The 51,207-nt window shown below is 68.6% G+C and carries 39 protein-coding genes and 1 pseudogene; 24 read left to right on the top strand and 16 right to left on the bottom strand.

Annotated features, from left to right (window positions below; genetic code table 11):
* The first annotated feature begins 167 nt into the window (after nucleotides 1–167).
* Both rpmE and D7X55_RS02330 read left to right on the top strand, forming a co-directional pair.
* The gene (rpmE, locus tag D7X55_RS02335; protein WP_120549018.1) at nucleotides 168–416 is read left to right on the top strand and encodes a 50S ribosomal protein L31; all 249 of its coding nucleotides are present in this window, start codon (nucleotides 168–170) and stop codon (nucleotides 414–416) included.
* A gap of 234 nt (nucleotides 417–650) precedes the next feature.
* On the top strand, nucleotides 651–1,529 hold the full coding sequence (locus tag D7X55_RS02330) for a site-specific DNA-methyltransferase (protein ID WP_120549017.1): 879 nt from the start codon (nucleotides 651–653) through the stop codon (nucleotides 1,527–1,529).
* A 12-nt stretch (nucleotides 1,530–1,541) separates the two neighbouring features.
* Here D7X55_RS02330 and D7X55_RS02325 read toward each other — a convergent pair whose 3' ends face one another.
* Entirely contained in the window at nucleotides 1,542–3,296 is a 1,755-nt protein-coding gene (locus tag D7X55_RS02325; RefSeq protein ID WP_120549016.1) for a M1 family metallopeptidase, read from the bottom strand.
* Nucleotides 3,297–3,424: 128 nt separating this feature from the next.
* On the opposite strand from D7X55_RS02325, the gene D7X55_RS02320 reads away from it, so the two are divergent.
* The gene (locus tag D7X55_RS02320; protein ID WP_121722092.1) at nucleotides 3,425–5,815 is read left to right on the top strand and encodes a 3-hydroxyacyl-CoA dehydrogenase/enoyl-CoA hydratase family protein; all 2,391 of its coding nucleotides are present in this window, start codon (nucleotides 3,425–3,427) and stop codon (nucleotides 5,813–5,815) included.
* Nucleotides 5,816–5,896: 81 nt separating this feature from the next.
* Nucleotides 5,897–7,069 carry a thiolase family protein gene (locus D7X55_RS02315; protein ID WP_014395192.1) on the top strand — a complete coding sequence of 391 codons (1,173 nt, stop codon included), beginning with the start codon at nucleotides 5,897–5,899 and terminating at the stop codon, nucleotides 7,067–7,069.
* A 53-nt stretch (nucleotides 7,070–7,122) separates the two neighbouring features.
* Here D7X55_RS02315 and D7X55_RS02310 read toward each other — a convergent pair whose 3' ends face one another.
* Nucleotides 7,123–8,961, bottom strand: a complete 1,839-nt coding sequence (locus D7X55_RS02310; RefSeq protein ID WP_121722091.1) for a MutS-related protein — start codon at nucleotides 8,959–8,961, stop codon at nucleotides 7,123–7,125.
* Between the two features lie 335 nt (nucleotides 8,962–9,296).
* On the opposite strand from D7X55_RS02310, the gene D7X55_RS02305 reads away from it, so the two are divergent.
* From D7X55_RS02305 to D7X55_RS02290, 3 genes are all read left to right on the top strand, one after another.
* On the top strand, nucleotides 9,297–10,799 hold the full coding sequence (locus D7X55_RS02305) for a DUF4215 domain-containing protein (protein ID WP_233609488.1): 1,503 nt from the start codon (nucleotides 9,297–9,299) through the stop codon (nucleotides 10,797–10,799).
* Between the two features lie 538 nt (nucleotides 10,800–11,337).
* Nucleotides 11,338–14,463, top strand: a complete 3,126-nt coding sequence (locus tag D7X55_RS02295; RefSeq protein ID WP_233609490.1) for an ATP-binding protein — start codon at nucleotides 11,338–11,340, stop codon at nucleotides 14,461–14,463.
* Between the two features lie 133 nt (nucleotides 14,464–14,596).
* Complete coding sequence (locus D7X55_RS02290; RefSeq protein WP_121722087.1) at nucleotides 14,597–15,496, top strand: hypothetical protein; 900 nt, start codon at nucleotides 14,597–14,599, stop codon at nucleotides 15,494–15,496.
* Nucleotides 15,497–15,575: 79 nt separating this feature from the next.
* Here D7X55_RS02290 and mrpC read toward each other — a convergent pair whose 3' ends face one another.
* The 3 genes from mrpC to D7X55_RS02275 form a co-directional block, all read right to left on the bottom strand.
* A complete protein-coding gene (gene mrpC, locus D7X55_RS02285; RefSeq protein WP_014395195.1) occupies nucleotides 15,576–16,322 on the bottom strand; it encodes a Crp/Fnr family transcriptional regulator MrpC in 747 nt (248 codons plus the stop codon).
* Nucleotides 16,323–16,587: 265 nt separating this feature from the next.
* Nucleotides 16,588–18,054, bottom strand: a complete 1,467-nt coding sequence (locus D7X55_RS02280; protein WP_120549012.1) for a sigma-54 dependent transcriptional regulator — start codon at nucleotides 18,052–18,054, stop codon at nucleotides 16,588–16,590.
* Between the two features lie 7 nt (nucleotides 18,055–18,061).
* Nucleotides 18,062–18,994, bottom strand: a complete 933-nt coding sequence (locus D7X55_RS02275; protein ID WP_233609487.1) for a sensor histidine kinase KdpD — start codon at nucleotides 18,992–18,994, stop codon at nucleotides 18,062–18,064.
* A gap of 129 nt (nucleotides 18,995–19,123) precedes the next feature.
* Between D7X55_RS02275 and D7X55_RS02270 the strand changes: the two genes are divergently transcribed.
* Both D7X55_RS02270 and D7X55_RS02265 read left to right on the top strand, forming a co-directional pair.
* Nucleotides 19,124–21,973 carry a fused MFS/spermidine synthase gene (locus D7X55_RS02270; protein WP_233609486.1) on the top strand — a complete coding sequence of 950 codons (2,850 nt, stop codon included), beginning with the start codon at nucleotides 19,124–19,126 and terminating at the stop codon, nucleotides 21,971–21,973.
* A 175-nt stretch (nucleotides 21,974–22,148) separates the two neighbouring features.
* Nucleotides 22,149–22,412 carry a hypothetical protein gene (locus tag D7X55_RS02265; RefSeq protein WP_120549010.1) on the top strand — a complete coding sequence of 88 codons (264 nt, stop codon included), beginning with the start codon at nucleotides 22,149–22,151 and terminating at the stop codon, nucleotides 22,410–22,412.
* A gap of 76 nt (nucleotides 22,413–22,488) precedes the next feature.
* Here D7X55_RS02265 and D7X55_RS02260 read toward each other — a convergent pair whose 3' ends face one another.
* A complete protein-coding gene (locus D7X55_RS02260; protein WP_121722084.1) occupies nucleotides 22,489–23,682 on the bottom strand; it encodes a hypothetical protein in 1,194 nt (397 codons plus the stop codon).
* A 117-nt stretch (nucleotides 23,683–23,799) separates the two neighbouring features.
* Between D7X55_RS02260 and D7X55_RS02255 the strand changes: the two genes are divergently transcribed.
* From D7X55_RS02255 to D7X55_RS02205, 11 genes are all read left to right on the top strand, one after another.
* A complete protein-coding gene (locus tag D7X55_RS02255) occupies nucleotides 23,800–24,129 on the top strand; it encodes a hypothetical protein (RefSeq protein WP_147442765.1) in 330 nt (109 codons plus the stop codon).
* A gap of 806 nt (nucleotides 24,130–24,935) precedes the next feature.
* Nucleotides 24,936–25,409 carry an outer membrane protein assembly factor BamE gene (locus D7X55_RS02245; RefSeq protein ID WP_147468362.1) on the top strand — a complete coding sequence of 158 codons (474 nt, stop codon included), beginning with the start codon at nucleotides 24,936–24,938 and terminating at the stop codon, nucleotides 25,407–25,409.
* 377 nt (nucleotides 25,410–25,786) lie between these two features.
* Nucleotides 25,787–26,356, top strand: coding sequence for a hypothetical protein (locus D7X55_RS02240; protein WP_147468363.1), 570 nt, complete (start codon nucleotides 25,787–25,789; stop codon nucleotides 26,354–26,356).
* Between the two features lie 7 nt (nucleotides 26,357–26,363).
* The gene (locus D7X55_RS42795) at nucleotides 26,364–27,110 is read left to right on the top strand and encodes a hypothetical protein (RefSeq protein WP_147470004.1); all 747 of its coding nucleotides are present in this window, start codon (nucleotides 26,364–26,366) and stop codon (nucleotides 27,108–27,110) included.
* A 447-nt stretch (nucleotides 27,111–27,557) separates the two neighbouring features.
* Nucleotides 27,558–27,803 (top strand): hypothetical protein, encoded by a 246-nt coding sequence (locus D7X55_RS02235; protein ID WP_121770584.1) that lies wholly within the window; start codon nucleotides 27,558–27,560, stop codon nucleotides 27,801–27,803.
* Nucleotides 27,804–27,986: 183 nt separating this feature from the next.
* Nucleotides 27,987–28,547: a hypothetical protein gene (locus tag D7X55_RS02230; RefSeq protein ID WP_147470003.1), complete on the top strand. Its 561-nt coding sequence runs from the start codon at nucleotides 27,987–27,989 to the stop codon at nucleotides 28,545–28,547.
* A gap of 99 nt (nucleotides 28,548–28,646) precedes the next feature.
* The gene (locus D7X55_RS02225; protein WP_120549001.1) at nucleotides 28,647–29,975 is read left to right on the top strand and encodes an amidohydrolase family protein; all 1,329 of its coding nucleotides are present in this window, start codon (nucleotides 28,647–28,649) and stop codon (nucleotides 29,973–29,975) included.
* A 14-nt stretch (nucleotides 29,976–29,989) separates the two neighbouring features.
* Nucleotides 29,990–30,976 (top strand): class I SAM-dependent rRNA methyltransferase, encoded by a 987-nt coding sequence (locus tag D7X55_RS02220; protein ID WP_121722078.1) that lies wholly within the window; start codon nucleotides 29,990–29,992, stop codon nucleotides 30,974–30,976.
* Nucleotides 30,977–31,009: 33 nt separating this feature from the next.
* Entirely contained in the window at nucleotides 31,010–32,230 is a 1,221-nt protein-coding gene (locus D7X55_RS02215) for a serine/threonine-protein kinase (protein ID WP_121722077.1), read from the top strand.
* A gap of 25 nt (nucleotides 32,231–32,255) precedes the next feature.
* Nucleotides 32,256–33,056 (top strand): tRNA pseudouridine(38-40) synthase TruA, encoded by an 801-nt coding sequence (gene truA / locus D7X55_RS02210; protein ID WP_120549021.1) that lies wholly within the window; start codon nucleotides 32,256–32,258, stop codon nucleotides 33,054–33,056.
* A 22-nt stretch (nucleotides 33,057–33,078) separates the two neighbouring features.
* Nucleotides 33,079–33,753: a hypothetical protein gene (locus D7X55_RS02205; RefSeq protein ID WP_121722076.1), complete on the top strand. Its 675-nt coding sequence runs from the start codon at nucleotides 33,079–33,081 to the stop codon at nucleotides 33,751–33,753.
* A 43-nt stretch (nucleotides 33,754–33,796) separates the two neighbouring features.
* Here the strand turns inward: D7X55_RS02205 and argC are convergent, their stop codons facing one another.
* The 7 genes from argC to D7X55_RS02170 are packed head-to-tail and all read right to left on the bottom strand — an operon-like array spanning nucleotide 33,797 to nucleotide 41,556.
* On the bottom strand, nucleotides 33,797–34,867 hold the full coding sequence (gene argC / locus D7X55_RS02200; protein ID WP_120548997.1) for an N-acetyl-gamma-glutamyl-phosphate reductase: 1,071 nt from the start codon (nucleotides 34,865–34,867) through the stop codon (nucleotides 33,797–33,799).
* On the bottom strand, nucleotides 34,864–35,925 hold the full coding sequence (locus D7X55_RS02195; protein ID WP_120548996.1) for a hypothetical protein: 1,062 nt from the start codon (nucleotides 35,923–35,925) through the stop codon (nucleotides 34,864–34,866). The genes argC and D7X55_RS02195 overlap by 4 nt, the downstream gene beginning before the upstream one ends.
* Nucleotides 35,926–35,929: 4 nt before the next feature.
* Nucleotides 35,930–37,117, bottom strand: a complete 1,188-nt coding sequence (gene argG, locus D7X55_RS02190) for an argininosuccinate synthase (RefSeq protein ID WP_120548995.1) — start codon at nucleotides 37,115–37,117, stop codon at nucleotides 35,930–35,932.
* Nucleotides 37,118–37,156: 39 nt separating this feature from the next.
* Nucleotides 37,157–38,506, bottom strand: coding sequence for an argininosuccinate lyase (gene argH / locus D7X55_RS02185; RefSeq protein ID WP_199746835.1), 1,350 nt, complete (start codon nucleotides 38,504–38,506; stop codon nucleotides 37,157–37,159).
* Nucleotides 38,499–39,569 (bottom strand): M20/M25/M40 family metallo-hydrolase, encoded by a 1,071-nt coding sequence (locus tag D7X55_RS02180; RefSeq protein ID WP_121722074.1) that lies wholly within the window; start codon nucleotides 39,567–39,569, stop codon nucleotides 38,499–38,501. Before D7X55_RS02180 ends, argH begins: the two co-directional genes overlap by 8 nt.
* Entirely contained in the window at nucleotides 39,566–40,492 is a 927-nt protein-coding gene (argB, locus tag D7X55_RS02175; RefSeq protein WP_120548992.1) for an acetylglutamate kinase, read from the bottom strand. The genes D7X55_RS02180 and argB overlap by 4 nt, the downstream gene beginning before the upstream one ends.
* Before the next feature lie 53 nt (nucleotides 40,493–40,545).
* Entirely contained in the window at nucleotides 40,546–41,556 is a 1,011-nt protein-coding gene (locus D7X55_RS02170; protein ID WP_120548991.1) for an N-acetylornithine carbamoyltransferase, read from the bottom strand.
* Between the two features lie 180 nt (nucleotides 41,557–41,736).
* On the opposite strand from D7X55_RS02170, the gene D7X55_RS02165 reads away from it, so the two are divergent.
* Nucleotides 41,737–42,156, top strand: coding sequence for an arginine repressor (locus D7X55_RS02165; RefSeq protein WP_120548990.1), 420 nt, complete (start codon nucleotides 41,737–41,739; stop codon nucleotides 42,154–42,156).
* Here D7X55_RS02165 and D7X55_RS02160 read toward each other — a convergent pair.
* Together D7X55_RS02160 and D7X55_RS02155 are read right to left on the bottom strand one after the other, a co-directional pair.
* Nucleotides 42,137–42,661, bottom strand: a complete 525-nt coding sequence (locus tag D7X55_RS02160; protein ID WP_121722073.1) for a 2'-5' RNA ligase family protein — start codon at nucleotides 42,659–42,661, stop codon at nucleotides 42,137–42,139. The two genes, D7X55_RS02165 and D7X55_RS02160, sit on opposite strands and share 20 nt — an antisense overlap.
* A 45-nt stretch (nucleotides 42,662–42,706) precedes the next feature.
* Nucleotides 42,707–43,480: pseudogene (locus D7X55_RS02155) on the bottom strand (NADPH-dependent F420 reductase); the annotation flags it as partial.
* A gap of 119 nt (nucleotides 43,481–43,599) precedes the next feature.
* Between D7X55_RS02155 and D7X55_RS02150 the strand changes: the two are divergent.
* Genes D7X55_RS02150 through D7X55_RS02140 form a run of 3 tightly spaced genes read left to right on the top strand, consistent with a single transcriptional unit; the run spans nucleotide 43,600 to nucleotide 48,366 of the window.
* Nucleotides 43,600–44,487, top strand: coding sequence for a sigma-70 family RNA polymerase sigma factor (locus D7X55_RS02150; protein WP_121722071.1), 888 nt, complete (start codon nucleotides 43,600–43,602; stop codon nucleotides 44,485–44,487).
* Between the two features lie 9 nt (nucleotides 44,488–44,496).
* Nucleotides 44,497–47,613 carry a serine/threonine-protein kinase gene (locus tag D7X55_RS02145; RefSeq protein ID WP_121722070.1) on the top strand — a complete coding sequence of 1,039 codons (3,117 nt, stop codon included), beginning with the start codon at nucleotides 44,497–44,499 and terminating at the stop codon, nucleotides 47,611–47,613.
* Between the two features lie 12 nt (nucleotides 47,614–47,625).
* Nucleotides 47,626–48,366: a glutathione S-transferase C-terminal domain-containing protein gene (locus D7X55_RS02140; RefSeq protein WP_121722069.1), complete on the top strand. Its 741-nt coding sequence runs from the start codon at nucleotides 47,626–47,628 to the stop codon at nucleotides 48,364–48,366.
* A gap of 71 nt (nucleotides 48,367–48,437) precedes the next feature.
* On the opposite strand, the gene clpB is transcribed toward D7X55_RS02140, so the two are convergent.
* Nucleotides 48,438–51,062 carry an ATP-dependent chaperone ClpB gene (gene clpB / locus D7X55_RS02135; protein ID WP_120548985.1) on the bottom strand — a complete coding sequence of 875 codons (2,625 nt, stop codon included), beginning with the start codon at nucleotides 51,060–51,062 and terminating at the stop codon, nucleotides 48,438–48,440.
* Between the last annotated feature and the right edge of the window lie 145 nt (nucleotides 51,063–51,207).

The raw sequence follows: 51,207 nt of genomic DNA, 5'->3' as shown, positions 1-51,207 counted from the left end.
CCGCCAGGCCACCCACCGGCCTGGGGGGAGGCGTCCCCGGGGAGAAACCCCCGGCCCGGACGCGCATCCTTGAGAAAGGCTGGGGGGATGGCTATAAGCCCCGGCCCACTACAACGCTGGACCTCCCTCCCATCCTGGGCGGGGGCAAGGCGCACTGGAGAGAAGCCATGAAGCCCGACATGCACCCGGTCTACCCGCCCTCCCGCATCACCTGCGCGTGCGGCAACGTCGTCGAGACCAAGTCCACCCGCGGCTCGTTCAGCGTTGAAGTCTGCTCGAACTGCCACCCGTTCTTCACCGGCAAGTACAAGCTGCTGGACACGGCGGGCCGCATCGACCGCTTCAAGAAGAAGTACGCGAACAACGCGCCGGCCGCCAAGAAGGGCGCCAAGGCCGCCGAGCCGGAGAAGGCCTAGTCCTTCCGGCTCCACAGCATCCGCAGCACCCCACGAGCAGGGTCGTGGAGGGCCTCGAAAGACAGAGGCGCTCCCGCCCTGCTCGCGGTGTTTCTGGCCTCGGACGCGCGTCAAATTTTCGCGCGCGTTTTCGGTGCTACAGCCAATTACAGGCCAGAAATTCGACGTAGCAGCCAACTGACCGCACAGTCCGCCGCGTCCCAGAAAGACGTCTGTCCCAAAGACGGAGGCGTGATGTTCGCGGAAGCTGCTGCCCCTGCCCTGAAGGTTGTCCGACGCTCCCAGAACGACAGCGTCTTCGCGAAGCGCGGGGAGGCCTACACGCTGCTGCAGGGCGACAGCCTGGAGCTGATGGCCCAGCTGCCCGAGCAGTCCTTCGACCTCATCTTCGCGGATCCGCCGTACTTCCTGTCCAACGGCGGCACCACCTGCAAGAACGGCAAGCGCGTTTCCGTGGCCAAGGGCCAGTGGGACGTCTCCCGCGGGGTGGAGGAGGACCACGCCTTCACCACGAAGTGGCTCGCGGCCTGCCAGCGCCTGCTGCGCCCCACCGGCACGCTGTGGGTGAGCGGCACCCAGCACGTCATCTTCAACGCCGGCTTCGCCATGCAGAAGCTGGGCTACAAGCTGCTCAACACCGTCACCTGGTACAAGCCCAACGCGAGCCCCAACCTGGCGTGCCGCTACTTCACGCACTCCACGGAGCTGCTCATCTGGGCCTCGCCGTCGTCCGGCGGCAAGCTGAAGCACGTCTTCAACTACCAGCGCATGAAGGCGGAGAACGGCGGCAAGCAGATGCGCGACGTGTGGAACCTGCCGCGCAACGGCGAAGAGGAGCTCACCGCCGACGGCTCCGGCCGCATGTGGACGCAGACGGCCCCGCGCGGCGAGGAGAAGGCCTTTGGCAGCCACCCCACCCAGAAGCCGGTCGCGCTGCTGGAGCGCATCCTGGAGGCGAGCTGCCCGGAGAACTCGCTCATCCTGGACCCCTTCAACGGCAGCGGCACCACCGGCGTGGCCGCCCTGAAGCACGGCCACCGCTACGTGGGCATCGACATGAACCCGGAGTACCTGACCCTGTCCAAGAAGCGCCTGGACGCGGCCCTCAAGTAGTCAAAGCCCCCCTCACGCGCGGGCGAGGATGAGCTCCACTCCCTGCCGCGCGATGGGGTGATACCTCGCCCCGTGCTTCTCGAACGCCGCGCGCGCCACCTTGCGGTGGTCGCGCGACGAGGCGAGCACGCTGTAGAGCGGCTTGAGGTACTTCATGCGCCCCACCTCGCCGAGGAACTCCTCGGCCCGGCCGAGCGGCGCATCGAAGCCCGCGCGCAGCGCCGCCACCAGCCACGCCACCAGCACCTCCGAGTTGCGGCTGCCCGTCAGCCCGTACTTCGCGTCCAGCTCGCGGAAGACCTCCTGGGACGTGTCCGCCGGCATGGATTCCAGGAAGAGCTGCCACTCGGTGGGCGTCCAGTCCTTCGTGTCCGCCTGCGAAGGCACCTTCCCGCGCAGCTTCTCCAGCGCCTCCAGCCGCGCGGAGGTGGGGCGGGGCGCGCTCTGCGGCACGCCGGGCCGGTTGAGGTACGCGTCCGCGTCCACCTTCGCCAGCGCCCCGGGCAGCTCGGCCTCCGTGAAGCGGACGAACTCCTCCGTGGTGAGCGCCTGGAAGCGGTACTTCTCCAGGTAGCGGCGCAGGAACCCGTCGAAGGTGGGGCGGCCCACCGCGTCCTCCAGCGCGCGCAGCAGCAGGTAGCCCTTCTCGTAGGGAATCTGGGAGAAGGCCTCGTCCGGGTCCACGCCGGACAGGTGCGTGCGCAGCGCGGTGAGCTGCGGGTGCGCGCGGAAGTGGTGCATCGCCTCATCCAGCGAACGGCGCCCCAGGGCCGCGTGCAGCGCCGCGACCTCCGGCCCCGCCAGCGCCTCCAGGATGCGGCGCTCCGCGAAGACGGTGAAGCCCTCGTTGAGCCAGAAGTGCTCCGCGGACGCGTTCGTCACCAGGTTGCCCGTCCACGAGTGCGCCAGCTCGTGCGCCACCACGTTCACCAGGCTCTTGTCCCCCGCGATGAGCGTGGGCGTGAGGAACGTCAGGCGCGGGTTCTCCATGCCGCCGTAGGGGAACGACGGCGGCATCAGCAGCAGGTCGAAGCGCTCCCAGTCGTACGGCCCGAAGAGCGACTCCGCGGCCCTGAGCATGTCGTCCACGCCCGCGAACTCGTCCGCCGCGTCCTCCAGCGCCTCCGGCTCCGCCCACACGCGCGAGCGCGGCCCCAGCTCCTTCGACGTGAGGCTGCCCACCGCGAACGCCAGCAGGTACGGAGGCACCGGCTGCGGCATCTCGTAGTGCTCCTCCGCCTCCACGCCGTGCTCTTCGCGCGCGACGAATGACGCCGCCATCACGGACTTCAGCTGCTTGGGCACGCGCAGGGACGCGCGGTAGCGGATGCGGATGCGCGGCGTGTCCTGCAGCGGCACCACGCTGCGCGCGTGGATGGCCTGGCACTGGCTGAACAGGAACGGCTGCTGCCCGCCCGCCGTCTGCGAAGGCGTCAGCCACTGCAGCGCGCTCGCCTCCGGCGACGTGCGGTAGCGCACGGTGAGCTGCTTCACCCCCGAGGGCAGTTCAATGCGCAGCCGGCTGCCCAGGATGGGTTCAGGAGGGGAGAGGATGTAGGGCAAGGGGCGACCCTGGGCATCCACCACGCCGCGGATGTCCAGGTCGCGGGTGTCCAGGTCGAGGGGACCAGCTGACGCCTCCTTGAGGGTCAGCGTGGCCTCCGCGTGCAGGCGCCGCGTCCGGAAATCGACGCGGGCCTTCCACTCCAGCGTTTCGGTCTCGGGCTGCGTGCTGTCGTTGTACGAGTGCGGGTCGAGGCGAGCCATGGGGGGACGACTTGTAGTCGGGGAGCCGACCTCCTGGCGAGGACACCCGACGGCAATGCCGGTTGACTTCCGGGTCAATCGCCTACATTTGTGCAGTCGCCTACTTCCTTAAAGGGAGCTGATTTCCGATGACGACCCGGATCCGAAAAGTGGCGGTGCTTGGCGCTGGCGTGATGGGCAGCGGCATCGCCGCGCATCTGGCCAACTCCGGCGTGCGCGCCCTGCTGCTGGACATCGTTCCTCCCCAGGCTGCTCCGGGCGAGGACACCGCTTCCAAGGCGTTCCGCAACAAGTTCGCGCAGGGCGCCATCGCCAACCTGCGCAAGGCGAAGCCCAGCCCCATCGTGTCCGAGCAGGTGCTCGCGGCCATCGAAGTGGGCAACCTGGAGGACGACCTTGCGCGCCTGGGTGAGTGCGATTGGATCATCGAGGTGGTGAAGGAGGACCTGGCCGTCAAGCAGGCCCTGTTCGCCAAGGTGGAGAAGCACGCCCGCAAGGACGCCATCATCTCCTCCAACACCTCCGGCCTCTCCATCGTGGGCATGACCGAAGGCCGCGGCGCGGAGTTCAAGAAGAACTTCCTCGTCACCCACTTCTTCAACCCCGTTCGCTACATGAAGCTCCTGGAGCTGGTGGCGGGCCAGGAGACGAACCCGGAGGTCGTGAAGACCGTCCACAAGTTCGGTGAAGAGGTCCTGGGCAAGGGCATCGTCTACGGCAAGGACACCACCAACTTCATCGCGAACCGCATCGGCGTGTACGGGATGATGCGGACCATCTCCGAGATGCAGAAGACGGAGATGACCATCGAAGAGGTGGACAAGATCTTTGGCCCGGCCATGGGCCGTCCCAAGTCCGCCGTGTTCCGCACCGCGGACATCGTGGGCCTGGACACGTTCACCCACGTGGCGAAGAACTGTTACGACACGCTGACGCACGACGAAGAGCGCGACGTCTTCGCCGCCCCGGACTTCCTCCAGAAGATGGTGGAGAAGAAGATGCTGGGCGACAAGAGCGGAGGCGGCTTCTACAAGAAGGACCGCTCCTCCGGCGGCAAGGACATCCTCGCGCTGGACTTGAAGACGCTGGAGTACCGGCCGCAGGCCAAGGTGCGCTTCGACTCGCTGGGCGCCGCGAAGGAGATTGAGAACGTCAAGGAGCGCGTGGCGTCCGTGATGAACGCGGACGACAAGGCCGGCAAGTTCGCCGAGCGCGTCACCCTGGACGTGCTGGCGTACTCCAGCCGCCGCATCCCGGAGATCGCCGACGACCTGGTCAACGTGGACCGCGGCGTGCGCTGGGGCTTCGGCTGGGACCTGGGGCCCTTCGAGGTCTGGGACGCCTACGGTGTCCAGAAGGGCGTGGAGCGCATGAAGGCGCTGGGCCTCAAGCCCGCCGCCTGGGTGGAGGAGATGCTGGCCAAGGGCCGCACGTCCTTCTACGGCGTGCAGGACGGCCGCGACACCTACTGGGACATCCCGTCCAAGTCCGTGAAGCCGGTGGTGGAGAACGCCCGGACCTTCCGCGTGGAGTACTTGAAGCGCGGCAACAAGAAGATCACCGGCAACGACAGCGCGTCGCTGTGGGACATGGGAGACGGCGTCACGCTCCTGGAGTTCCACTCCAAGATGAACTCCATCGACGATGAGATCATCGCGATGATGAACACCGCGCTGGATGAGACGGAGAAGAACTTCAAGGGTCTCGTCATCGGCAACGACGGGTCCAACTTCTCCGCCGGCGCGAACATCATGGCCATGCTGATGGCGGCCAAGAGCGAGGACTTCGACTCCATCCGCAAGATGGCGTCCGCGTTCCAGGCGGCCAACCAGCGCATGCGCTACAGCCCCGTGCCCGTCGTGACGGCGCCCTTCAACCTCACGCTGGGCGGCGGCGCGGAGGTCACCATGGGTGGCAACGCGGTGCAGGCCAGCGCGGAGCTGTACATGGGCCTCGTGGAAGTGGGCGTGGGCCTCATCCCGGGCGGCGGCGGCACCATGATGCTGCTGCGCAACGTGTTCGGCACCTACGCGGCGGACAAGGACTTCGACGCGCTGCCCTTCCTCAAGAAGGTGTTCCTCGCCATCGGCATGGCGAAGGTCGCGACCAGCGCCGAGGAGGCCCGCGAGATGGGCTTCCTGTCCCAGCAGGACGGCATCACGGGCAACCGCGACTTCCTGCTGTCGGACGCGAAGTCGCGCGTGCTGGGGATGGCGAACGGCGGCTTCCGCCCGCCGCGTCCCACGCGCTTCCGGCTGCCGGGCCCCAACGGCGCGGCCACCATCGACATGATGCTGTACGACATGCAGCTCAACAATCAGATCAGCGCCCACGACCGGAAGATCGCCCAGAAGCTGGCGCGCGTGCTCTCCGGTGGTGACACCAGCCCGTCCGTGCTGGTGACCGAGGAGAAGCTGCTGGAGCTGGAGATGGAAGCGTTCCTGAGCCTCATCGGCGAGGAGAAGACCCAGGACCGCATGATGTTCATGCTCGAGAAGGGCAAGCCGCTGCGCAACTAGCGCGAGGCGTTTACCCAATGGTTTTCCAGACGCGAATTCCGAAGCACGCCCGGACGCTGTCCGGGCAGGGAGACATCTAAAATGTCCGGTCGAGTCGTGATTGCCAGCGCGGTGCGCACCCCCTTCACCCGCGCCCACAAGGGAGAGTTCAAGGACACGCGGCCGGATACGCTCGCGGCCCTTGCCATCAAGGAGGCCGTCGCCCAGGTCCCCGGCTTGAAGCCGGCGGACGTGGAGGACGTCATCATGGGCTGTGCCATGCCGGAGGCGGAGCAGGGCATGAACGTGGCCCGCAACGCGAGCCTGCTCGCCGGCCTGCCGGACACCGTTCCGGGCCTGACCATCAACCGCTTCTGTTCGTCCGGCGTGCAGTCCGTGGCGCAGGCGGCGCAGGGCATCAAGTCCGGCATGCTCCAGGTGGCCGTGGCCGGTGGCACCGAGTCCATGACCATGGTGCCCATGGGCGGCAACAAGGTCTCCGCCAACCCGGAGATCATGCAGAAGCTGCCGGAGGTCTACACCTCCATGGGCGCGACGGCGGAGAACATCGCCTCGCGCTACAGCGTCACCCGTGAGGACGCGGACAAGTTCGCCGCCGAGTCCCAGCGCCGCGCGGCCACCGCCCGCGAGCAGGGGAAGTTCAAGGAGGAGATCTTCCCCGTCACCACCACGATGTTCGACGAGGACGGCAACCAGAAGCAGGTGACCGTCACGGTGGACACCATCCTGCGCCCGGAGACGACGGTGGAGGGCCTGGCCAAGCTGCGTCCGGCCTTCAACGCCAAGGGCGTGGTGACGGCGGGCAACGCGTCGCCGCTGACGGACGGCGCGGCGGCCGCGGTGGTGATGAGCGAGGAGAAGGCGAAGGAGCTCAACGTCAAGCCGCTGGGCTACTTCGTGGACTACGTGGTCGCCGGCGTGCCGCCCGAAATCATGGGCGTGGGCCCGGTGCCCGCCATCCGCAAGCTGCTGGAGCGCAACAAGCTGAAGATTGAGGACATCAGCGTCTTCGAGCTCAACGAGGCCTTCGCGGCGCAGGCGCTGCACTGCATCCGCGAGCTGGGCATCCCCCAGGACAAGGTGAACCCGAACGGCGGCGCCATCGCCCTGGGCCACCCGCTGGGCGTGTCCGGTGCGCGCATGGTGGCCACCATCCTGCGCGAGCTGAAGCGCCGGGACGGCCGCTACGGCGTGGTGAGCATGTGCATCGGCGGCGGCATGGGTGCCGCGGCGCTGGTGGAGCTGGCGAAGTAGTCCGCTTCCCTTGTCGCGCCCCCTGTTGGATGAAGGGGGCGCGAAGGGGATTGTCAGGAGGCCGGGGCGTCCGGGTCGTTCACCGGGACGCCCGCCAGGCGCAGCACCCGCAGCGCGTTGGTGGTGTCCACCACCCCCTGCCGGAGCTTGTAGTCGAACACCATCTTCCCGTCCTCCAGGTGGTCGCGGAAGTGGACGTTCACCACCTGCGAGCCCGGCTCGTCCGCGAGCACCGCCAGCGACAAATCATGCGTCGTCACCGCGCCACAGGCGCCGGAGGCGAGCAGGAGCCGCAGCACTTCCCGTGAGGCAATCTGGCGCTCGCGGGTGTTGGTGCCCAGCAGGATTTCGTCCAGGAGGAAGAGGGCCTGGCCCTTCGCGGCCGCCGCCGCGTCCAGCACCATCTTCAGCCGCAGCACCTCCGCGTGGAAGTAGGACACGCCGCGCTCCAGCGAGTCCTTCACGCGCATGCTGGTGAGCACCTGCACCGGGGACAGCCGGAACGACGCCGCGCACACCGGCGCGCCCGCCAGCGCCAGCACCACGTTCGCGCCCAGCGCGCGCATCAGCGTCGTCTTGCCGCTCATGTTGGAGCCCGTAATCAGCAGCGCGTGGCGCGGGCCGGGCAGGGACACGTCGTTGGGCACGGGCGCGTCCAGCAGCGGATGCCCCAGCGCGGTGGCCATCACGCTCGGGCCCTGCGCCTCCAGCTGCGGCCAGGTGAAGGCAGGGCGGTCATGGGCCAGGCCTCCCAGGCAGCACAGGGCCTCCAGCTCCGCCAGGCCCTCGAACCACTGGCGCACGTCGCGGCCGTGCGCGGCGCGCCAGTTCTCCAGCGCGAAGAGCGCGTGGATGTCCCAGAGCGTGAGCCAGTGCACCAGGGGGTGGAACTGGTGCCGCTTGAACTCGATGAGCGAGTACAGCCGGCTGAAGCGCTGGAACCGCGCGGACACTGGAGGGCCGCCCTGCGCCGTCAGTCCGGCCTGGAGCTGCTTGAGGCGCGGGTGCTCGAAGGTCTGCTTCTCCACGCGCTCGAAGAGGGATGCGTAGCGCGCGAAGCCGCGCTCGCCGCGCTCCACGCCTTCGTCCATCTGCCGCAGCGTGCGGCGCGTGGCCACGGCGATGCCCAGCTGCGCGAGCAGCCCCAGCCAGACGATGCTGTCCGGAATCACGCCGACAGAGCCCAGGATGAAGAGGGTGAGCGTGACCAGGGGCAGCACGATGGCCAGGGGCCGGGCCCAGCGGATGGCGTCCAGGGACGGGCCGGCCTCCGCCCACTGGATGAAGAGGGCAGGGTCCGCCTTGTCCTTCGCCACCACGCGGGCGTCCACGCAGAGGTCCTGGCGGAAGTCCACGCGCGGGGCCAGCTCTCGCGCCGCGCCCTGCCGGGTGACGACCGCCTCCGCGGTGGCTGGGGCGGACAGCCACGCCGCCAGCCGCTCCTCGCCCGCGCGCGTCGCCGTCTCGTTGATGAGCTGGAAGAGGCTGCCCTGGCCAAAGACATCCAGGTCCGTGGCGTAGAGGTGGTTGGGGGAGAGGAACCGCTCACCGGTTTCCGTGAAGGAATGCCAGCCGCCCTCCAGCCGCGCCAGGCCGCGCTCGTTGAGCAGGACGAAGAGGCGCGCGCGCTGCTCCTTGAGGAACACCTGGTGGTGCAGCACCGCCAGCACGCCATAGACGGCGAGCGCGCCGGCCGCGGCCCACCACCAGGGCTTGGGCAGCCGCCCCATCAGCGTCAGCGCGGCTACGACCAGCGCGGCCACGAAGGCGACGGTGCGCAGGTTGGCGTACCGGGCGCTGACGCGGTCCAGCTCCGTCAGGTCCGCCTGGGCTGCGGCGCGGCGGTCGGTGTACGTGCGATGCGGGCTCTGGGACTCGGTCGGGACGGGCACGATGGCTGCGCATGCTGTGCGGCCCCCCGTCCGAGGGCAAGCGCACAAAGCGCCCCGTCACGCTTCCGGTGCGGACCGACAACATTTCTTCCCGATGGAATCGCGCGGAGGCGGACGGGCATGGGCAGTGCTCCTCGGGGCAACGCCGTCCTGGCCCGGCAATGACAGGGGCGTCGCGAGTCGCATCCCGGATGAGATGGATTTGGAGGTCGCTCATGGTGTTGCAAAGGCTCGCGTCCGAGGCAATTGACTCGCTCGGGCAGCCGGGTCAGAACGCGCGGCCTATGTCTCTGTCTACATCTGGCTCGCCGCTTCGATTCATGAGTGTTCTGCTCATGTCTGTGTCTCTCTTGGTGTCCGCCTGTGGCAAGGATGAGCCGTCCGACCCGGACGGCGGCCCGACGCCGGGCCAGCAGGATGCCTCCACCGCGGACAGCGGCACGGATTCGGGGACGGAGGTCGACGCGGGGACGGAGGTCGATGCCGGGACGGAGGTCGATGCCGGGACGGAGGCCGACGCGGGGACGGAGCCTGATGCGGGGACGGAGGCCGATGCCGGGACGGAGGTCGACGCGGGGACGGAGGCGGACGCGGGGACGGAGGCGGACGCGGGGACGGAGGCGGACGCGGGGACTGAACGTTGCGGCGATGGCCGGGTGGATGGCACCGAGTCCTGCGATGACGGCAACACGTCGCGCGACGATGGCTGCGACGCCACGTGCCACCTGGAGCCGGGCTTCAAGTGCCCCGTCGCGGGCCAGCCCTGTGAAGGGACCACCTGTGGCGACACGGTGGCCGAGGGCACCGAGCAATGCGACGACGGCAACAACGACCTCGGCGATGGTTGCACGCCGCTGTGCACACGCGAGCCTCGCTGCTCCAACGGAGTCTGTCAGGGCATCTGTGGCGACGGCGAGCTGACGCCCAACAGCACGGCCGAGGAGTGCGACGACGGCAACACGCGAGCGAACGACGGCTGCTCTCCGGCATGCAAGCTCGAGCCGGGGTTCACCTGCCAGGTGGTCGTGTCGCCCCTTCCGGACCCGTTGACGCTGCCCATCGTCTACCGCGACTTCCGTGGGTATGACCTGCCGGCCTCCCAGGGACTGCCGCGGGGGCACATCGACTTCGAGAACGCGAACGGCTCGGAGGCGGGCATCGTGGCAGCCACGCTGGGGGCCGATGGCAAGCCTGTCTATGCGAAGGAGGACGTGAGCTCCCTCACCACCCATGGCCGGGCGGCCTTTGACCAGTGGTTCCGGGACGTGCAGGGCGTGAACAAGACCGTCGTCAAGAGCGTGGACCTCTCGCGTGGGTCGGGCCGCTCGTACCAGTTCAATGACCCGGCCTTCTTCCCGCTGGATGACGCGGGCTGGGTGGCCTCCGGTCAGGAACCCCTTCGTGAGGTTGGCAACCCCAGCGTGGCTCACAACTTCAGCTTCACCAGCGAGACGCGCTACTGGTTCGAATACAAAGGCACCGAGGTGTTCTCCTTCAGCGGAGATGACGACGTCTGGGTGTTCATCAACCGCCGCCTCGCACTCGACCTGGGCGGGGTCCATGGCCCTGCCTCCGGCACCGTCAATCTGTCGCAACAGGCCAGCGCACTCGGCCTCACGCCAGGGGGCATCTACGAGCTCGTGGTGTTCCAGGCTGAGCGCCACACGGTCGCTTCCACGTACCAGCTCACGCTCGACGGTTTCGCGTACCCCTCGAAGCACACCGTCTGCGCACGTCTCTGCGGCAATCACGTCGTGGACCAGGGCGAGGAGTGCGATGACGGCAACACCCAGGGAAATGATGGGTGCAGCGCCACCTGTACGCTGGAGGTTGACTGAGGAGCACCCTGACGGCGAGGGTGTCCGGGAAGGGCAGTCTGCGCGTGTACTTGATGGACCTGCCGGGGAACCGCGTGCCCGAGAAGGAAGGGAGAGGGTGCCTGGCTGAAGCTGGAGGAGCGGTCCTGCTGGGCGGCATGGGTTGACAGCCCATGCGGCCTCGGCAGTTGAATGGTGTGCCCACGCCCTCCAGGAAACGAAGCTGCGACCGTACATCCAACTCAACATCGAGGCGCTTGAGTCCATCTCCAGGAATGCATGGGACGACGTTGCGACCCAACGCGCGGTGTCACGGGAGCTTTCGCATCGGACGACCCGGAGAGCCGGCAGGCTCCATGAGCAGGTCCTCCAACGCATCTCAGACCTGGAGAAGGTGGCGCTCAGTCCGTCGACGTCCGCTGGCGCTTCACCCCCTGCCATAGCCCCCGTCGAGCCCCTGGTACAACGCGTCCCGCCTCCGGCCGCGCGTGTCGCCTCGGAAGAGGCATCTCCTGCAGGTCCCTCCGTTCGGGTCCTGGATGCCTGGACCGCATTGGAGGTGCTCTCTCCGAATGGCTTCCGACAGCGAAAGCAGTTGGTCTTTGACGGAGACAGCCGAGAGGTCGCGGTCTTTCGCCCAGAGGTGCTCCCCTGGGAAGCGGGAGAGAAATCCCGGCGAGACTTCCGGCTGTATTACCAGGTCGTTCTGGGCACGGTGGACCTGGACAAGGCCCTCCCTCAGTTGCTCAATCGCTATGTGGATGGACGAGAAAATCGTCCTTCGCATCACGGCGAGTCCATCCTGGCGCTTGTCATCCTCGACAAATCTGGCTGCTTGGTTGAAGCGCCCGCGGTGCACGTCTCGAGCTTTGCTTGGGGTCTACCCCAAGCTCTGCGTGGAGAGTTGACGCAGCTTGCCGCGTGGGAATCGGCGGAACGAAAGCTGACCGCCGAGCTTGATGCCCGCTTGCGGAAGGTCAATGACGAAGGAGCGCCTCTTCCCGTCGACAGGCAGCGATTGATGGGCGCATGGGAGTGGCTGGTGAGGACCCTGGGCTTGGCTGCGGACATCGTGAAGCCCCCGGAGTTCGCCATTCGCAGCTATCAGCACATGTTCAGCAAGGACACTCCAGAGCCCCTGTTGCTCAACAGCTTTTTTCTGGGTGACCTTGGCCGGGCAAAAACCCTGTTCGCCGACAACCGGGCTCCAGCGAATCTGACGTGCTACTTGAGGGGGCTTTCCGCTCAGCGGCGCAACCTGTTGTCGGAGAAAGATGCGCTGGATGAAGTGATGTCCCCCGCTTGGACGCCTCCTGCGCGCTGGCCGGGACCGAACCGAAGTCCGCTCGTGCTCCTTCAGCAGGCAGCCATAAACATCGCGACACAGGGAACCGCACACGGGCGTATCACCGCTGTGAATGGGCCTCCTGGGACTGGCAAGACGACATTGATCCGGGATCTGGTCGCAGCGGTGGTCACCGCTCGCGCTGAGTCGATGGCGCTCTTCGACAATCCCGTGGACGCCTTCATTCCGACGGGAGTGCAGGTCAAATGGAGCCAGTTCAAGGGCGAACTCTTCAAGGTGGACGACCGTCTGCTGGGATTCGAGATGGTTGTGGCTTCATCCAACAACAAGGCTGTTGAGAACGTTAGCGCCGAGTTGCCGACCCTGAAGTCGGTCGCGGAAGACATTCCGGGACTGCGCTACTTCACCACGATCTCCAATGCCTTGCAGTCCACGCCAACGTGGGGGTTGGTGGCCGCGGTTTTGGGAAACAAGAAGAATCGCCGCGATTTCAAGCAGGTCTTCTGGGAAGACGGTGACCATGGGCTTGCGACGTATTTGTGCTCGGCAATGGGCACTCTTCAGTCCTTCGGGTTTGAAGATCCCGTGACGAAGGAACGCAGGACGCGCCCTCCCAGAGTCGTTTCAGAAGAAGAGGCGCCACGAAGTCCGCGCGAAGCTCGGTACCAATGGGATGCCGCACGCAAGGCATTCCTAGAGAGTCTGGCCCGGAGTCGGCAGAACTTGGCGCGGCGGGAGCATGTCAGGGACGCTCTTCGCTCATTGCCAAAGCATGAGGATGAAGTTCGGCGCCGTGAGGGAGAACTGACTCAGTCGGAGGTCAGCAGGCGAGTTGCGCAAGGGACGCTGGAGGCTGCTCGAACTCAAGAGGCATCGACACGGCGGGAACTGGAAAAAGCCAGGACCGCATTCGATGCTCACGAGCGGCTGAAGCCTCCATTCTTCCATCAGCTTTTTCGAACGGGCCGGGCTCGTGAGTGGAGCCGTGTTCGCGCTTCGTTGGAATTAAAGCTCCACTCTTTGGAGGGAGCGCTGAAGAAGGCCGAGGAGGAATCCACGGCCGGCGAACGAGCAGCGCAAATGGCTGTTTTCGCAAGACGTCTGGCCCAGCAACAATTGGAAAAGGCGGTAGCGGCCCGAGAGACTGCAATGAGCACCGTCCGGGCAGAAAGGGACAGGACCGAAGGCGGATGTATCGACGCTGATTTCTTCCGTCGGCCTCATGCCGAACGACAGATGTCAACTCCCTGGCTGAATCAGATGGAACAGGAGGCTCGCGATGACGTGTTCGTCGCTGCGCTGGCGCTCCACAAAGCGTTCATTGGCGTGGTCGCGAAGCCGTTGCGGGACAATCTGAGCGCCCTCATGCGCGCCATGTCGAAGGGCCTTCCAGCGGAACAAAGGTCGTTGCTTCCTCACTTGTGGTCTTCGTTGTTCCTGGTGATTCCTCTGATTTCCACGACCTTCGCGTCCGTGGGAAGGATGTTCAAGGACTTGCCTCCTGAGTCATTGGGATGGCTCATCGTGGATGAAGCAGGGCAGGCCACCCCGCAGTCAGCAGTCGGCGCATTGATGCGGACCCGCCGGGCCGTTGTGGTGGGTGACCCCATGCAACTGGAGCCGGTGGTGACCATGCCCCAGTCATTGACGGCAGCGATCTGCCGCTCTCTGGGCGTTGACCCGCTCCGGTTCAATGCGCCTGTTGCTTCAGTGCAGACACTTTCGGACTCCGCCTCGTCCTACATGGCTGAGTTCGCAGGCAAGGATGGCAGCCGTCAGGTGGGCGTGCCGCTGCTGGTCCACCGGAGGTGCTCCGAGCCCATGTTCTCGCTGTCGAATGCCATCGCGTACGAGCATCTGATGGTGAGCGCCAAGAAGGCTGCTCCGTCCCGTATCCGCGATGTCCTGGGCCCCTCGGCCTGGCTGGACGTGCGGGGAACGGCCGAGGACAAGTGGTGTCATGAAGAGGGTGAGCAGGTTGTGGACCTCCTGCGGCGGTTGCGCCACGCTGGAGTGCCGCCCTCGCTCTATGTCGTCACACCCTTCGTTGCGGTCGAGACGAACTTGAAGAGTCTGCTGCGCCGGCAAGGTGTCTTTCAGGGCTGGGTTGACGAGCCCTGGAAGTGGATGGAGGAGCGCGTCGGCACGATTCATACGGTCCAGGGGCGCGAGGCCGAAGCCGTCATCGTCGTTTTGGGGGCCACAAGGGAGGACCAACGCGGCGCACGAGATTGGGCAGGGAGACAGGCGAACCTGCTGAACGTCGCGGTGACCCGTGCGAAGGAACAGCTCTACGTCATTGGGAACCGCACGCTCTGGCGTGAATCGGGATTCTTCGCGGCGCTTCACGTCGGGCTGCCTTCTTCTCCGCGTCGGTGAGCCCACAAGGCGCAAGCGGTGACGCGGTGCCCCGCGGGCCCGCGGAGTTGACTCCCAGTGGGCCCCCGGGATTTGAATGCACCCCGTGAGGGACGGTCGGGCCGGCCGTTCCTCACCGAGGGGGCTTCACCCCATGTCGTTACCCAAGGTCGTGCTGGGCGGAGGGCTCGTCGCGAGCCTCTTCGCCGCGCCTCCCGCCGAGGCGCGCTTCGGCAAGCGCTCGGACTCCCACGAAACGTCGAAGCCCGTCCACAAGGCGTCCGCCATTGGCGCCGAGGACGACACTTCGAAGCAGGACGACGAAAACAAGAACCGCTCATCCAGGACGACGACCGTGTCCTCCACGGACGACACCTTCGAGTTCAACTCGAGCGCGTCCGACGACGCCGTTGGGGTCATCCTGGGCGCGCTCTTCGAGCTGATGTTCCGGGGGATGGGGGAGGCCATCGGTAGCATGGGCACCCACCAGGGCCACGACATCGACGCTCCGGACGCGCAGCCCGAGCGCAACTCGCTCCGGCACGCGGTGCCGTTCTCCCTGCGCCTGGGCATGCTGGTGTCACCCATCCAGGGCGGCATGGGCGTGGACTTCGACCTCGGCTTCGACACCCGGCGCTTTGGCGTGGACCTGCGGCTGGCGCGCCTGACGGGGAGGTGGGACACCTCGGCGTACCGCGAGGCGCGCACCCTGGGGGAGCTGCACCTGACGTACTCCCCCATCGTCCGGGAGGAGCTGCGCCTGCGCATGGAGGCCGGCGTCTCCACCCTGGATGCGCCCGGGCGCCTCTACGTGGCCCCCAGCGCGGGCGTGTCCGTGGAGGCGTGCCTGCTGGGCCCCCTGGACGTGGAGGGGCGCCTGCAGGTGACGCCCGGCCCCTACCAGCAGCTGGACGCGCGCGCGGGGCTGGCGCTGCACCTCGGCGGGTTCATGCTGCGCGGCGGGGTGCGCTACCTCAACCTGGACTCCGAGGTGGCGCCGCTGGGGATGCCCCTCGGCTTCGCACCCGAGTTCGGCGCCGGCTTCGTCTTCTGAAAACACCACGGGCCCGGCCGCGGATGCGGTCGAGCCCGTTGGACGTCACGGTCCCTGCGTGGAGCAGGGACGCGAGGGATTACTTCTCCTTGGAGGCCAGCTTGCGCAGGGCCTTCTGGTCGCGCACGCAGAGGATGCGGCCGACGTTGCCGAGCACGCCCTCGCGCTTCATCTCGTTGATGAGGGTGGACACGAAGGAGCGCGAGGCGCCCACCAGGTCCGCCAGGTCCTGCTGCGTAATCCCGCGCAGGTCCGTCTCACCGCCGTGGGGGCAGCGCTCACCGTGCGCCTCCACCAGCGTGAGCAGGGTGTCCGCCAGCCGGGCCGGGACCTCCTTGAAGGTCAGGCCCAGGACGCGCTTGCGCAGCGAGCGCACGCGGTCCGCGTAGGCGCGCACCACGTCCACCGCCAGGGCCGGACGGGCCTCCAGCTGGGCGCGGAAGTCACGGCCCTCGATGCTCCACACCTCGGCCTCGCCCGCCGCCACGGCCATCTCCTCGATGGGCGTGCCTTCCGGGCGGAACAGCTCGCCGAACAGGTCGCCCGGGCGGAGGATGGACACCACCGAGCGGGTGCTGTTCTTGCCAATGCGCATCAGGCGCACGCGGCCGGACTTCAGCAGGTACACGCGGTCCGACGTGTCGCCGGGGCGGTAGATGGTGGAGTTGTGCGGGAAGGACTCGACCTTGAAGTAGCCCTTGAAGTCGATCGCTTCCTGGCCAGGGACCAGCTTGTTCGCGGTCACCATCATGCCGGACGACGTCGCCTGCAGGGGCGCCACGACGTTGGAACCGATGGGGCCGAGGGGGCGGTTGAAGCCGTGCATGGGAGTCTCCTGGAAAGACGGAAAGGGATGGGGAAGGTTGGTCGCTGCTGCTGCTGCGGACGGACCTTGCCCTTTCCAAGAGGCGTGCCAGAGACACTCGAAGTATTCCCAGGGGAACAGTTCGAGGAATGCCGGGTACTTAGCGCTACAGCCCGGTCCGCCCCCCCCAACTGTGTCCGAAACCTGAAACAGAACGTTCAAACAGTCTGATCAGTTTGAACGAAACGTTAAAGAGGCGCACCGGTTTGTCCGGGCTGGGACACTGTCAGGAAGCATCCTTCACCGGATAAGGGTGCACCTGTGGACCATGACCCTGTGCAAGACCGAACTTTTGAAGCTTTCGTTCAAGGGTCGGACGGCTGATGCCCAGGATCTGACACGTGCGGCCCTTGTGGCCCTTGGTGACGGCCATGGCGCGGGCAATGAGCTGCCGCTCGGCCTCTTCCAGCGTGGGGATGAGGCTCACGTCGTCCACGGCGGGGGCGGCGAACATGCTGCTGGCGGCGCCAGCGGCGCGCTGGGCGGCATCCAGGGGCCCTGAGGGGGTGGCCTCCAGGGCGGGCAGGTCGTCACCCCGGAGCACGTCACCGGGGGCCAGCACCACGGCGCGGGTGAGGACGTTCTCCAGCTCGCGCACGTTGCCGCGCCAGGGCAGGCGCGTGAGGCGCTCCATGACTTCGTGGGGCACGCGGGTGACGCGTTTGTGCACCTTCTCGTTGATGCGCTCCAGGAGGTGCTTCACCAGCGGGGGGATGTCCTCGCGCCGCTCACGCAGGGGTGGGATGACGAGCGTGATGACCTTGAGGCGCTGGTAGAGGTCCTCGCGGAAGCGGCCCTGGTCCACCTCGTCCGCGAGGTTCCGGTGGGTCGCGGCGATGACGCGGGCGCGCAGCTTCACGCGCTTGACGCCGCCCACGCGCTCGAACTCGCGCTCCTGGAGCACGCGCAACAGCTTCGCCTGGAGCATCAGCGACATGTCGCCAATCTCATCCAGGAACACGGTGCCGTCCTCGGCCAGCTCGAACTTGCCGGGCTTGCCGGCCACGGCGCCGGTGAAGGCGCCCTTCTCGTGGCCGAACAGTTCGCTCTCCAGCAGCGTGTCCACGATGGCGGAGCAGTTGATGCCGATGAAGGGCCGGGGCTCGTCGTAGGAGTAGTTGTGGATGACGCGGGCGATGAGCTCCTTGCCGGTGCCGCTCTCGCCGTTGATCAGCACCGTCGCGGTGCTGCCCGCGACCTTGCCAATCTCCTTCACCAGCTGCTGCATGGACGGGCTGGTGCCCACGATGTCGCCCAGGCGGACGACGGCGTTCTCGCGGTGGACCTCGTCCGCGCGGCGCGACAGCTGGCGGTACTCCAGCGCGCGCTCCACCACCAGGTCCAGGGCGGCGGGGTCCGGGAAGGGCTTGTGGATGTAGTCGAACGCACCGGCCTTCATGGCCCGGATGGTCGTCTCCATGTCGTGGTACGCGGTCACGAGGATGATGCGTGCGTCGCCGCACAGCGTCTTCATCTCCTCGATGATCTCCAGGCCCGTACGGTCCGGGAGCATCATGTCCAGGATGACCACGCTGGGCATGTTCTCCTGGGCGGCCTTCAGGCCCGCGGCGGCGCTGGTCGCGGTGACGACCTGGTAGCGCGGCTGACCGTCGTCCTGCTCGATCTCCTCGAAGTGCATCGTGAGGGTTTCGAGCAGCGACACGTCATCGTCGACGATGAGGAGGGTCTCCATGGGGTCCTCAGGCGGCGAAGGTCAGCGTGAACACCATCCCCGGTTCCGCGCTCCCCTGGGCCGCCACGTCGCCCCCCACGCCCGTCATCACCCGCCGCAAGGCAGCCAGGGACAGCCCCGCGCCTCGCGCCAGCCGCGAGCCGAAGGGGTCGAACAGCGTGCCCCGCTCCTCGGGAGGCAGGGCCGCGGCCGGATCATCCAGGATGAGGCTGACGTGGCTGGGGTCGTCCTTGCGCAGCGTCACCTGGACGCGGCCCTCTTCGGGCAGGCCCATGGCCACGTTGAGCAGGACTTGTGCGAGCACGGGCCTCAACCGGTTGGGATCCACCCTCACGCGGGGCAGGTCCGCCTCTTCATTCACGTCCACCTCGATGCGGCGCTCGGCCAGCTCCGGGGCCACCATGGCGGTCGCCTCCTGGACGACCGAGCGCAGGGCGTGGGCATCCAGGTTCGCGGCGCTCTCGCGGCCGTACTCGGAGAGCAGCCACAGCATGCGCTCCATGGTCCGGATTTCGCGGTTGGCGATGGTGAGCCGCCGCTTGTCCCGGTCCGACAGGCCGGTGTTCCGGGCCAGCGTCTGCACCGCCATCTTCACGGAGGACAGCGGGTTGCGGATCTCATGGCTGAGCGACGAGGACAGCTTGGAGATCTGCACCGGCGGGGCGCCCTCCAGCACGGCGCCCAGGTCGAGCACGCCCGCGGAGGCCTCTTCGCCGTCCATGCCCAGCACGAGGCGCAGGTGGGTGGGGGGCGGATTCGCGTTGACGCCGCCGGAGGAGACGGTGACGAACTCCACGGCGCGGCGGTCCTCGCGCGCTCGCGCATCCAGTTCGCGGGCGCGCTCCTGGGGAACCCCGAGCGCGGTGTGCAGGGACATGCCCACGAGCGCCTTGGCGTCGCGGCGCAGCACCTGGGCGCAGTCCCCCTCGGCACGTGTCACCCGGAGGTGGGGGGACCAGGCGAGCTGAGCGACTTGCAGGAGTTGGGCGTTCATTGGTGGACCTGAAACATACCGGGTAACGTCGAGCGCGTCCCTATGACCCGCACTCCACGTCCTCCGAAGAACCTTGTGGCCGCCCTTCTGTTCCTGTCCGGGGCCACGGCGCTCGTCTACGAGCTGGTGTGGTCCAAATACCTGGGGAACGTGCTGGGCAACAGCGGTCAGGCGCACGCCGTCGTGCTGGCCACGTTCATGGGGGGCCTGGCGCTGGGTGCGTTTGTCTTCGGGCGGACAGCGGACCGGGTGAAGAGCCCGCTGGCGCTCTACGGCGTGCTCGAATTGGGCGTCGGTCTGTACGCGCTGGCGTTTCCCTACGTCCTGGGAGCGCTGGAGCACCTGTGGCTGGCCCTGGCGCCGCACGTGCCGGAGGGCCTGCGGGTGGCGCCGCGCCTGCTCGTGTCCTCGCTGTCACTGGTGGTGCCCACGCTGCTCATGGGCGGCACGCTGCCGGCGCTGGTGCGTCACTTCGCGGCCAGCCTGGCCAGCGTGCGCAAGGAGCTGGCCAGGCTGTATGCCATCAACAGCCTGGGCGCGGCGGTGGGCGTCTACGTGGCGGGCACGCGGCTGGTGCCGCTGGTGGGCCTGTCCGCGTCCGCGCAGATTGCCGCTGGCCTGAACGTGTTCCTCGCACTGGCGGCGTTGGCGCTGGCCCGTCAGCACCCACCGGCGGTGGTGGTGGGGGCGGCTCCGTCGGCGGAGGACGTGGCCTATCCCCGGCGCGCGGTGCGGGCGGCGCTCATCGGCGTGATGCTCTCCGGCTTCACGTCCATGCTGTATCAGGTGACGTGGATCCGCCTGCTGGCCATCGTGCTGGGCGCTTCCACGTATGCCTTCACGCTCATCCTGACGGCGTTCATCCTGGGCATCGGCCTGGGCAGCTTCTGGCTGATGACGCGCAAGGAGGGTGGGGATTCGCTGAAGCTGTATGGGTGGACGCAGGTGGGGCTGGTGTTGAGCCTCTGCGTGGCGCTGCCTTTGTACGTGCGGCTGCCGCACCTGTTCCGCTGGTCGGAGTGGATGCTCACGCGCGCGGTGGAGACGTGGCCCATCTTCCAGGGCGTCACCTTCGCGTTCTGTTGCGCGGTGCTGCTGATCCCCACGTTCATCATGGGTGTGGCGTTCCCGGCGGCGGCCCGCGTGGCCACGGCCAAGGTGTCCGAGGTGGGGCGCGAGCTGGGCGGCGTGTACCTGTGGAACACGGCGGGCACGCTGTCCGGCTCCGTGCTGGGCGGGCTGGTGCTGATGCCGTTCTGGGGCATGCAGGGCAACTTCATCGCGGGCGCGGTGGCGAACCTGGTGGCGGCGGGGCTCGCGTTCCACGCGCTGTCCGCGCCGAAGGAAGGGCAGGGTGTCAGCGCGGTGCCGGCGTGGAGGACGTTCGCGCCGGTGGGCGGGGCGGCGCTGCTGGCGGTGGTGGTGCTGGGCAGCATGCAGGGCTGGCCGCAGCGGCTGTCGGGCATCGCGGCGATGCGCGCGTATGAGAAGCCGCCGGAGAGCTACGCGAAGCTGGTGGAGGACACGGAGCGGGCCATCGTGCCGCGCTTCTACGCGGACGACACCTTCGCCACGGTGATGGTGGGGGACCTGTCGAGCGAGAGCCTCCGCTTCATGAAGATCAACGGCAAGACGGACGCCACGAACGGTGGCGACATCGAGACGCAGGTGATGGCGGGCCACCTGGGCGTGCTGATGCACCCGCGAGAGCCGAAGAACGTGCTGCTCGTCGGCTCGGGCGCGGCCATCACCGCGGGCAGCGTGCTGGCGCACCCGGTGGAGCGCCTGGACATGGTGGAGATCTCCCCGGCGGTCATCGAGGCGGCGCGCCTGTTCAAGGCGGACAACCGCAACGCGGTGGATGATCCGCGCACGCACGTGCACATCGACGACGCGAAGACGTTCATGGCGCTGGCGCCCATCCAGTACGACCTCATCGTCAGCGTGCCGTCCAACCCCTGGGTGACGGGCGTGTCCGGCCTCTTCACGCGAGACTTCTTCCAGCTGGTGGACAAGCACCTGACGGACGACGGCGTGCTGGTGCAGTGGATCCACACCTACGAGAGCAACACGGAGCTGGTGAAGCTGGTGATGCGCACGCTGCACGACACCTTCCCGCACGCCACGACGTGGCTGGGGCCGGAGGACCTGGTGATGGTGGCCAGCCGCAAGCCGCTGTCCTTCGACGCGGCGGCGGTGGCGGCGCGCATGGCCCGGCCGGAGGTGAAGGAGGACCTGGCGCGCGTGGAGATCCACGACCTGTTCGGCCTGTTGTCCAAGCAGGTGCACACGGAAGAAGGCCAGAAGGCCTTCGCGGGCGAGGGCCCCATCAACACGGACGATCACAACCTGCTGGAGTACGCGTCGCCGGTGGCCTTCTTCCTGGCGAACCTGGACGTGCGCGTGAAGGACGAGCGCCGCTCGCCGGAGCTGGGGCCGGGCCTGCTGTTGCACCAGTACGTGCGTGAGAACCCGCCCACCGCCGAGCAGGTCGCGAAGCTGTACCGCAACGTGGAGCGCTACCACTCGGAGAAGAACCCGGTGGTGCGCGGCGTCGCGGCGCTGTGGCGTTCGCTGGCGCCCGAGGACCCCGCGGCGGCGCTCGCGCTGGGCCGGGCCGTGCTGGCGCAGGGGGACCTGACGCAGGCGGCGTCCATCCTGGAGCCGGAGGTGGCGAAGGGTGGCCGCTCCCCGGAGTTGGTGACGGAGTACCTCAAGCTGGTGACGGCCCGGACCTGGGCATCGCGCACGGTGTGGACGCCGGTGAACGGCGAGGAGGCGCTGGCGGTGGCCCGGGACGTGGTGGCGCGCCATCCCCAGGACACGAAGCTGCAGAAGGCATACAAGGCCTACTGTGAAGCGCTGCCGCCGGCGGCCTGCACGCGCCCGGCGAATCCCCCCACGGTGGCGCCCGGCGCGCCGTGAAAACGGGGCGGATCAGGCCGTTGAGAGGTGCCAGGTCCGCGGAATTGCTTGATCCGGGCCCCCATCCTCCCGATGACGGATGGAGGTGCTTGCCCGCCCGTTGTACTGTCCGTATCGACCCTGACTTCCCGCAGGGTGTGTCTCTCCACCGCTGCAACGACCCCCGGAGTTCTCCATGAACGCGATCGCGAAGGCCCCGAAGAAGCAGTTCCGCAAGAACCGTGGTCAGGGCATGACCGAGTACATCATCATCGTGGCCCTCATCGCGATCGCCGCCATCGGCGTGATCACGCTGTTCGGCGACAACATCCGCAAGCTGTTCGGCGCCTCCGCCGCGGCGCTGGCCGGTAACGACAACGTCGCGAACGACGGCCAGACGGCGACCGACGCGCTGAAGAAGAAGACGATGAAGAACTTCGGTCAGAACAACACCTACTGAGCCACGCTCGGCGGTGCGCGAATGGCAGGTCCCTCCACTTGGAAGGGCCTGCCATTTTGCTTTTGCGGGGTGGGGACTACCGGGCCTGAGGAGCCGGGCGCTGAGCGGAGAAGCCCAGGCGGCGCAGCATCACCTGCCGGATGGAGGGGATGCGGAAGCGGAAGATGAAGGCGTCCGCGAAGTAGTGGGCGAGCACGCACGCGAAGCCCAGCGAGGTGAACGCGCGGAGCAGGGGATGCGTTTGAGCGCCGACGCCAATGCCCAGCGAGCCGCGCATGGGGCCATCCAGCAGGAAGCCATGCACCACGCCCAACGCGAACAGTGGGAGCATGGAGAGGACCATGGCGGGCCAGATGAGCTTCTGGCTCAGGCGCGGTGAATCACCGTCACGGGGCTCCAGCATGCGAGCGCTGAGGACGTAGTACTCCAGGCCGTGCATGCCCGGGAGCATGACGTAGCCCCAGGACGGGGCCACGAGCGCGAGGCCCGTCGCGGTGGCCATGCCCAGGAGGTAGAGCACCTTGGGGCCGCTGGCGGTGCCGGAGCGGAGCACGCTGCGGAAGAGCAGGAGGAAGTAGCCCAGCCAGATGGCGATGAGCAGGGGGAGTGTCTGCCACGGCAGGACAGCGCCCTGGCCCACGTCGAGGTAGGCGCCCGCGCCCGGAGCGGCGGACTCGGCGACGAAGAAGATGCGGACGAGGAGGACGCTGAGGAGCAGCGGGACGTAGAGCTGCTGGAGCTTGCGTTCCAGGGCGGAGGGCGGCGCGAGGCCGGCCTGTCCACCGCGCAGGCCATGCAGGGACCACAGACCCCGGTGTTGCGACAGGGTGTGGTGCATGCCGAAGACGTTGAAGATGACGGCGACGGCGAAGGTGTGGATGGAGCGGTCGGCGTAGAAGGTGAAGAACAGCGCCGCGCCCACGCCGAGCATGGCCAGCGCACCGGCGAGGATGGTGCGCGGCTGCTTGGGGGCGGCGGTGAGCACGTCCCGGTGCACGCCGAAGAGCAGGAACGTGAGGATGACGTGCGTGGCGTTGCCCAGGAGGTTCTGGGCGGTCCAACCCAGGAGCCGGTGGGCGTTGTCCGCGGCCGCCGGGGCAAGGAAGGTACTGGCGACGGCGGCGACCAGCGTCAGGGCCAGGGGGAGGCCCAGGATGGCGAGGTCGGCCCGAGGAGAGAACAGCCACAGCTGGCGAAAGCGCAGGGAGCCGGGAGCGGCCGGCGTGTCCTGCTCCGTGGCGGTGGCGACTCCGGGGCTCAGCGGTGTCATGGGATTGGGAGTATACCGGGTCCCCCGGCCCCCAGAACCCGAGCCACCCTGCCTGCCAGGCGGGAGGCGGAGTGGGGGCAGGCCCAGGGGTGATTCACGCTGACGGAGGTGGAACGAATGCCGCGGGGACGACCGGTCGCTTCATTGGCTCCAGATTCATACAAGGAGTGGCTGATCCTGACGGCGGTCATGCTCGGGATTATTTCTGTCCACGCTTTTGTGACCTGGGGCCGCCCACTCATCGGTGGACCGCTGTACTGGATTCTCTGGGCCGCGTGGCTGGCCTGCACGGTGTTCGAGCTCGGGCGGCGTGCCTGGCTGATTCGTGTCTCACGGGCTTTGACCTACGACGACCTCGACGTGCGGCTGTGGAGCTGCAGCCAGGTGCTGGGGTTGGCCTCTTTCGCGTTGAGTTGGATCAGCGGCGTTGCCCCCTACGTGAAATAGCGGCTTGCGAGCGGGAGGTGGGTCATCAACAGGAGCGTGGTGTGGACTCTGGCGGGATGCCTGCTGGTCTTCGTGGCGTTTATTGCGCTTGCCTCCTATGTGAGCGGAAGAACGCGAATTGTCCTCGTGAATGAAACCGGGAGGGAGCTCCGCGTCTTGACGGCTCGGATTCCTGGTGAGGCATGTACTTTTGAGAGGGTTCCGGTTCACGGCAGTGTCGTCTGTCAGGGACGGGCGAACGGGGATGGGGAGCTGGCCGTTGATCTTGAGTTCACGGATGGCAGCAAGGTCCAGGTGCAAACCGCGGAGTTCGTGAACGCGCTGCTGGGGTTGCGAGGCGTTGTCACCGTGAACGCGGACGGTGGAGTCAGTTTTCAGAGGGACTGATTGCCGCCACGGCGCCTTGGGGGCAGGGGCGAGGAACGAAAGATGAAAGTACTTCTTGGAGTCTGTGCTCTGGTCGCGGTTGTTTCTTGTCGTTCCCAGTCTGAAGTTGAAGCTAGGCAAGAGTTGAAGGGGCTTCACGGGGACTGCATGTCCGACGGTCGGTGTTCAGCGGGGCAGGTATGTTTCGAGTGGCATACAGGTCGTCCACCGCCTCATTCACTGATGCGGACGTGTGAAATCCGATGTGGAAGCGCCGCTGACGGTGGCCAGGACTGTCCGCGAGGATTGACGTGCAGTGGAATAGGAAGCCACTTTCCAAACAATGTCTGCGGGTAGGGACAGTTGATTTCGTAGAGTGTCACCCGCACATGAAGCAGCGGTGAGCATGGCCTGCGCACCGAGAAATGGGTCGGAAGGACATGCCAGAGGCGCCCGTTCCTTTCCATGCCTTGCTGGGGAGGCCTCAGGCCTGGTGGGACCGGCTCTTCCTGGGGCTGGTGTCGACGGGCGCGGTGTTGTTCTACGCCCTCTTCGGCTTTCCCTGGTCAGGCAGCCATCTGGCGCCAGGACTCAGCGCGGAGAAGGTCCGCTCCGTGTCCCCGGGGATGTCCGAAGCAGAGGTGATTCAACGTCTGGGCCCGCCCCTGGCTCGGAAGGTGAGTGCCTCGGGAAGACTCTCCTGGGACTACGCGAAGCCGGTTCCCAAGGTTCGGCAGTATCCGCGGGTCTTCGTCACTTTCGAGGCGGAACGTGTCTCCGCGGTCGTGGTGGAACTAAAGACCTTCTGGGGTGTCGATAAGGAGCTGCTCTACCTACGGACCCCTGAGCGCATCATCGACAGGGCCGACCACGACGACTTCCTGCCATCTGCGGGAGGTACGGAGGGACCATGAGGCTCGTTGTTTCGGCGCTGCTGTTCGTCCTGCCTGGCGTGCACATGGGCTGCAAGCGAGATGCTGGCTCCAGAGAAGTCCCTGCGACCGTGCTTGAGCGGATTGGAACGGAGTGTCTCCCTGAGGGAAGCTGTGGGAATGGCCTCGTATGTGCCGGCCGCACGAATTTCGCTCACCTTGACGCGGGGTTTACCTGTGAGCTTGTCTGTGACCCGGCGCGGGATGGTTCTTGTCCCGAGGGGTGGAGCTGCGTGCGGACAGCGGATGGCCGAGCCGCGGCGCTTCCCGGACACTGCATCCGTGCCTCGGAGATGTGACAGCCCTCAACGGTCCTCCGGGGACACAAGGGCCTCCGCTGCACGCAGAGGAGCAAGGTCATGGCTTCCGTGAGAAGAGAAGTCCTGGAAGTGGCTGGGGAGTTCTGCCTGCAGTTGGACAGGACGCAGCAGCTTGACGCCGTGTTGGAGCGTGCGTGGCGATCATCGACGCACTTCGCGCTCATCCGGCGCGGGAGGATGCGGGTCGACGGTGCGGATGTCGTCGTGCCCACTCCGGAGTTGAAGCGCCTTCAGCGTGACTTCGAGCGGATCCGGGTGGCTGCGGTGGAGTCGCGGTGGGTCTCGTCGTGGCCTGGGACGACGACGGGGGGCTCCGGCAATTTGTGGGTGAGATGCCGGACAAATGGCGGTGTGCGCCTGCCGTTGAACGACGAGAACGTCTGGAGGGATTTCGACGGGTGGGACGATCTCCAGTTATTCGAGGGCCCCCGGCTGAAGCTGTTCGTCTGCAGCCATGAGGGATTTGGCGCCGTCTGGGGAAATGAGCGATTCTTCCGGGACCTGGGGATTGCCCCCGCGCGGCAAAAGCATGAGACGTATGAACTGGTCGGCGAACCCATGGCACCCGCTGCCTGGTCACTGCTCATGCAGGGAAAGCCCACTCTGTAGGACGGTCATGCGATTCGTTCAGATTGTCTGGATCTTCGTGGGAGCGTACCTGGGGCCGCTGGTCATGGTGTCTCTTCTGCGCCTCTGGCCTGAAAGGTGGTTGCGTTCGCGGGACGTGCTGGAGATTCCATTGGGGCAGGAGGCATCTCTGCCCGGAATCGCGGTGTTCTGGTTGCTGTCCCTGGGATTGGGCGCAGTCGCCGCAGTCTGGGCTTGGCGGTGGCTCTTTGAACGCAGAAAGGGAGTGGGGGCCCATGTCGAACCCGTCTGTTCCGTTCGCCCCGCCCCCAGGTTGGCACTGGCCATGAAGTGGCAACTTCGGTTGATGCCCTTGGTGTTGCTTCTGGCGAGCTGTGATGAGTCAGAAGGATTCTTCAGGACTGTCGAGGTAGATGCTCCGATCTATTCGGAGTGTGTCGAGGCCGCACTGGCTGATTCAGCGGGCGGACGCCAGAGTTCGGCTGGGAGTGGACGTTGGAGCTTGAGCAACGGCTCGACCGAAAATCGTCGTGAGGAACTCACCGTGGTTCTCCGTGATGAAAATGGCAAAGCAAGGCTGGACGTCTTTGCTCAGAGCCTTGTTCCGAGCGACGGACGCTTTACGCCTGGCGAGCTTGAGGTGGTGCGAGCTGAAACCCACCGCATCATGCAAGCGATCTTGGTCCGGTGTGTGAAAGCGGATGTCCAGCAGAAGCTGTCATGTCGGGCGAAGGTGAAGAATTTCAAGGGCCAGGACGCCTGCGCCCCCTTGTGAGTCTGGGCTCCAGGGATTTGACGTGTGACAGGTTGCCAACAGGGACGGGTGCGCTGCTGGAGGGCACCCGTCCCGGTTCGGCTGCTGAACGGACGGGGGGCTGGGTTGGTTTGGTGTCGTGCCCAGCCGGATGCGAGCCCGGAGGATTCAAGAGGGCTTCATTGGGAATGCACCACGGTTCCCTGGCGAACCGTGTTCTTTTGAGATCGTCCCACTTCACGGCCGTGTCGTCTGTCAGGGACGGGCGAATGCGGACGGAGAACTGTCGATGTGGAGTTCGCGGATGGCAGCCGGGAACAATCGGAATCAGGTCTGTTCGTGAATCCGCTGCTCGGATGACGGTCATGGCTTCCGTGAGAAGAGAAGTCCTCGAGGTAGCGGGGGCGTGGTGCCTGCAGTTGGACAAACAGCAACGCCTTGACGCCTTGCTGGAGCGTGCGCCTGCCGTTGAACGACGAGAACATCTGGAAGGATTTTGACGGGTGGGATGACCTCCAGTTGTTCGAGGGCCCCAGGCTGAAGCTGTTCGCCTGCAGCCATGAGGGATTTGGCGCCGTCTGGGGGAATGAGCGATTCTTCAGGGAACTGGGCGTTGTTCCCGCGCAGCAGAAGCATGAGACGTATGAACTCGTAGGCGAGCCCATTGCACCCGCTGCTTGGTCACTGCTCAAGCAGGGGATGCCCATTCCGTAGGACGGTCATGCGATTCGTTCAGATTGTCTGGATCTTCGTGGGAGCGTACCTGGGGCCGCTGGTCATGGTGTCTCTCCTGCGCCTCTTGCCTGAGAGGTGGCGCTTCGAGCGCCAAACCCAAGAATGAGCGTGTCTCTCCGCTGGCTCCCACGGTTGGGAATCGTTGGATTGGTGTGTGGCTTCGTGCCGTCGGTGGGCGTCGCGGTTGTCCTGACTGGCTTGGGCCTTGCCGGAATCTCGTCGGCGGATTCGCATCCTTTCCCTGGGGATCCGCCTTTGGCGGACATGCTCGCGGAGGTTGCGCTCTGTGGGTGGTTGTTCCTTCTGGTTGGTTATGGTTGCTTCTTCGCTGCTCGCAAGGTGTCCGATCGAATCGTCCAGCTCTGGCGATGGGTGATGCCTCCGTTGACCGTGCTGTCATTCCTCGCGATGTCGCCGGCTCTTGTTCATGTCGCTGGCAGACATTGGGGGGAGTGGGGCCACCTCAAGGCGATGCTTCAGGCCAGCGAAGTCCGGCTCCGTGCATTCTCAACCCAGGCTGATGGTGTCTTGTCGGAGGAGGAGTACGCGCGGGCGAAGGCGTGGTGGCTGGAGCAACCCGCTACCTTCCGCTTCGAGACGGAGCCTGAGCCCGTCAGGATTCACCTGAGGAGGACCGAACCTCCGTATCTGGTGGTCGATTTCGGGGACGGGCAGAACGCCGCATTCGACCCGGTGACGATGCGCTGCATCTACTCGGACTGAGTCTCCGGGACGGATTCCCTGCATGGATCCGCCCCTTGGGGACTCTCCGTAGGGACGGGGTTCATCCGCCACCCACCCCGTGCTAAAACGGGAAGGTCCATGGAAGGCCGACTGCTTCTGAAGAACTGTGCCGTGTTCCGGGCGGACGGTCGCGTCCGCCACGGCATGGCCGTTGTGGTCGAAGAGGGCATCATCCGCCGCGTCGCCCCCGACGCCGAGGTGCCCGTGCTCCCCGGTGACTGGGAGGTGGCCTGTCGCGGCCGGCTTGTCGCTCCCGGGCTCGTGGACTGCCACTCGCACATGGTCAACGGGCAGCTCCTGCCTCCCAATGGCGACTTCCTCCTACGTCAGCCCCGCTCGCGCCTGGAGCGTATGCGCGGCGTGGCGAACCTCCTCACCGCCGAGGACGTGGAGATCCTCACCCGCTTCGCCGCCGCCCGGGCGCTGCTGGATGGCGTGTCCCTCGTCGTGGACCACCTGTCGTGTCCCACCGACGTCGCCGGTGGCCTGGAGGCCCAGGCCCGTGCCGCGAACTCGCTGGGTCTTCGCCTCGTCACGTCCCACTCCACGCACAGCCTGGATGGGGCCGCCGTCGCTGATGCCCAGGCGGACGCCAACGCCGACTTCGTCCGCCGCTACCGTGAGCACCCTCGCGTCCGTGGCGCTCTGGGCTTCCATGCGTCGTACACCTGTGAAGATCCGCTCCTGACCCGCATTGCGCGGCATCGCGAGGAGCTGAACGCTTCCGTCGTCTTCCACATCGCGGAGAACGAGGACGATCTCTCCACCACCTACGCCACGCATGGCCGCCGCGTCGTTCCTCGCCTGGACGCTCTGGGCCTCCTGGGGCCCTACGCCATCGCTGGCTACCCTCGCGCCGTGGAGCGCTCCGAGTCCGAACGGCTGGCCGCCTCCGGCACCTTCATCGCCCTGACTCCCCGGGCCACCCGGTCCATGGACCGGGCCGCTGAGTCCGCGGACGGCGCTCTGTCCAGTCTCCACCTCGTGGGCCTGGGCACTGGCGGTCATGGCACCCTCCAGGAGGAACTGGCCGGGGCGCTGGTCAGCATGCTGTCCCTGGCTCGCTCCGGGCGCATGCCGGACCTGGATGACTCTCTGGCGCACCTGTTCGTCAGTGGCCCCGCGGAGCTGTGCACCCGCCTGTTCGGCAAGCCTTCGGGCGGCGTGGAGGAGGGCAGCATCGCGGACCTCGTCGTCTACGACGCCATCCCCGCCGCCGACCCGGAGACCGGCTACTCGCCGTTCCTCCTGGGCCAGCTCACCGCCGCTCGCGTGGCCTGGACCATCGTCGATGGCCGCGTCTGTGTCCGCGAAGGCCAGCTCCTGGGCAGCGACTTCGTGGACCTGGCCCGCGAGGCCGCCTCCGCGCTTGCTCGCGTCTGGTCCCGCGCACGACTGGGTTCGTAGGGTAGAAGGGGCGCGTGAGTGCCCTGCCTCCCCGCCTCGTGGACCTGCTTCGCGCTTCCCGCGCCCGCCGGGGTCCGCTGCTCTCGGACTCCGCCACCTCCGCCTTCCGCCTCCTCAATGGCGCCGCGGATGGCGTTCCCGATGTGACGGCGGACATCTTCGGCGACGTCGTCGTGGTCAGCCTCTACCGCGACCTCACTGAAGCTGAAGAAACCACGCTGCTCGACGCCGCCGTGGCCGCGTGGACTCCCCGCAGCGTCTACCTGAAGCGCCGTCCCCGTGAGGCCCGCGTGCTCGCCAACGTGGCGAAGGACGCGCTGGCTCCGGAGTCCGCGGCCCGTGGTGAACCCGTGGAGGACTTCGTCGCCAAGGAGAACGGCCTGTCCTTCCACATCCGTCCCGGGCAGGGGCTCTCCGTCGGCCTCTACCTGGACATGCGCGACACCCGCGCGTGGCTCCAGTCCCAGGCCTCTGGGCTCACCGTCCTCAACCTCTTCGCCTACACCTGTGCATTTGGCGTCTTCGCGACTGCCGGGGGCGCGAAGCGCGTGCTCAACATGGACGCCAGCCGCCGTGTGCTCGAGTGGGGCGAGGAAAACGCGCGCCTCAACGGGCAATCCGTGGACCGCTACGACTACGTGGCTGGCGATGTCTTCGATTGGCTCGGGCGGCTCGCGAAGAAGGGGGAGTCCTTCGATGTCGTGGTCGCCGACCCGCCCTCGTTCTCCACCACCAAGACGACCCGCTTCTCCGCCGCTCGCGACTACGCCCGGCTGGCCGAGGCCGCCGCGAAGGTCGTGGCCCCCAAGGGCCGTCTGGTCGCCTGCTGCAACCTGGCGGGACTGCCCTCGCGCCGGTTCGAGACCATGGTGCTGGAGGGCGTGACGCGGGCGGGCAGGACCGGGAAGACGGTCGGGTCGCTTGGTCCCTCGGGAGTCGACTTTCCGGCGCTCGCTGGTGAGGAACCGGCACTCAAGGTGCTCGTCGTCCAACTTCGTTAGCGCCTCCGGGTGGGGCGCGGCTAGATTGCCTCCATGGCTCCCGCCGCCTCCTCGCCCCCGCGCGATGCGTTCCGTTTCGGCAACTACCGGCTCATCGATCGGATCGCCGTGGGGGGCATGGCGGAGATCTTCCTCGCGCACCAGCTGGATGCCAGTGGCGATGAGACGCCCATCGTCATCAAGCGCATCCGGCCGCATCTGTCCAAGCACGCCGCCTTCGTGAAGATGTTCCTCAACGAGGCTCGCCTGGCCGCCCAGCTCAATCACCCCAACATCGTGCAGATCCACGACCTGGGGAAGATCGTCGACAGCTACTTCATCGCCATGGAGTACGTGTCCGGCCGCGACATGCGCCGGGTCGTGCCCAAGGCCGAGGCTCTGGGGATTCCCTTCCCCATGGTGTACGCGCTGAAGATTGCCTCCTGCGTCTGCGCGGGCCTGCACTACGCGCACACGAAGAAGGACCGCTACGGCAACCCGCTCAACATCGTCCACCGCGACGTCACGCCGGAGAACATCGTCGTCGCGTTCGATGGCTCGGTGAAGGTGCTCGACTTTGGCATCGCCAAGGCCGCCAACCAGGTGGAGGAGACGCGCTCGGGTGAGATCAAGGGCAAGCTCAGCTACCTCTCCCCGGAGCAGTGTCTGGGCCGGCCGCTGGACTGCCGCAGCGACATCTTCTCCCTGGGCACCGTCCTCTACGAGTGGCTCACCGGCTTCAAGCTCTTCACCGGTGAGTCCGACGTCGCCGTCATGCGCAGCATCACCGAGGCGAAGATCTACGCGCCGTCGTACTTCCGCGAGGATCTGCCGGAGCGCGTGGAAGCCATCCTGATGCGCGCGCTCGCCCGCGACCGCGAGCGCCGCTACCACACGGCGCTGGAGATGCAGCGCGACCTGGACGCCTTCCTGGAGTCCTACGACTTCACGCCCTCGGCGCTGCACCTGGCCAACTTCGTCAAGCAGCTCTTCGAGGACGAGCGCCCGCAGGAATTGAAGCGCCTGTCCACGCGGCAGTCCTCCGCGCCCACGTCGGAGATGGCGCTGGAGGTGTCCGCGGTGGCGGCCTACGTGGACGGCCCGCCCACGGAGGCCATGCGCATGGACGACCTCCCCGCCACCGAGCCGCGTCTGCTCGCGCTGACCCTGGACTCCGCGATGTACGAGAAGCTGGAGGCCCAGGCCCGCAAGGCGAACGTGTCCCTGGCGAAGCTGGCGGCGGACGTGCTGGAGGGATGGCTGAAGTCGCGCTGATGGCGTGCCTTGGCTCGCGTTGCCCATGCCCCGGCTGAAGCTGACGCTCGAATACGAAGGCACCCGGTACGTGGGCTGGCAGGTGCAGCCCAATGGCCCGTCCATCCAGTCCACGCTCCAGGACGCGCTCCAGAAGCTGCTGGGCGAGCCGCGCGTGTTCGTGGCCTCCGCTGGCCGCACCGACGCGGGCGTCCATGCGACGGGGCAGGTGGCCTGCTTCGACACGGCCCGCGTGCTCCCCATGAAGGCGTACACCATGGGGCTCAACAGCATCCTCCCGCCGGACATCGCGGTGGTGGCCGCGGAGGAGGTGGCGGCGGAGTTCGATCCGCGCCGCTGGTCTCGCGGCAAGCGCTACCGCTACCGGGTCAGCAACCGGCGCACGCGCTCACCGCTGTTGCGCACGACGCACTGGGAGCTGTTCGCGCCGCTGGACGTGGAGGCCATGCGCCGCGCGTCCCAGGCGCTCATCGGGCGGCACGACTTCTCCGCGTTCCGCGCCGCGGACTGCCAGGCGAAGCACGCGGTGCGCGAACTCCGGCAGGTGCGCGTGGAGGGAGCCTCCGGCGACACCGTGGCCTTCGTGGTGGAGGGCACCGCGTTCCTCAAGCACATGGTGCGCAACCTGGTGGGGACGCTGGTGGAGGTGGGCAAGGGCCGCCGCCCCGAGGCCTGGGTGGCCCAGGTGCTGTCATCGCGCGACCGCAAGCAGGCCGGAGCCACCGCGCCGCCCCAGGGGCTGGTGATGGAGGAGGTCTTCTACGGGGACGGCCCGCCCCCTCGCCCGGCGGGCGACGCGGCGGTCGGGGAAGAGGACGAAGGGTGAGAGTGCGATAGGCTTTCGGGCCGTGAGCTCCAAACCCAGCGCCCTCGAACCCCTGCGCGTCCGCGTCCGCCGCTTCCAGTTCATCGTGGGACTGGGCTTCCTGTCGCTGGTGCTGGGGGCCATGCTCAGCGTGTCGCTGGTGCTGCGCCTGCACGCGCGGGTGAACGCGCTGCCGTCCGACTTCGTGCGCATCCCGGTGGCGGTGGTGCTGGAGAACCTGTGGGTGCTCGGCGTGCTGCCGGTGCTCGGCTACCTCGCCGCCCGCGTCATCGCGCTGCGCACGTGGAGTTCGGCCGTGGGGGCGGCGGTGTCCGGGGGCCTGTTCGTCGTCGCCCTCAACTTCGTGCGCGACGGCATGGACGGCCTCACCTCGGACTGGGGTGTCGCGTCGGCGCTGCGCATCCTGGCCTTCGTGGGCGGCATCCTCCTGACCGCCCGGGCCATCCGCGCGGGCCGCGCCGCGGCGGAACAGGGCTCCACCGCGGCCCAGGCCAAGGCCGAGGCGCGCAAGTCGGAGTACGACGAGTTCCTCAAGGCCGCCGAAGCCGCCGGTGCACGCCTGGAGCAGCGCGAGGGTGGCGCTGGCACCGAAGCTCCGGCACCGGCCTCCACCGATGCGCCCGCGCCGTCGGGTGAGGCGAACCGGGACGGGGAGGGCACTCCGCCTTCGGGCGACATGAAGACGCCCGCGGCTTGAGGCGGCCCCGGCTCCTCGCCGAAGCCGCCTCGGGTTCAACGGACTACGGGTAGCAGGCCGCCTGGCGCAGGCCGGTGTCCTCGGGGAAGCCCAGGGCCACGTTGAAGTTCTGCACGGCCTGGCCGGCCATGCCCTTCACCAGGTTGTCCAGCGCCGCCATCACCGCCACGGAGCGGCCCTTCGTCGCCACGGAGATGTCGCAGAAGTTGCTGCCCGTCACGGCCGCCACGCGCGGCGTGCCCTCCACGATGCGCACGAACTTCGAGCCCTCGTAGTAGCGGCGGTACGTCTCCGTCAGCGACTGCGTCACCACCGCGCCGCCGTGCTCCGGCCACTCGAACTGCACCGTGGCGAAGATGCCGCGCACCATGGGCGCCGAGTGCGGCACGAAGGCCAGCCGGTGCCGCTGCGAGCCGTGCGCCACCAGCATCACCTCCACCTCCGCCTCGTGCTGGTGCTCCAGCGGCTTGTACGCGCGGAAGTCGTGCGCGCGCGTCGGGTGGTGCGTGCCCTCGCCCGGCAGCGAACCGGAGCCGGACGAGCCCGTCACGCCCGACACCGCCAGGAGCCCCAGCCCCTTCGTGGCCGCGATGGGCAGGAGCGCCAGCTGCACCGCAGTGGCGAAGCAGCCCGGGTTGGCGATGCGCTTCGCCGTCTTCACCTGCTCGCGCTTCCACTCCGTGAGGCCGTAGGTGAACGTGCCCAGCAGGTCCGGCGACGGGTGCGGCCGGCCGTAGGCGCCCGCGTACCGGCCCGGGTGGTCCAGGCGGAAGTCGGACGACAGGTCGACGAGCAGCAGCCGGTCCGTGAGGCCGGCGTCCGCCCACTGCTTCTCCATCCCGGCGAACTGCGACGCCAGGTCGCCGTGCCCCAGCGCGCTGAACACCACCGGGCGCGGCGAGTCCGCCAGCCAGCGCCAGTCCGGCTCCGCCTCGAAGCGGCCGTCCACCAGGCCGCGCAGGTGCGGGTGCACCTTGTGGATGGGCGAACCCGCGTGGTGCCGGGACACCACGCGGATGCCGGCGTTGCCGGGATGGCCCGCGAGCAGCCGCAACAGCTCGCCTCCGCCGAAACCGGAGGCCCCCAGGATGTAGATGTGCGCAGGCGACGTCATGACTTCCTCCCCGCCCCCAGCTTGGGCGCGAGCTTCTCCACGATGAGATTCCCCAGGGCGTTCGGATCCGCGCGCGCGTTGCGAGCGGGCAGCCCCACCACCTGCTCCACGAAGCGCACGCCCACCGCGTTGTCCGTGGCGGGCCCTGCCACCATGTCCATCTCGATGCCGTACACCTCGCGCAGGTGCCGCACGCCGCCGGCCGCGCCCACCGGGTCGTTCGCGCACAGGATGAACGCGCCGCCCAGCGCCTTGAGCTCCGGGTCCGCCAGGATGGCCTGCACGCCGTACTCGCCCATGATGCCGTCACCCGTCTCCGCGACGATGACGTCCACGTCCTGGGCCGCCATCTCCGAGAAGACGATGCGCGCCACCTTGGACGCCGTGCGCGCGCCGGTGCACACGATGCCCGCGTCCGTGAAGTCCATCACCACGTCCGCGCCGCTGTCCTGCATGGACAGGGTGTCGCGCATCAGCGACACGCCCGTGAGCTTCGCGCCGCCCACGCGGTAGCCCGCCTGCGCCAGCTTCCGCACCACCACGCTGGCCGCGTACGTCTTGCCCGCGTTCATGCAGGTGCCCACGACGTAGACCACGGGGCACGTCACCGCCTTCGACGTGCCCTTGAGCGCGCCGGTGGAGATGTGCGCGTGCTGGCCCGCGCGCGACTGGAACTCCGGGAAGGTGAGGACCTGGCCCAGCACCTCCGCCTCGAAGGGCGCGCCCACGCCCGGGTTGTGCGAGGTGCACTTCCCGATGACGCCGCCCATGTTGAGGATGTGGAGCTTGTCGCCTACGGAAACGGACGCAGGGACGATGCCCTCGTAGCCGTGCAGCGCGTTGCGGTGGCCCAGCGCGCCCACGACGATGTCGCCCGCGTGGAGCGTGACGAGCCGGCCGTTCACGTCCTCCAGCTGGTTGTAGACGCTCTTCTCCCCGTGGATGCGCACCGCGATGACGGCGCCCTCTTCGCACTTCACCTCGTCCGTGAGGTGCACGGTGCGCCCCACCTGGAGGTTGCGGGTGACACTTCCGACCTTGTCGACGTGGATCTTCATGTCGTCACTTCGCTTTCTGCGAGAGCATCTGCGCGACGCCGTAGAGCTTGGCGAACCCCGCCGCTTCCGTCCCCGTCCACAACACGTTGGCCTCTCCGTACGTCGCCACCTTCGCGTCCATCAGCGAGTGCGGCGAACGCACGCCTTCCACGACGTGGGCGCGCGGGGTGAGCACCAGCTTCACCTCGCCCGTCACGCGGTCCTGCGAGGAGGCGAGGAACGCCTCCAGGTCCTTCACCAGCGGGTCGAAGAAGTGCCCCTCGTGGAGCAGCGACCCGTACAGGTTGCCCACCGTCTCCTTCCAGAAGAGCTGCTTGCCCGACAGCACCAGCTTCTCCAGCTCGCGGTGCGACGCGATGAGCAGGTGCGCCGCCGGGGCCTCGAAGCCCACGCGGCCCTTGATGCCCAGGATGGTGTCGCCCAGGTGCACGCCCCGGCCAATGCCGTACGGGCGCCCCAGGGCGTTGAGCTTCTCCACCACGTCCACCGCGGACATCGCCTTGCCGTCGAGCGCCACCGGCACGCCCTTGTCGAAGGAGATGACGAGCGGCCGAGGCTTCAGGTCGGTGGGGATCTCGCCACCGGGGAAGGCCGCCTCCGGCAGGGTGCTCCACGAGTCCAGCGTCTCGCGGCCGCCCACGGACGTGCCCCACATGCCTTCGTTGACGGAGTACGTGCCCGTCTTCGCCGGCAGGTGGAAGCCGCGCTCCGCGAGGAAGGAGATCTCCTGCTGGCGGGAGAGCGCCAGGTCGCGGATGGGGGTGATGAGTTGCAGCTGCGGCGCGAGCGTGCGGAAGGCCACGTCGAAGCGGACCTGATCATTCCCCGCGCCGGTGCTGCCGTGGGCCACGGCCTGCACGCCCAGCTTCTCCGCCATGCGCACCGCCTCCACGGCCTGGCAGGCGCGCTCGGCGGAGACGCTCAGGGGGTAGAGCTGGCCGCGCAGCACGTTGCCGGCGATGAGGAAGCGCAGGTAGCCCTGGAACAGGGTGTCGCGCGCGTCCACCGTGTGGTGCGCCACCGCGCCCAGCTTCTGGGACAGGGCCTGGATGCGCTCCAGCTGCTCGGGCGGGAAGCCGCCCGTGTCCACGGTGACGGTGGTGACGTCCCAGCCCTGCTCGCGCAGGTACACCGTGCAGAAGGCGGTATCGAGGCCACCGGAGAACGCCAGCACCACGGACTTCTTGCTCATCTTCGGACTCCTGTTGCTGCGAAAGGGGTGAGGAAGCTTTCAGGGGGCCCAGACGCGCGAGGCGGCCTGGGTCGCTTGCGCATGGGTGCGCGTGAGCCAGTCGCGCGCGTCCGCCAGTTCCTCGCGCGCGGTGGCGAGGCCCAGGTTGCCGGCGCCACCCAGGTGGGTGGCCGTCAGCGCGCCGCGGTCCGGCTGGAAGGTGCCTTCGTTCAGCTGACGGCCCACCTCGCGGTACGCGTCGCGGAAGGGCTGCCCCTGGGCCACGAGCGCGTAGGCGTGGTGCGCGGCGTAGAGCGTGTCGTCGCACGCCGCGCGCGCCTTCTGGGCGTTCACCTTCAGCGCGGGCACCAGCCGCGCCAGGACCTCAAGAAGCGCCTTCGCGCTGGTGAGGGCCTGGAGGGTGGGGCGCTTCAGCAGCTGGAAGTCACGGTGGTAGCTGGAGGGAAGACCGCCGGCCACCGCCTCCACCTGGTGCGAAAGGCCGCGCAGCTCGCGGCAGCGGCCCCGGGCCAGCTCCACCACGTCCGGGTTCTTCTTCTGCGGCATGATGGACGAGCCGGTCGTGAAGGCATCCGGCAGGGCCAGGAAGCCGAACTCGTCCATGCTGTAGAGCTGCACGTCCCAAAGCCACTTCTCCAGAGTGCCCGCCACCGAGCACGCCCAGGTGAGCAGCGCCGCTTCATGCCGCCCCCGACTGTCCTGCGCGTCGATGGGGCTGCGTTGAACCCGACTAAAACCGAGCAACCGCGCGACATATTCACGGTCGATGGGCAGCGGCACACCAAAGCCCGCGGCCGCGCCCAGCGGGCAGCGGTCGAGCCGCCCCCACACGCCCTTCAGCGCCTCCAGCTCCTCCAGCAGTCCCTCGGCGAAGGCCATGCCCCACAGGCCGAAGGTGGACGGCATCGCGCGGCGCAGGTGCGTGTAGCCGGGCAGGGGCAGGTCCGCATTCGCCTCCGCGAAGTCCAGGAACGTCCCCGCCAGCTCCGCCGTACGCGCGCCGAGCGCGAGCAGCTCCTCGCGCATGAACAGGCGCAGGGCCAGCAGCACCTGATCGTTTCGCGAACGCGCCAGGTGGATGCGCTTGCCCGCCTCGCCGGTGCGCTCCACGAGCGCGGCCTCCAGCGCGGTGTGGCCGTCCTCCTGCTCCGGGCGGATGGTGAAGCGGCCCGCGCGTGCCTCGTCGTGCAGCGCGTGCAGGGCGCTCACGAGCGACGCGGCGGCCTCCGGAGCGAGCAGCCCCACGTGCGCGAGCATGCGCGCGTGCGCGGCGCTGCCCAGCGCGTCGTGCGGGACGAGCGACAGGTCCACCACCGGGTCGTCGCCCACGGTGAAGGCGTGGATGGCCGCGTCCAGCGGCTGGCCCTTGCCCCACAATGTCTCAGCCACGCGACACCTCCCCGGCATAGCCGTGCAGCAGTCGTCGATAGAACGCGAGCCCCGCTTCCAGCTCGGCCCGCGTGAGGTACTCGTTCGCCTGGTGGCTCCGCAGCGTGTCGCCCGGGCCCACCTTCACCGCCGGGAGGTCGCCCAGGAACGCCCAGTCGGACGTGGTGCTGGAGCCCACCGTGTCCTGGCCGGACGCCGCCACCGCCGCGCGCACCAGCGGGTGCGACGCGTCCGTGCCCTTGGGCAGGTAGCGCGCGGAGTGCACCAGCACCTCGCTCTCCAGCGCCTTGCCGATGTCCTCCGCCACCTTCGCGTGGTCCATGCCCGGCGTGGTGCGCAGGTCCACGAAGAACTCGCACCGGTCCGGCACCTGGTTGCGCGCCAGGCCTCCGGACACCTGCGTCACCTGTGCCCGCGCCTCACCCAACAGCGGGTGCGCGGGGAAGCGCAGCGCGGACACGGCCTGGATGTCCCGGGCCGCCTTGAGGATGGCGTTGGCCTCCGAGCCCAGGCCACCCGTGTGCGCGTGCGCCACGTGGCCGCTCTTGCCGTGCGCCACGCAGCGCAGGAGCAGCATGCCCCGCTGCGCCGTGCAGGGCTTGAGCGACGTGGGCTCTCCCACGATGGCGGCGTCCAGCGGCCCCAGCGTGGAGAGCAGCGGCCCCAGCCCCTTGCCGCCCGTCTCCTCCTCGGCGGTGAGCGCGAAGACGTACTCGACACCGGAAGGCGCGCCTTCATCGAGGAGCGCCTTCGCGGTGAGGAGCATGGCGGTGACGCAGCCCTTGGCGTCGTTGGCGCCCAGGCCGTAGAGCGTGTCGTCCTTCCACACGGCCTCGTGCGGCTCCGTGGTCCACCCGGCGCACGGCTTCACCGTGTCCAGGTGCGAGTTCACGAGCAGGCGCTTCGGCCCGCTGCCCACGCTGAACCACACGTTGTGGCCCTGGCGGTGCACGCGGGCACCCCAGGACTCCGCATGGCCCGCGACGAGGTCCGCGATGCGGGCCTCGTCGCCGGAGACGCTGGGCGTGGCGACCAGCGCGGTGAGCAGCTCGGCGGGGTTCAACCCTTGGCCTCGCCGTGCTTCACCGCGTGCTCGCGCACGACCATGGTGCCGCTGCCCTCGTTGGTGAAGACCTCCTCCAGCAGGGCATCGGACTGCTTGCCGCTCACCAGGTGCACGCTGCCCACGCCGCCCACCAGCGCGTGGCGCATGGCGTGTGCCTTGGGACGCATGCCGCCCGTGAGCCGGCCCTCGGCCTCCAGCGAGGCCAGGTCCGACAGCGTGGCCAGGGAGATCAGCGACGACGGGTCGGAGACGTCCTTGAGGAGCCCCGGCACCTCCACCATGAAGAAGAGCTTCTCCGCATGCAGCGCCGCCGCCAGGGCCGCCGCCACCGTGTCCGCGTTGGTGTTGTAGACGGCGCCGTCCTGGCCGCCCGACAGCGGGGCGATGACGGGCACGTAGTCCGCGCTTCGCAGGTGCTCCACGACGCGCGTGTCCACGGACTCGATGTCGCCCACGAGGCCGTAGTCCACCATCCGCCCTTGAGTCTCGCCGGGCTCCGTCACCAGCACGGGCGGACGCTTGCGCGCCTTGATGAGGCCCGCGTCCACGCCGGACAGGCCCACCGCGGGCACGCCCGCGGCCTGGAGGTCCGCGAGCAGATCCGTGTGCAGCTTGCCCGCCAGCACCATCTTCGCCGCGTCCAGCACGGGCGCGGAGGTGATGCGGCGGCCGGCCACCTTTTCAATGGGCAGGTGCAGGGCGTCACAGAGCGCGTCCAGCTCCGGGCCGCCGCCGTGCACCACCACGGGGCGGATGGAGAAGGCCCACAGGAGGGCGATCTGCTCGCACGCGGTCTTGCGCGTGCGCGGGTCCGTCAGCACGGCGCCGCCGAGCTTCACCACGAAGGTCTTGCTGCGGAACTGCTTCACGTACTTCGCCGCGTTGCGAAGGGCGGCGTACGGATCGGGAGACAGGGGCACGGTGGACCTCTAGAAAGTCGAAAGGGGACGAAGAAGGGTGGGGCGGCGGGCGGTCAGAAGCCGCCGCCGCGCATCCAGGCCAGGAGGGCGCGCTGCACGTGGTAGCGGTTGCCCGCCTCGTCCACGACGCGGCTGCTCGAGTGGTCCAGCACCTCGTCAGCGACCTCCACGTTGCGGCGCACGGGCAGGCAGTGCAGGAACGCCGCGTCCTTCGCGGCCTTCGCCATGTGCCGGCGCGTGGGCATCCAGCCCGAGTACGACGCGAGCAGCGCCGCCACGTCCGTGGGCGTGCTCGCCGTCTGCGCGGTGGGGCCCCAGGACTTCGCGTACACGGCGCGGCTGCCCACCAGCGCCTCGTCCTGGTCGTGCGTGTACGTGATGCTGCCGCCGGTGGCCCTGGCGTACGCCTCCGCCTCCGCGCGCACGGCCGGGTGCAGGTCGAAGCCCGGCGGATGCGCCACGCGCACCTCGCAGCCCGCGGCCGCCGCGGACAGGAGGAACGAGTTGGGCACCGCCTTGGGCAGCGGCTTGATGTGCGGCGCCCAGGTGAGCGTCACCGGCAGCTTCTTCGTGGTGCCGAACGTCTCGCGCAGCGTCAGCGCGTCCGCCAGGCCCTGGCAGGGGTGCTCGCGCGCGGACTCCATGCTCACCACCGGCACGGTGGCCCACTTGCGGAAGGCGTTGATGACGGGGTCGGCCTCGTCCTCCTCGTCACCGCCACCCTGGGAGAAGGTGCGGATGCCGAGCATGTCCACGAAGCGCGACAGGACGGGCGAGGCCTCCTTGATGTGCTCCGCACGGTCCGCGTTCATCACCGCGCCGGGGCGGTCCTCCAGCTTCCACACGCCGGAGCCCACGTCGAGCACGATGGCGTGCCCGCCCGCGCGCAGCATCACGGCCTCGAAGGACGTGCGCGTGCGCAGCGACGGGTTGAAGAACACCATGCCCAAGAGCTTCCCCGGGAAGATGGCCCCCGGGTCCTTCTGCTTCCACGCGGCCGCCTGCGAGAGGACCGCCTCGACGCCTTCCGGGCCCAGGTCCTGGATGCGGGTGACATGCTTCATGGGCTTCGTGCTCCCCCGGCCGCGCCGGATGGATGGGGACTGCTGAATATGCACTTGAATTCATGCATATTCGCTGAGGAGGCGCGGATATTATGCAGAACGGCGCAGCGCGCAAGAACATTCACTGGGATTTTTCATGCGCCTTGCGTGCGTATTCAGCCGCATGCATGGTGAACGTGAATGAACCTGGACGACGCCATCCTTCAGCTCATCTCCCAGCAGGACGTGCCGGATCAGTTCGTGCTGCAGTCGTTGCTGGAAGAGGCCGGGCACACGCCCAGCCAGTCCACGCTGTCGCGGCGGCTGAAGAAGCTGAGCGTGCAGAAGGTGAACGGGCGCTATCAGCGCGCCGAGCCGCCGGTGGCGCCGGTGCCGCTCGCGCCGCGTGTGACGATCATCGAAGCGCCGCCCAACATGCTGGTTCTGAAGACGGCGCCCGGCTACGCGCAGATTTTCGGGCTGGCGCTGGACCGCGAGGAGGTGGAGGGCCTGGCGGGCACGGTGGCGGGCGACGACACCATCTTCATCGCGGTGAAGGACCCGTCCTACCTGCGGGACGTGCGCGAGGCGGTGGAGGAGCTCATCCAGCGCGGCCCGTGAACGGGAAGCGGCGCACGGACTCCCACGGCCCGCCGAGGTAGCGCCAGAGCAGCAGTGCGGGCGCGTGCGAGTCGAACGCGGACCAGCCCGCGCCCAGCTCCGCGAGCGCGGCCTTCGCTTCGTCCACGGTGGCCTTGTTCATCAGCGTGACGTGGGGACGGAAGGGCTGCCGGTCCTGCGGCGTGAGCCATTCCGAGAACGCGCGCGACAGCTCGCGGTGCACGGGCGAGAGGCCCGGCGCGTCCACGTCCACCGCCATGCCGCGTCCCAGGCCCCGCAGCTTCGTGAAGCGCAAGCCGGGGGCAGGGCGCTCCGTGACGACCTCCAGCGCGGCCTCCACGGCGTCCTGCTGCGACGCGGGCAGGTGGTGGAAGAGGGAGACGTGCGCGGGGATGAGGTTGCGCTCGGGAGGGAAGTAGCGCCGTCTCAGGCCGTCCAGGCGCGCGAACGCCTCCGGCTCCAGCTCCGCGGTGACGAGCAGTGGGGCTTCGGAGAGGGCGGCCATGCGGCGCACACCTTCCGTCCGAAGCCCCGGGAGCACAAGAGGGGCCTACTTCTGCGACGCGAAGTAGGCTTTCAGCGCCTCGTCGGCATTCTTGCGGTACTCCGGCAGGCGGCCGCGCTCGGCCTCGGCGAGGGCCTTCTTCACGGCCGCGGCGTCCAGGTCGTGCGTGTAGACCGGCGTGCCGGGCTGCTGGCGCCAGGAGTCCGCGAGGCTGCCCGCGTCGATGGCGTCGAAGCCCAGCTCCTCCACGAGCTTGAGCACCTTCGCGCGGTGCTCGGGCGGATCCCCCGCGATGGGCAGCGCCACGCGTCCGGGCGTGCCCTTGGGCTTGCCCTTCTCCGCGAGGCTCTGGGAGTAGATGTTGTTGAAGGCCTTGATGACGGGGCGGCCGATGAGCTTCGAGACCCACTCGCTCTCCACCGTGCCCTTCTCCAGCTCCGGGATGCTGCCGTCGCGCACGGGGTAGTAGTTGCCCGTGTCGATGACGACGACGTCCTTCGGCACGTCCGCGAAGAGGCCCTTGGGCAGGTCCGGGACCGCCTTCTGCGGGATGGTCACGACGACGACCTCGCCCGCCTTCGCGGCCTCCTGGACGGTGACGGCCTTCGCGCCCGTCTCCTTCGCCACGTCGCGCAGGCTGTCCGGTCCGCGTGAGTTCGCGATGAACACCTCATGGCCCAGCTGCGTCCACCGCTTCGCCAGGGTTCCGCCAATGAAACCCGCGCCAATGATTCCGATCTTCATGCCGTCCTCTTCCGGGAAGTGGGTCCACGACCGCAAGCGCCGGTCGGATGCACGACCTCTTTCCGCGATGCGCGGAACCTGGCGGGTTTCCTGGCAGGGGGCCGGGCGTGCCCGTGCTTCCGGGGGCTTCCGCCTGCCCCGCCCCCTTCGCTAGCATTCCGGCTTAACCAGTCCTTGGGGGGCCGGCCGGTGCCATGGCGAACATTCCATCCGAGCTGGTCGCGGCGTTCCGGGGGGCCGCGCGCCCCCTGTCCTCCGAGCAGGAGGCGGGGCTCCTGCCCGTGCTGACCTCCATCCTGGAGCGCTGTGAGGCGGCGTGGCCCGGGGTGCGGCTTGAGCCCGGCGCCTTCGTGGCGCACCTGGCCCTGCACACGCCTTCGGGTGAACCTCCCGCGCAGGCCGTGTCCTCGCTGCAGGCCGAGGACCTGTACCTGGCGCTGGCCGCGGTGGAGGGACAGCGGGCGGCGATGGATGCGCTGGAGTCCGCCGTCCTGGTGCCCGCGGGGCGCGCGGTGCGCCGCGTGGAGGACTCGGACGCGTTCGTGGACGAGGTGCTCCAGCTCACGCGCCTGCGGCTCCTGGTGGAGGAGGGTGGCCGCGCGCCGCGCCTCACGGAGTACGCGGGCCGGGGGCCGCTGCGCCGGTGGTCGGAGGCGGTGGCGCTGGGCATCGCGCTGTCGCTCAAGCGCAGGCCGGAGCGCAGCACGCCGCTGGATGACGCGCTCATCGCCGCGGACCTGGGCGCGGCGGATCCGGAGCTGGAGCACATCCGCCACCGCTACCGTCCCGCCTTCCGGGCCGCCTTCACGGAGGCCCTGGCGAAGCTCCCGCCCCGGGATCGCAACCTGCTGCGCATGGGGCTGGTGCAGGGGCTGGGCGTGGAGTCGCTGGGCGCGCTGCACCAGGTGCATGCCTCCACGGTGTCGCGGTGGATGGCGAAGGCGCGCGAAGCGCTCCTGGAGCACACCCGTCTGGCCCTGGCGCGGCGGCTCGCGCTCAACACCTCCCAGCTCGACAGTCTGCTGCGCGTGCTCGACGGCAGCCTGGAGCTCAGCCTCGCGTCCCTGCTGAAGGAAGGGTGAGTCCCACTGATGCCTGATTCGACCCCCCACCTCGACGAGGTCGAGCTGCTCGACCTCGCGGACGGCATTCCGTCCCAGTCCCTGCGCGAGCGCGCCGAGTCCCACCTGGACACCTGCGCGTCCTGCCGCGAGTCCCTGGCGGAGTTCCTGCGCGTGCGCGCCGTGCCCGCGCCGGACGTGCACGCCGCGCGCACCGCGGTGATGCAGTCGGATCCGCTGACCCGCTCCGTCAAGCCGCGCATCCCCCAGGTGGCGCAGGGGACGCTGCTGGGGCGCTACGTGGTGCTGGAGCGGCTGGGCGCGGGAGGCATGGGCGTCGTCCATGCGGCGTATGACCCCAGCCTGGATCGCCGCATTGGGCTGAAGCTGCTGCGCGCGCCGCCCGCCACGGGGGGCTCGCAGGGCATGACGGAGCGGCTCTTGCGCGAGGCCCAGGCCGCCGCGCGCACGCGCCACCCGCACGTCGTCGCCGTGCACGACGTGGGGACGTTCGGCGACGTCGTCTTCATCGCCATGGAGCTGGTGGACGGCGGCACGGTGCGCCAGTACCTCAAGGCGGCCGGCAGGTCCTGGCGCGACGTGGTGCGGCTGTACGTCCAGGCGGGCCGGGGGCTCGCGGCGGCGCACGCGGCGGGCGTGGTGCACCGGGACTTCAAGCCGGACAACGTGCTCGTGGACAAGGAGGGCCGGGCCCGCGTGACGGACTTCGGTCTGGCTCGCCTGGAGTCCACCGGGGATGGGGACTCCACCGCGCTGGCGCCGGGCGAGGCCCTGTCGCCGAAGGCAGCCCCGCTGGTCACCAGTGTCGCGGGCACGCCGGGGTACATTGCTCCGGAGGTGTTCGCGGGCTCGCCCGCCGATGCGCGGTCGGATCAGTACGCCTTCTGCGTGTCGCTCTACGAAGGGCTGCACGGCCACAAGCCCTCCGCGTCTGAAACGGGAGGCCTGGCGAACCGGAGCAACGTCCCGCGCGCCGTGCACGCGCTCATCGTGCGCGGCCTGTCGGTGGATCCGGGCGCCCGTCATCCCTCCATGACGGTGCTGCTCGACGCGCTGGAGCGCGCGGCCTTCCCCCGCACCGGCGCGAAGATGGCGGCCGCGGGCATGGGCGTGGGCCTGCTCGCCATCGCTGCCGCGGTGGTGGTGGCCCGGGGCCCTTCACCCTGCGCGGACGACCCCACGCGCTTCCATGGCATCTGGGACGCGGACCGCAAGGCGGCCTTGCTCAAGGCCTTCCAGGCCACGGGCGCCCCGGACGCCGTCGCCGCCTACGAGACCACCGCCCGCACCCTGGATGCCTTCGTCGCCGGGTGGAGCGACAGCCGCCGCGACGCGTGCCTCGCCACGCACGAACACGGCACGCAGTCCGCCGCGGTGCTGGACCTGCGCACCCAGTGCCTGGAGCGCCGCCGCCGCGAGCTGACAACGCTCACGGAGGTGCTCCTCTCCGCGGACCGCGCGGGCGTCGCCACCGCACCCGAAGCCGCGCTGGCCTTGAGCCCGCTGTCGCGCTGCGCGGACGTGGAGGCGCTGTCCCGGCCCGTGCCCCCGCCAGAGCGCCCCGAGGTCGCCGCGCGCGTGAAGGCCGCGTACGCGAAGCTGGACGACGCGCGGGCCCGCCTGGGCGCGGACAGGTGGCAGGACGCCGTGGACCGCGTCGCTCCCATCGTCAAGGAGGCGGAGGCGCTGGGCTACAAGCCGCTGCTGGGCGAAGCCCTGCTCATCGAAGGCGAGGCCCGCGCCTTCCTGCGCGACGAGGCCGCGGAACCCGCACTGCGCCGCGCGATGCTCGCGTCCCTGTCCGGGCACGACGACCTGCGCGCCGCGGAGGCCGCCGTCCACCAGGTCTTCGTCGACGGCGAGGTGACCCAGCGCCCGGAGCAGGCGAAGGCCCACGCCGACGAGGCCCGGGCGCTCCTGGCGCGGTCCGGAGGCAACCCGGAGCTGGAGTCCCAGCTGCTCGTGTACGAGGGCAACTCGCTGGAGCAGCAGTCGCGCTCGTCGGACGCGCTGCCCGTCATCCAGCAGGGGCTGGCGCTCCAGGAGAGGCTGCACGGCCGGGACTCGCCGAGGCTCGCCCGCGGGCTGCTCATGCTGGCCTCCACCCAGCGGTCCATGGGGCGCAAGGAGGAGGCGCTCGCGACCATCCACCGCGCCCGGGACATCCTGGAGGCCGCCTACGGACCGGACCACCCGAAGGTCGCCATCGCGATCAACAACATGGGGGGAACCCTGGTGGAGCTGCAGCGCTACGAGGAGGGGCGTGAGGCCTTCCTGGAAAGCCTGCGCCGCTACGAGCGCATCCATGGCCCCGACCACCAGCCCCTGCGCTACGTCGCCGGCCTGCGGGGGAACCTGAGCGCGGCCGCCTACCGCATGGGGCGCTACGAGGAGGCCGAGCGTCACATGCATGAGGCCCGGGCCATCTACAATCAGCTGTTCCCCAAGGGCTCCGTCTTCCGCATCCGCACGGGCACCAACCTGTCGCAGATCCTCATGAACCAGAGCCGGGTGGCGGAGGCCCTGGTGCTGCTCCAGCAGATGGAAGAGGAGGCGGCCGCGGGCCGTGCCGACGGCCGCAAGGACCCCATCTTCGCGGCGCCGGCGCGGTGCCAGTCGGCGGCCTATCTGCAACTCGGGCAGACCGAGCGCGCCGTCGCGGCGGCGAAGCGCGGCGTGGCCATCGTGCGGGAGCTGGAGGCAGAGACCGAGCTGGGCGAGTCGCTGCGCGTCCTGGCCGTCGCCCTCACCCATGCGAAGCAGCTCAACGAGGCCCGGGACGTGGCGCGCGAGCTGGTGGCCCTGCACCACAAGCTCGCGGGCGAAGAGGCCCGGCTCCCCATGGAGGTGGAGGAGATGCTGGCGGAGCTGGCGCTGGAGCGGGGTGCGCTGGAGGAGGCCCGTCAGTGGGCGGAGCGCTCCCTGGAGGCCTGGGAGAAGACGGCGGGCCCGCCCCTGGAGATGGCCAACATCCGCTACGTCCTGGCCCGGGCGCTGCGCCGTGCCCACCGCGAGCCGGAGCGCGCCCTTGCGCTGGCCACCGCCGCCCGCGACGCCGTGCTCCCCACCGCCGAGCCCCGGCTGCTCAAGCTTTCCGAGCTGGACGCGTTCCTCAAGGCGCGCTGAAGTCCCGGCCCCATGAGAACCCTCGTCGGACTGACCTCATCGGGCTGGACGGAGAAGGCCCGGTGGGCGTTGGACCACCACCGCGTCGCCTACCGCTACCAGGACTACGTCCCCCTCATCCAGGAGCGTTGGCTGCGCAAGCAGGTGGCGCCGGGGGTGAAGCCCTCCGTGCCGCTGCTCGTGGATCCGCCCCAGCCGGCCACGCACGGCTCGTTCGCCATCGCGAAGCACGCGGAAGCGGTGGGGCAGGGCAGTCCGCTCTTCCCGGCCGCGCGGCTGGATGCCATCACCGCGTGGAACGACATCAGCGAACACGTGCTGGACCTGGCGCGCGCCTACGCCATGCCGCGCATGCTGGACAACGCCCGCGCCCAGGCGGAGATGCTGCCGAAGTTCATCCCCGGCTGGCTGCGCCCGGTGTTCGCGCCCTCCGCGCGCCTGGGCATGCGCTTCGTGGTGAAGAAGCACCAGGTGGCGGACACCTCTCCAGAGGCCATCGAGGCCGCCGTCGCCCCGTCCTACGACAACCTGCGCGCGGCGCTGGGCGGCCGGCCCTACCTGCTGGAGGAGGGCTTCACCTACGCGGACATCACCACCGCGGCGATGCTCGCGCTCCTGGGGCCGCCCGCGGACCGGCACCTGCCCATGGGCCCCGGCACGCGCGAGGTGTGGACCCATCCGGGCCTGGCCGCGCGCTTCCCGGACCTGCTCGCGTGGCGCGACACGCTCTACGACAAGCACCGCCGCACCTGAGAAACACCCCGGGCCGCCTCCCGGTGAGGGAAGGCGGCCCGCCGTGTGAATCACCGGTGCGTGAAGCGGGCTTACGCCGTCTTCTTCACGCCCTTCGCGTTGTCCACCAGCACCTTGGCGAAGGTGAGCCCGTCCGGGCCCGCGTCCGCCTGGATGTGCTCGCCCGGCGCGAACTCGCCGTTGAGCACCTTGAGCGCCATCGGATCCAGCAGGTACTTCTGCACCGCGCGCTTGAGCGGCCGGGCACCGTACGTCGGGTCGTAGCCGCGCTCGGCCAGCAGCTCCCGCGCGCTGTCCGTGAGGTCCAGCGTGAGGCGCTTGGCCTGGAGCAGCTTCTGCAGCCGGCCCAGCTGGATGTCCACGATGCGGTAGATGTCCTTCTTGCGCAGCGGCTCGAAGACGACGATTTCGTCCACGCGGTTGAGGAACTCCGGCCGGAAGTGGCCGCGCAGCGCGTCCATCACCTCGCTGCGCGTCTTCTCGTTGAGCGTGTCCGTGCCCGCCATGCCCTCCTGGATGGCCTGCGAGCCGATGTTCGACGTGAGGATGAGCACCGTGTTGCGGAAGTCCACCGTGCGGCCCTGGCTGTCCGTCACCCGGCCCTCGTCGAGAATCTGGAGCAGGATGTTGAACACGTCGTGGTGGGCCTTCTCGATTTCGTCGAAGAGCACCACCGTGTACGGCCTGCGGCGCACGGCCTCCGTCAGCTGTCCGCCCTCCTCGTAGCCCACGTAGCCCGGGGGCGCGCCCACGAGCCGGGACACGGCGTGCTTCTCCATGTACTCGGACATGTCGATGCGGACCATGGCCGTGTCGTCGTCGAAGAGGAACTCCGCCAGCGCCTTGGCCGTCTCCGTCTTGCCCACGCCCGTGGGGCCCAGGAAGATGAACGAACCGATGGGGCGGTTCGGGTCCTGCAGCCCGCTGCGCGCGCGGCGCACGGCGTTGGACACGGCTTCAATCGCGCTGCGCTGGCCAATGACACGGTCCGCGAGCCGGTCTTCCATCTTGACCAGCTTCTGCATCTCGCCCTCCATCAGCTTGGAGACCGGGATGCCCGTCCACTTGGCCACCACGGAGGCGATGTCCTCGGAGTCCACCTCCTCCTTGAGGAACTTCTGGTGCTTCTGCAGCTCCGCCAGCTTCGCGTTCTGCGCCGCGACCTCCTTCTCCAGGCCCGGGATGACGCCGAACTTCAGCTCCGCGGCGCGGTTCAGGTCGCCCTGACGTTCCGCCGCGGCCTGGTCGTTGCGCGCCTTCTCCTGCTTCTCCTTGAGCGAGCGCAGCGCCGCGATGGCCTTCTTCTCCTCGTCCCAGTGGGCCTTGAGCGAGTTGAACTTCTCGTTGAGGTTTGCCAGCTCCTTCTCGATGGTGGCCAGGCGCTCGCGCGAGTGCGGATCGGTCTCCTTGCGCAGGCCCTCGCGCTCGATTTCGAGCTGCGTCACCTTGCGGCGGATGTCGTCGATCTCCGTGGGCATGGAGTCGATCTCGATGCGCAGGCGGCTGGAGGCCTCGTCGACCAGGTCGATGGCCTTGTCCGGCAGGAAGCGGTCCGCGATGTAGCGGTGGCTGAGCGTGGCCGCCGCGACGAGCGCGGAGTCCTGGATGCGCACGCCGTGGTGCACCTCGTAGCGCTCCTTCAGGCCACGCAGGATGCTGATGGTGTCGTGCACCGAGGGCTCGCCCACGAACACCGGCTGGAAGCGGCGCTCCAGGGCGGCGTCCTTCTCAATGTGCTTGCGGTACTCATCCAGCGTCGTCGCGCCAATGCAGTGCAGCTCGCCGCGCGCGAGCGCCGGCTTGAGCATGTTGCCCGCGTCCATGGCGCCCTCGGCCTTCCCGGCGCCCACGAGCGTGTGCATCTCGTCGATGAAGAGGATGATCTCCCCCGCCGCGTCCGAGACCTCCTTGAGGACCGCCTTGAGGCGCTCCTCGAACTCGCCGCGGTACTTCGCGCCGGCCACCATGGCGCCCAGGTCCAGGGTGATGAGGCGCTTGTTCTTCAGCCCTTCCGGCACGTCGCCGTCCACGATGCGGCGGGCCAGGCCTTCCGCGATGGCCGTCTTGCCCACGCCCGGCTCACCGATGAGCACCGGGTTGTTCTTGGTGCGGCGGCTCAAGACCTGGATGCAGCGGCGGATCTCCTCGTCGCGGCCGATGACGGGGTCCAGCTTGCCGGAGCGTGCCGCCTCCGTGAGGTCGCGGCCGTACTTCTCCAGCGCCTGGTAGGTGGACTCCGCGTCGGCGCTCGTCACGCGCGAGGAGCCCCGGACCTCCTTCAAGCCCGCCTGCACGCGCTCGCGCGTCACGCCGGAGGACTTCATGGCCTCGCCGACGGCGCCCTTGTCCTGGGTCAGCGCGAGGAGCAGGTGCTCGGAGGACGTGAAGTCGTCCTTCAGCGCCTTGGCCTCATCCTCCGCCTTGTCGAAGGTCTTCATCAGGCGCTGGCTGAGCATGGCGCTCTCGCCGCCCTGGATGCGCGGGAGCTTCTGCAGGGCCTCGCCCAGCCGGCCCGCGAACAGCTTCACGTCCACGCCAATCTTGCGCAGGAGAGGGTCGACGATGCCGTCCTTCTGCCCCAGCAGCGCCGTCGCCAGGTGCTCCGGCTCGTAGTGGGGATTGTCGGCCCGGCGAGCCAGGGACTGACCTTCCTGGATCGCCTCCTGTGCCTTCACCGTGTATTTGTCGAGTCTCATGGCTTCAACGTAAGGGCCTGGGACCCCTTGGCAAGGCGACACTGCCCGTATGCCCTGCGTTTCCCCGGAATACTTTGAGCCGCTGGAAGCGGCCGGGTAATCGTGGTGGCGAAGTTGCCAGGGGGTGGGGGGGTCGGTTATAGGC

This window comes from Corallococcus sp. AB049A (genome assembly GCF_003668885.1).
Lineage (GTDB): Bacteria > Myxococcota > Myxococcia > Myxococcales > Myxococcaceae > Corallococcus > Corallococcus interemptor.
This window is presented reverse-complemented; position numbering and strand designations above follow the sequence as displayed.

What these genes read in the sequence shown, in the direction of transcription:
- rpmE (WP_120549018.1), top strand. Translation starts at nt 168, where the DNA reads ATGAAGCCCGACATGCACCCGGTCTACCCGCCCTCCCGCATCACCTGC.
- D7X55_RS02330 (WP_120549017.1), top strand. Translation starts at nt 651, where the DNA reads ATGTTCGCGGAAGCTGCTGCCCCTGCCCTGAAGGTTGTCCGACGCTCC.
- D7X55_RS02325 (WP_120549016.1), bottom strand. Translation starts at nt 3,296, where the DNA reads ATGGCTCGCCTCGACCCGCACTCGTACAACGACAGCACGCAGCCCGAG.
- D7X55_RS02320 (WP_121722092.1), top strand. Translation starts at nt 3,425, where the DNA reads ATGACGACCCGGATCCGAAAAGTGGCGGTGCTTGGCGCTGGCGTGATG.
- D7X55_RS02315 (WP_014395192.1), top strand. Translation starts at nt 5,897, where the DNA reads ATGTCCGGTCGAGTCGTGATTGCCAGCGCGGTGCGCACCCCCTTCACC.
- D7X55_RS02305 (WP_233609488.1), top strand. Translation starts at nt 9,297, where the DNA reads ATGTCTGTGTCTCTCTTGGTGTCCGCCTGTGGCAAGGATGAGCCGTCC.
- D7X55_RS02290 (WP_121722087.1), top strand. Translation starts at nt 14,597, where the DNA reads ATGTCGTTACCCAAGGTCGTGCTGGGCGGAGGGCTCGTCGCGAGCCTC.
- mrpC (WP_014395195.1), bottom strand. Translation starts at nt 16,322, where the DNA reads ATGCACGGCTTCAACCGCCCCCTCGGCCCCATCGGTTCCAACGTCGTG.
- D7X55_RS02280 (WP_120549012.1), bottom strand. Translation starts at nt 18,054, where the DNA reads ATGGAGACCCTCCTCATCGTCGACGATGACGTGTCGCTGCTCGAAACC.
- D7X55_RS02265 (WP_120549010.1), top strand. Translation starts at nt 22,149, where the DNA reads ATGAACGCGATCGCGAAGGCCCCGAAGAAGCAGTTCCGCAAGAACCGT.
- D7X55_RS02260 (WP_121722084.1), bottom strand. Translation starts at nt 23,682, where the DNA reads ATGACACCGCTGAGCCCCGGAGTCGCCACCGCCACGGAGCAGGACACG.
- D7X55_RS02255 (WP_147442765.1), top strand. Translation starts at nt 23,800, where the DNA reads ATGCCGCGGGGACGACCGGTCGCTTCATTGGCTCCAGATTCATACAAG.
- D7X55_RS02245 (WP_147468362.1), top strand. Translation starts at nt 24,936, where the DNA reads ATGCCAGAGGCGCCCGTTCCTTTCCATGCCTTGCTGGGGAGGCCTCAG.
- D7X55_RS02240 (WP_147468363.1), top strand. Translation starts at nt 25,787, where the DNA reads ATGGCTTCCGTGAGAAGAGAAGTCCTGGAAGTGGCTGGGGAGTTCTGC.
- D7X55_RS42795 (WP_147470004.1), top strand. Translation starts at nt 26,364, where the DNA reads ATGCGATTCGTTCAGATTGTCTGGATCTTCGTGGGAGCGTACCTGGGG.
- D7X55_RS02225 (WP_120549001.1), top strand. Translation starts at nt 28,647, where the DNA reads ATGGAAGGCCGACTGCTTCTGAAGAACTGTGCCGTGTTCCGGGCGGAC.
- D7X55_RS02215 (WP_121722077.1), top strand. Translation starts at nt 31,010, where the DNA reads ATGGCTCCCGCCGCCTCCTCGCCCCCGCGCGATGCGTTCCGTTTCGGC.
- truA (WP_120549021.1), top strand. Translation starts at nt 32,256, where the DNA reads ATGCCCCGGCTGAAGCTGACGCTCGAATACGAAGGCACCCGGTACGTG.
- argC (WP_120548997.1), bottom strand. Translation starts at nt 34,867, where the DNA reads ATGACGTCGCCTGCGCACATCTACATCCTGGGGGCCTCCGGTTTCGGC.
- D7X55_RS02195 (WP_120548996.1), bottom strand. Translation starts at nt 35,925, where the DNA reads ATGAAGATCCACGTCGACAAGGTCGGAAGTGTCACCCGCAACCTCCAG.
- argG (WP_120548995.1), bottom strand. Translation starts at nt 37,117, where the DNA reads ATGAGCAAGAAGTCCGTGGTGCTGGCGTTCTCCGGTGGCCTCGATACC.
- D7X55_RS02170 (WP_120548991.1), bottom strand. Translation starts at nt 41,556, where the DNA reads ATGAAGCATGTCACCCGCATCCAGGACCTGGGCCCGGAAGGCGTCGAG.
- D7X55_RS02165 (WP_120548990.1), top strand. Translation starts at nt 41,737, where the DNA reads ATGAACCTGGACGACGCCATCCTTCAGCTCATCTCCCAGCAGGACGTG.
- D7X55_RS02160 (WP_121722073.1), bottom strand. Translation starts at nt 42,661, where the DNA reads ATGGCCGCCCTCTCCGAAGCCCCACTGCTCGTCACCGCGGAGCTGGAG.
- D7X55_RS02150 (WP_121722071.1), top strand. Translation starts at nt 43,600, where the DNA reads ATGGCGAACATTCCATCCGAGCTGGTCGCGGCGTTCCGGGGGGCCGCG.
- D7X55_RS02145 (WP_121722070.1), top strand. Translation starts at nt 44,497, where the DNA reads ATGCCTGATTCGACCCCCCACCTCGACGAGGTCGAGCTGCTCGACCTC.
- D7X55_RS02140 (WP_121722069.1), top strand. Translation starts at nt 47,626, where the DNA reads ATGAGAACCCTCGTCGGACTGACCTCATCGGGCTGGACGGAGAAGGCC.
- clpB (WP_120548985.1), bottom strand. Translation starts at nt 51,062, where the DNA reads ATGAGACTCGACAAATACACGGTGAAGGCACAGGAGGCGATCCAGGAA.